At 63.6% G+C, this 55,315-nt stretch carries 56 protein-coding genes (2 of these 56 cut by a window edge); 18 read left to right on the forward strand and 38 right to left on the reverse strand.

Annotated elements, in window-relative coordinates; translation table 11 throughout:
• The 4 genes in view from EA795_RS01295 to EA795_RS01310 are tightly spaced (at most 14 nt apart) and all read right to left on the reverse strand, a layout consistent with a single transcriptional unit that may run on beyond the window.
• Window positions 1–263 carry the 5' portion of an acyl carrier protein gene (locus EA795_RS01295; protein ID WP_122075113.1) on the reverse strand. The gene continues 4 nt to the left of window position 1, outside the view, so 263 of the gene's 267 nt are visible here — the first part of the coding sequence; the start codon lies at window positions 261–263; its stop codon lies off the left edge, out of view.
• On the reverse strand, window positions 245–1,414 hold the full coding sequence (locus tag EA795_RS01300) for an ABC transporter permease (RefSeq protein WP_240644976.1): 1,170 nt from the start codon (window positions 1,412–1,414) through the stop codon (window positions 245–247). Before EA795_RS01300 ends, EA795_RS01295 begins: the two co-directional genes overlap by 19 nt.
• A gap of 14 nt (window positions 1,415–1,428) precedes the next feature.
• Window positions 1,429–2,313 (reverse strand): ABC transporter ATP-binding protein, encoded by an 885-nt coding sequence (locus EA795_RS01305; RefSeq protein ID WP_122075115.1) that lies wholly within the window; start codon window positions 2,311–2,313, stop codon window positions 1,429–1,431.
• Window positions 2,306–2,713, reverse strand: coding sequence for a beta-hydroxyacyl-ACP dehydratase (locus EA795_RS01310; protein ID WP_122075116.1), 408 nt, complete (start codon window positions 2,711–2,713; stop codon window positions 2,306–2,308). The genes EA795_RS01305 and EA795_RS01310 overlap by 8 nt, the downstream gene beginning before the upstream one ends.
• A gap of 80 nt (window positions 2,714–2,793) precedes the next feature.
• Between EA795_RS01310 and EA795_RS01315 the strand changes: the two genes are divergently transcribed.
• A complete protein-coding gene (locus tag EA795_RS01315) occupies window positions 2,794–3,345 on the forward strand; it encodes a methyltransferase family protein (protein WP_014854417.1) in 552 nt (183 codons plus the stop codon).
• A gap of 75 nt (window positions 3,346–3,420) precedes the next feature.
• Here the strand turns inward: EA795_RS01315 and EA795_RS01320 are convergent, their stop codons facing one another.
• A complete protein-coding gene (locus EA795_RS01320) occupies window positions 3,421–3,852 on the reverse strand; it encodes a hypothetical protein (RefSeq protein ID WP_058073894.1) in 432 nt (143 codons plus the stop codon).
• Between the two features lie 399 nt (window positions 3,853–4,251).
• Here EA795_RS01320 and pip point away from each other — a divergent pair, with 399 nt between their 5' ends.
• Window positions 4,252–5,223: a prolyl aminopeptidase gene (gene pip, locus EA795_RS01325; RefSeq protein WP_122075117.1), complete on the forward strand. Its 972-nt coding sequence runs from the start codon at window positions 4,252–4,254 to the stop codon at window positions 5,221–5,223.
• A complete protein-coding gene (dtd, locus tag EA795_RS01330) occupies window positions 5,223–5,660 on the forward strand; it encodes a D-aminoacyl-tRNA deacylase (protein ID WP_122075118.1) in 438 nt (145 codons plus the stop codon). Before pip ends, dtd begins: the two co-directional genes overlap by 1 nt.
• Before the next feature lie 103 nt (window positions 5,661–5,763).
• On the opposite strand, the gene EA795_RS01335 is transcribed toward dtd, so the two are convergent.
• The 17 genes from EA795_RS01335 to trmL form a co-directional block, all read right to left on the reverse strand.
• Window positions 5,764–6,183: a UPF0158 family protein gene (locus EA795_RS01335; protein ID WP_014854413.1), complete on the reverse strand. Its 420-nt coding sequence runs from the start codon at window positions 6,181–6,183 to the stop codon at window positions 5,764–5,766.
• A gap of 130 nt (window positions 6,184–6,313) precedes the next feature.
• The gene (locus EA795_RS01340; protein WP_122075119.1) at window positions 6,314–7,021 is read right to left on the reverse strand and encodes a 16S rRNA (uracil(1498)-N(3))-methyltransferase; all 708 of its coding nucleotides are present in this window, start codon (window positions 7,019–7,021) and stop codon (window positions 6,314–6,316) included.
• Complete coding sequence (gene tatC / locus EA795_RS01345) at window positions 7,018–7,818, reverse strand: twin-arginine translocase subunit TatC (RefSeq protein ID WP_014854411.1); 801 nt, start codon at window positions 7,816–7,818, stop codon at window positions 7,018–7,020. Before tatC ends, EA795_RS01340 begins: the two co-directional genes overlap by 4 nt.
• The gene (gene tatB / locus EA795_RS01350) at window positions 7,815–8,174 is read right to left on the reverse strand and encodes a Sec-independent protein translocase protein TatB (protein ID WP_122075120.1); all 360 of its coding nucleotides are present in this window, start codon (window positions 8,172–8,174) and stop codon (window positions 7,815–7,817) included. Before tatB ends, tatC begins: the two co-directional genes overlap by 4 nt.
• A gap of 3 nt (window positions 8,175–8,177) precedes the next feature.
• A complete protein-coding gene (tatA, locus tag EA795_RS01355) occupies window positions 8,178–8,408 on the reverse strand; it encodes a twin-arginine translocase TatA/TatE family subunit (RefSeq protein ID WP_014854409.1) in 231 nt (76 codons plus the stop codon).
• 21 nt (window positions 8,409–8,429) lie between these two features.
• Complete coding sequence (locus tag EA795_RS01360) at window positions 8,430–8,762, reverse strand: phosphoribosyl-ATP diphosphatase (protein WP_058073897.1); 333 nt, start codon at window positions 8,760–8,762, stop codon at window positions 8,430–8,432.
• Window positions 8,755–9,150 carry a phosphoribosyl-AMP cyclohydrolase gene (gene hisI / locus EA795_RS01365; RefSeq protein ID WP_122075121.1) on the reverse strand — a complete coding sequence of 132 codons (396 nt, stop codon included), beginning with the start codon at window positions 9,148–9,150 and terminating at the stop codon, window positions 8,755–8,757. The genes EA795_RS01360 and hisI overlap by 8 nt, the downstream gene beginning before the upstream one ends.
• Before the next feature lie 49 nt (window positions 9,151–9,199).
• Entirely contained in the window at window positions 9,200–10,810 is a 1,611-nt protein-coding gene (ubiB, locus tag EA795_RS01370; RefSeq protein WP_058073899.1) for a ubiquinone biosynthesis regulatory protein kinase UbiB, read from the reverse strand.
• Window positions 10,807–11,430, reverse strand: coding sequence for a ubiquinone biosynthesis accessory factor UbiJ (locus EA795_RS01375; protein WP_122075122.1), 624 nt, complete (start codon window positions 11,428–11,430; stop codon window positions 10,807–10,809). The genes ubiB and EA795_RS01375 overlap by 4 nt, the downstream gene beginning before the upstream one ends.
• The gene (gene ubiE / locus EA795_RS01380; protein ID WP_014854404.1) at window positions 11,430–12,200 is read right to left on the reverse strand and encodes a bifunctional demethylmenaquinone methyltransferase/2-methoxy-6-polyprenyl-1,4-benzoquinol methylase UbiE; all 771 of its coding nucleotides are present in this window, start codon (window positions 12,198–12,200) and stop codon (window positions 11,430–11,432) included. Before ubiE ends, EA795_RS01375 begins: the two co-directional genes overlap by 1 nt.
• 154 nt (window positions 12,201–12,354) lie before the next feature.
• Window positions 12,355–12,582 (reverse strand): alpha/beta fold hydrolase, encoded by a 228-nt coding sequence (locus EA795_RS21275; RefSeq protein WP_349771809.1) that lies wholly within the window; start codon window positions 12,580–12,582, stop codon window positions 12,355–12,357.
• A complete protein-coding gene (locus tag EA795_RS01385) occupies window positions 12,531–13,223 on the reverse strand; it encodes an alpha/beta fold hydrolase (RefSeq protein WP_205891461.1) in 693 nt (230 codons plus the stop codon). The genes EA795_RS21275 and EA795_RS01385 overlap by 52 nt, the downstream gene beginning before the upstream one ends.
• A gap of 149 nt (window positions 13,224–13,372) precedes the next feature.
• The gene (locus EA795_RS01390) at window positions 13,373–13,747 is read right to left on the reverse strand and encodes a gamma-butyrobetaine hydroxylase family protein (protein WP_122075124.1); all 375 of its coding nucleotides are present in this window, start codon (window positions 13,745–13,747) and stop codon (window positions 13,373–13,375) included.
• 80 nt (window positions 13,748–13,827) lie between these two features.
• The gene (gene hslU / locus EA795_RS01395) at window positions 13,828–15,171 is read right to left on the reverse strand and encodes an ATP-dependent protease ATPase subunit HslU (protein ID WP_122075127.1); all 1,344 of its coding nucleotides are present in this window, start codon (window positions 15,169–15,171) and stop codon (window positions 13,828–13,830) included.
• Window positions 15,172–15,197: 26 nt separating this feature from the next.
• Entirely contained in the window at window positions 15,198–15,734 is a 537-nt protein-coding gene (gene hslV / locus EA795_RS01400; protein ID WP_014854401.1) for an ATP-dependent protease subunit HslV, read from the reverse strand.
• A gap of 207 nt (window positions 15,735–15,941) precedes the next feature.
• Window positions 15,942–18,251 carry an FdhF/YdeP family oxidoreductase gene (locus EA795_RS01405; RefSeq protein WP_122075129.1) on the reverse strand — a complete coding sequence of 770 codons (2,310 nt, stop codon included), beginning with the start codon at window positions 18,249–18,251 and terminating at the stop codon, window positions 15,942–15,944.
• A 143-nt stretch (window positions 18,252–18,394) separates the two neighbouring features.
• Window positions 18,395–18,856, reverse strand: coding sequence for a tRNA (uridine(34)/cytosine(34)/5-carboxymethylaminomethyluridine(34)-2'-O)-methyltransferase TrmL (gene trmL / locus EA795_RS01410; protein WP_065984478.1), 462 nt, complete (start codon window positions 18,854–18,856; stop codon window positions 18,395–18,397).
• On the opposite strand from trmL, the gene EA795_RS01415 reads away from it, so the two are divergent.
• Window positions 18,855–19,331, forward strand: a complete 477-nt coding sequence (locus EA795_RS01415; protein ID WP_122075131.1) for a hypothetical protein — start codon at window positions 18,855–18,857, stop codon at window positions 19,329–19,331. The genes trmL and EA795_RS01415 overlap by 2 nt on opposite strands.
• Before the next feature lie 870 nt (window positions 19,332–20,201).
• Here EA795_RS01415 and ntrC read toward each other — a convergent pair.
• The 5 genes from ntrC to glnA all read right to left on the reverse strand — a co-directional run bounded on the left by ntrC (window position 20,202) and on the right by glnA (window position 25,562).
• The gene (gene ntrC, locus EA795_RS01420; RefSeq protein WP_122075133.1) at window positions 20,202–21,635 is read right to left on the reverse strand and encodes a nitrogen regulation protein NR(I); all 1,434 of its coding nucleotides are present in this window, start codon (window positions 21,633–21,635) and stop codon (window positions 20,202–20,204) included.
• The gene (glnL, locus tag EA795_RS01425; RefSeq protein WP_014854396.1) at window positions 21,632–22,711 is read right to left on the reverse strand and encodes a nitrogen regulation protein NR(II); all 1,080 of its coding nucleotides are present in this window, start codon (window positions 22,709–22,711) and stop codon (window positions 21,632–21,634) included. The genes ntrC and glnL overlap by 4 nt, the downstream gene beginning before the upstream one ends.
• A gap of 134 nt (window positions 22,712–22,845) precedes the next feature.
• On the reverse strand, window positions 22,846–23,481 hold the full coding sequence (locus EA795_RS01430; RefSeq protein ID WP_122075135.1) for a DUF4124 domain-containing protein: 636 nt from the start codon (window positions 23,479–23,481) through the stop codon (window positions 22,846–22,848).
• Entirely contained in the window at window positions 23,478–24,005 is a 528-nt protein-coding gene (locus EA795_RS01435; protein ID WP_014854394.1) for a DUF4124 domain-containing protein, read from the reverse strand. The genes EA795_RS01430 and EA795_RS01435 overlap by 4 nt, the downstream gene beginning before the upstream one ends.
• 150 nt (window positions 24,006–24,155) lie before the next feature.
• Window positions 24,156–25,562: a glutamate--ammonia ligase gene (gene glnA, locus EA795_RS01440; protein WP_014854393.1), complete on the reverse strand. Its 1,407-nt coding sequence runs from the start codon at window positions 25,560–25,562 to the stop codon at window positions 24,156–24,158.
• Window positions 25,563–25,901: 339 nt separating this feature from the next.
• On the opposite strand from glnA, the gene thiI reads away from it, so the two are divergent.
• Together thiI and typA are read left to right on the forward strand one after the other, a co-directional pair.
• The gene (gene thiI / locus EA795_RS01445; protein WP_122075137.1) at window positions 25,902–27,386 is read left to right on the forward strand and encodes a tRNA uracil 4-sulfurtransferase ThiI; all 1,485 of its coding nucleotides are present in this window, start codon (window positions 25,902–25,904) and stop codon (window positions 27,384–27,386) included.
• Window positions 27,387–27,510: 124 nt separating this feature from the next.
• Window positions 27,511–29,331 (forward strand): translational GTPase TypA, encoded by a 1,821-nt coding sequence (gene typA / locus EA795_RS01450; RefSeq protein ID WP_058077915.1) that lies wholly within the window; start codon window positions 27,511–27,513, stop codon window positions 29,329–29,331.
• Between the two features lie 114 nt (window positions 29,332–29,445).
• On the opposite strand, the gene EA795_RS21145 is transcribed toward typA, so the two are convergent.
• Both EA795_RS21145 and EA795_RS01455 read right to left on the reverse strand, forming a co-directional pair.
• Window positions 29,446–29,583: a hypothetical protein gene (locus EA795_RS21145; RefSeq protein WP_170162202.1), complete on the reverse strand. Its 138-nt coding sequence runs from the start codon at window positions 29,581–29,583 to the stop codon at window positions 29,446–29,448.
• Window positions 29,584–29,621: 38 nt separating this feature from the next.
• Window positions 29,622–29,852 (reverse strand): hypothetical protein, encoded by a 231-nt coding sequence (locus tag EA795_RS01455; protein ID WP_058077914.1) that lies wholly within the window; start codon window positions 29,850–29,852, stop codon window positions 29,622–29,624.
• 140 nt (window positions 29,853–29,992) lie between these two features.
• On the opposite strand from EA795_RS01455, the gene EA795_RS01460 reads away from it, so the two are divergent.
• Window positions 29,993–30,640: a HEPN domain-containing protein gene (locus EA795_RS01460; RefSeq protein WP_122075139.1), complete on the forward strand. Its 648-nt coding sequence runs from the start codon at window positions 29,993–29,995 to the stop codon at window positions 30,638–30,640.
• Between the two features lie 59 nt (window positions 30,641–30,699).
• Here the strand turns inward: EA795_RS01460 and EA795_RS01465 are convergent, their stop codons facing one another.
• The 5 genes from EA795_RS01465 to EA795_RS01485 all read right to left on the reverse strand — a co-directional run bounded on the left by EA795_RS01465 (window position 30,700) and on the right by EA795_RS01485 (window position 39,192).
• Window positions 30,700–32,403 carry a LeoA/HP0731 family dynamin-like GTPase gene (locus EA795_RS01465; RefSeq protein ID WP_122075141.1) on the reverse strand — a complete coding sequence of 568 codons (1,704 nt, stop codon included), beginning with the start codon at window positions 32,401–32,403 and terminating at the stop codon, window positions 30,700–30,702.
• On the reverse strand, window positions 32,403–35,633 hold the full coding sequence (locus EA795_RS01470; protein WP_122075144.1) for a DUF726 domain-containing protein: 3,231 nt from the start codon (window positions 35,631–35,633) through the stop codon (window positions 32,403–32,405). The genes EA795_RS01465 and EA795_RS01470 overlap by 1 nt, the downstream gene beginning before the upstream one ends.
• A 19-nt stretch (window positions 35,634–35,652) precedes the next feature.
• A complete protein-coding gene (locus EA795_RS01475) occupies window positions 35,653–35,934 on the reverse strand; it encodes a hypothetical protein (RefSeq protein ID WP_122075146.1) in 282 nt (93 codons plus the stop codon).
• Window positions 35,935–36,149: 215 nt separating this feature from the next.
• Window positions 36,150–37,157: a helix-turn-helix transcriptional regulator gene (locus EA795_RS01480; RefSeq protein ID WP_170162203.1), complete on the reverse strand. Its 1,008-nt coding sequence runs from the start codon at window positions 37,155–37,157 to the stop codon at window positions 36,150–36,152.
• A 238-nt stretch (window positions 37,158–37,395) separates the two neighbouring features.
• On the reverse strand, window positions 37,396–39,192 hold the full coding sequence (locus tag EA795_RS01485; RefSeq protein ID WP_122075148.1) for a methyl-accepting chemotaxis protein: 1,797 nt from the start codon (window positions 39,190–39,192) through the stop codon (window positions 37,396–37,398).
• 311 nt (window positions 39,193–39,503) lie between these two features.
• Between EA795_RS01485 and EA795_RS01490 the strand changes: the two genes are divergently transcribed.
• Window positions 39,504–39,962 carry a YehS family protein gene (locus EA795_RS01490; RefSeq protein WP_014854379.1) on the forward strand — a complete coding sequence of 153 codons (459 nt, stop codon included), beginning with the start codon at window positions 39,504–39,506 and terminating at the stop codon, window positions 39,960–39,962.
• A gap of 149 nt (window positions 39,963–40,111) precedes the next feature.
• Here the strand turns inward: EA795_RS01490 and EA795_RS01495 are convergent, their stop codons facing one another.
• On the reverse strand, window positions 40,112–40,774 hold the full coding sequence (locus EA795_RS01495; protein ID WP_014854378.1) for a response regulator transcription factor: 663 nt from the start codon (window positions 40,772–40,774) through the stop codon (window positions 40,112–40,114).
• Window positions 40,775–41,027: 253 nt separating this feature from the next.
• Between EA795_RS01495 and EA795_RS01500 the strand changes: the two genes are divergently transcribed.
• Entirely contained in the window at window positions 41,028–41,429 is a 402-nt protein-coding gene (locus EA795_RS01500; RefSeq protein ID WP_014854377.1) for a hypothetical protein, read from the forward strand.
• A 100-nt stretch (window positions 41,430–41,529) separates the two neighbouring features.
• A complete protein-coding gene (locus EA795_RS01505) occupies window positions 41,530–41,832 on the forward strand; it encodes a hypothetical protein (RefSeq protein ID WP_014854376.1) in 303 nt (100 codons plus the stop codon).
• A gap of 108 nt (window positions 41,833–41,940) precedes the next feature.
• Here the strand turns inward: EA795_RS01505 and serA are convergent, their stop codons facing one another.
• Window positions 41,941–43,170 carry a phosphoglycerate dehydrogenase gene (gene serA / locus EA795_RS01510; protein ID WP_014854375.1) on the reverse strand — a complete coding sequence of 410 codons (1,230 nt, stop codon included), beginning with the start codon at window positions 43,168–43,170 and terminating at the stop codon, window positions 41,941–41,943.
• A 195-nt stretch (window positions 43,171–43,365) separates the two neighbouring features.
• Here serA and EA795_RS01515 point away from each other — a divergent pair, with 195 nt between their 5' ends.
• The 7 genes from EA795_RS01515 (at window position 43,366) to EA795_RS01545 (ending at window position 52,402) form a co-directional block, all read left to right on the forward strand.
• Window positions 43,366–44,757, forward strand: coding sequence for an FAD-binding oxidoreductase (locus EA795_RS01515; protein ID WP_058073917.1), 1,392 nt, complete (start codon window positions 43,366–43,368; stop codon window positions 44,755–44,757).
• Between the two features lie 94 nt (window positions 44,758–44,851).
• Window positions 44,852–45,517: a fumarylacetoacetate hydrolase family protein gene (locus EA795_RS01520; protein WP_058077905.1), complete on the forward strand. Its 666-nt coding sequence runs from the start codon at window positions 44,852–44,854 to the stop codon at window positions 45,515–45,517.
• 94 nt (window positions 45,518–45,611) lie between these two features.
• Window positions 45,612–46,529, forward strand: a complete 918-nt coding sequence (locus EA795_RS01525) for an SdiA-regulated domain-containing protein (RefSeq protein ID WP_058077904.1) — start codon at window positions 45,612–45,614, stop codon at window positions 46,527–46,529.
• A gap of 68 nt (window positions 46,530–46,597) precedes the next feature.
• Window positions 46,598–47,509, forward strand: a complete 912-nt coding sequence (locus EA795_RS01530) for an SdiA-regulated domain-containing protein (RefSeq protein WP_122075151.1) — start codon at window positions 46,598–46,600, stop codon at window positions 47,507–47,509.
• A 325-nt stretch (window positions 47,510–47,834) separates the two neighbouring features.
• Window positions 47,835–49,031, forward strand: coding sequence for an efflux RND transporter periplasmic adaptor subunit (locus EA795_RS01535; protein WP_122075153.1), 1,197 nt, complete (start codon window positions 47,835–47,837; stop codon window positions 49,029–49,031).
• A 1-nt stretch (window position 49,032) separates the two neighbouring features.
• Window positions 49,033–50,982 carry a MacB family efflux pump subunit gene (locus EA795_RS01540; RefSeq protein WP_122075155.1) on the forward strand — a complete coding sequence of 650 codons (1,950 nt, stop codon included), beginning with the start codon at window positions 49,033–49,035 and terminating at the stop codon, window positions 50,980–50,982.
• Window positions 50,983–50,986: 4 nt separating this feature from the next.
• Window positions 50,987–52,402 carry an efflux transporter outer membrane subunit gene (locus EA795_RS01545; RefSeq protein WP_122075294.1) on the forward strand — a complete coding sequence of 472 codons (1,416 nt, stop codon included), beginning with the start codon at window positions 50,987–50,989 and terminating at the stop codon, window positions 52,400–52,402.
• A gap of 162 nt (window positions 52,403–52,564) precedes the next feature.
• On the opposite strand, the gene EA795_RS01550 is transcribed toward EA795_RS01545, so the two are convergent.
• Both EA795_RS01550 and rpiA read right to left on the reverse strand, forming a co-directional pair.
• The gene (locus EA795_RS01550; RefSeq protein ID WP_122075157.1) at window positions 52,565–52,909 is read right to left on the reverse strand and encodes a YegP family protein; all 345 of its coding nucleotides are present in this window, start codon (window positions 52,907–52,909) and stop codon (window positions 52,565–52,567) included.
• Window positions 52,910–52,995: 86 nt separating this feature from the next.
• Window positions 52,996–53,667 (reverse strand): ribose-5-phosphate isomerase RpiA, encoded by a 672-nt coding sequence (rpiA, locus tag EA795_RS01555; RefSeq protein WP_058073924.1) that lies wholly within the window; start codon window positions 53,665–53,667, stop codon window positions 52,996–52,998.
• A gap of 99 nt (window positions 53,668–53,766) precedes the next feature.
• Between rpiA and ilvA the strand changes: the two genes are divergently transcribed.
• On the forward strand, window positions 53,767–55,315 hold the 5' portion of the coding sequence (gene ilvA, locus EA795_RS01560; RefSeq protein ID WP_376749613.1) for a threonine ammonia-lyase, biosynthetic. Its footprint extends 38 nt past the window's final position; only the first 1,549 of its 1,587 coding nucleotides appear in the window; it begins with the start codon at window positions 53,767–53,769; its stop codon lies off the right edge, out of view.

The raw sequence follows: 55,315 nt of genomic DNA on the forward strand, positions 1-55,315 counted from the left end.
GAGGCCTGCCGGATGAACGCGGCGATGCTGTCGATGCTATTGAGGATACGCCGGCCATCCTTGGCGCCTTCGATGCGCACGCCGTAATGCTGTTGCAGGGCCAGCGACACCTGCAGGGCGTCGAGGCTGTCCATCTGGATGCGGCTCTGCTGGCCGAACAGCGGCTCGTCGTCGGCAATGCTCTGCCAGTCGATGTCGTCCTGCTTGTCGCACTCGCGGATCAGCAACTGCTTGAGCGCCTGTTTTAGTTGTGTGTCGTCCATTGCGTGTCGTTCAGTCGTTTGAGAAACAGGAACAGCGCCGCGGCGCCGACCACCACTGCGAACAGCAGCAGCCGGGCGCACCAGGGCGCAACATCGGAAAGCGAGCCCTGGCCGACCAGCAGCGCCAGGAAGGCGTCCAGCGCCCAGCTCATGGGTGAAATCTCCGCCAGCCGAGCCATGGCCTCGGGCATCACGCTCCTGGGCACCATGATGCCGCCGATGGCGGCGAGTATCAGGTTGATGCCGCCGCTGAGCATCAGCGCCTGCTCGCCGCTGCGTGCCAGGCTGGCGATGGCCAGTCCCAGACTGCAGGCCGCCAGCGCCAGGCACCCGGCCAGCAGCACATAGGCCGCGACGCTGCCCGGCAACTGCAAGCCGGGTAGGCCGAGCAGCGGCAGCGCCCAGACGCCGATGGCCAGCAGCAAGGCGAACTGCAGCAGGTTGATTGCCAGATACGGCAGCAGCTTGCTCAGCGCCAGGGTGCCCATGCTGACGCCCAGGCAGCGCAGACGCAGCAGGACGCCGCTCTGCTGCTCGCGCTGGAAACCGTTGGCCATCGGCAGCATGACGAAGAACATGCCGAAGATCAGCCAGGCCGGCACGCTGTGCTGGCTGGCGTTGGCGCGCTGGGCGAGGGCGCCGCTGGCCAGCTGTTGCTGTTCGTCGATGCGCACCGCGGTGCGCTGTGTGATCAGTGCCAGCCGTTCGTCCTGCGTCGAGTCGGGATCGAGCTCGCCGCTGTCGAGCAGGAAGGTCATCAGCCGTGTCTGCGCCAGTGCCACCTGCACCGCCGCGCGCAGGCGCTGGCGGGTCAGGGCGTCGGTGGCGGCCGGAAAGACCAGGCCCAGGCTGGCCTGTTCGGCATCCAGCAACTGCCCGGCGAAGTCGGCGCTCAGGCGCACCCGTGGCAGCGGCTGGTCGCTGACATCCGGCATATGGCCGTCGGGCAGTTGCTGGCGCAGCGCGGCGGTGAAGAAGGCGCTCTGTTCGCTGGCCTGGGGAATCTCCAGTTCGAGGCTCAGCGCCGGCAGACGATCCTGATTGACCTCCGCCAGGGCGAAGGCCATCAGCAGCACGAACAGCGCCGGCATCAGGAACAGCACCGCCAGCGCATGGTAGTCGCGCGTGAGCAAAAGGAATTCCTTGCGCACCAACGCTCCGAGTCTCACAGCGAACCTCCGCTGAGGTGCAGGTAAAGCTGTTCCAGCGAAGGGCGGCCAAAGCGCAGCAGATTGGGCGGCTGCGGCTGGTCGGCGATGAACTGGCACAGGCGCGCCAGCTGGGCGCTGTCGATGCGCTCGATGCGACAGCCGCGGGTGGTCGGCAGGCATTGGAGCTGCAATTCCGCGAGCAGTGCATCGAAGCCGCTTGGCGGCGCCGCGGGCCATTCCAGCAACAAGCCGTGGTCATCGCCGAGCAGCTGGCGCTTATCCAGGTCGAGGCGCACCTGGCCTTCGGCAAGGAGGACGATCCGCTGCGCCAGGCGCTCGATCTCGTCCAGGTAATGGCTGGTGTAGATCACCGCGCAGCCCTCGCGGGTGAGCACCTGCACGGCATCGAGCAGCAGCTCGCGCGAGTGCGCGTCGACACCCACCGTGGCCTCGTCGAACAGGTACAGGCCGGCGGGCTGGAGCAGGCCGATGGCGAAATTGAGCCGACGCTGCTGCCCGCCGGACAGGCGCGACGCACGCTGTCCGAGCAGCCGTTCGAGGCGGGTCGCGTGAATGCAACGCTGCAGACCTGCGTTGCGCTCCGGGCCGCGCAGCCGGTAGAGATCGGCGAACAGCTGAAGGTTTTCCTGAACGCTCAGCTCGGCATAGAAGGCCGGTTGCTGCGGCACCAGGCCGATTCCGGGTTCGCCGTGCCAGCGGATTTCGCCTTGCTGCGGCTGGCGCAGGCCGGCGATCAGCGAGAGCAGGGTGGTCTTGCCGGCGCCGTTGCTGCCCAGCAGGCCGACGCATTCGCCTGCGGCAATGCGCAGATCGATGCCGTCCAGCGCCGCTCGTTCGGCGTCGGGATAGCGGAAGCCCAGATCATGCAGCTCAAGCATGGACGAGGACCAGCAACAGGCGACCATCGAGCAGCAGCCGCTCGTCGCTGTGAATGCTGAACGCGTAGAGCGCGCCGGCCGGGCTGAGCGCTTCCCGGGTCGCGCTGACCAGCAGCGGGCCATTGCGCTCGGCGGGCTCGTGGTGCAGTTGCAGCGCGCTCAGCTTGCCCACCAGCGCCATCTCGATGGGTTTTCCGTCGCCGTATAGGGCACCATGCGCGCCGCATAATTGCGCCGCCGCCTCGAACAGCAGGCAGGGCGAGGCGTCAGGACCGAATGGCTGCAGATGGGACCAGGCGCTCAGGCCGCGAAGGCCACCGGCGTCGTGTTCGAGGACCCGGTCCAGCCAGAGCGCGGGTCCCTGATGCGGCAGCAGGCTGAGCAGTTGGGTTCGGTCCATCGTGAAGGCTGCGTGGATGTTGGCGGGTCGGAAGTGTATCAGATGGCCAGTTGGCACCGACTTCTGGCAGGGAGATTGGAATGGTTCTACAGGCTGTTGCGTTCGTGCTGGGTTCGGCGGTTCTGGCCTGGCTGTCGCGCGAGGCGTTGCGTCAGCCTCGCGCCCATGGCTTTCCGCGCTTCTTCGCCTGGGAGGCGATCCTGGCGCTGCTGGTGCTCAACGGGCCGGTCTGGTTCGATAACCGTTTCGCTCCCCATCAGCTGCTTTCCTGGGCATTGCTGTTCAGCTCGATCGGCGTGCTGGTCGGCGGGTTGTATCTGCTGCGGTGCGTCGGGCGCCCGGGCGCGGCACGGGACGATGCCGAGCTCTTCGCCTTCGAGAAAACCTCGACCCTGGTGACCGTGGGGATCTTCCGCTATATCCGCCATCCCATGTACAGCTCGCTGATGCTGCTGGCCTGGGGCGTCTTCTTCAAGCAGCCGAACCTACCCGGCCTGCTTTGCGCGATCGTCGCCACCGGCTGCCTGTGGCTGACGGCACGACGTGACGAAGAGGAATGTCTGGCCTATTTCGGCGAGGACTATCGCCGCTACATGCAAGGCAGCAAGCGCTTCATTCCGTTCGTGCTGTAGGCATGGCAGGGGCGCGCCTGGCCGAATGAATTCGGCCCTACGGCTGACCGGAGCACCTGCCGGTCTGTGGGCGAGTCACTCCCATGCCATCCGCGCCAGCAGCCAGTCTCCATCCTCCAGCCACCATTCGAGCCTGACGCGGTAATGCCCGGCGCGCTCGGGCAGCAGACCCTGGGCGCCGGTCAGCGCCACCTGAGCCTCGCTGTGGCCCTTGTCGGCGTAGCTGGGATCGAGCCAGCTGTCGCTGCCCAGCGCCAGGACCTGCACGTTGCGATGGCGCAGGAACATCAGCGTTGCGGTGCGCCGAACCCATTCGCGGTCCAGGGCTTGATTGGCGCGAAACTCCGGATGGATCTGCGCCAGCAGAGCCGCGGTGTCCTTGTTCTCGATGTTTTCCTGCAGCGCCTTCGCCGCCGCTACGAGCGCCGCCTGCGGGTCATCGCGGGCGCACCCGGACAGCAGCAGCGCGACCATCAACGCGGCAGTGGCTAATTTCCATACAGGCATGCCGAACTTCGAGGGCCTGTTGCCATTTCGTCGCGAGCCGCGTTGCTGCGCCAAATGTCGCCACGCAAGGCGCGGGACGCAGGCAATGGTTATTCCCTTGCCAAGTCCCGCAACGCCGTGTGGCGACATTTGCCGCGCAACCCTTCGGGCCGGGCCTGTTTTTGCGCGATGCGGCGTTATTCGTCGTTCCTTTGGAATGACCAAACCTCTCTCCTCATGCGATCTCCAAGGATGGAGTGAATGCCGCAAGCCCGCCGGGAGCGGGCGCGGCCTTGCTTCGCGCAAAAACAGGCTCCGGCGCGGCAGCGTACGAAATGGCAACAGACCCTCGAACCTCGTTATGATGCCGAAAACCTTGGGTGGCCCCGCGAGCCCCCAGCACAGACCCTGGAGTGTGCCATGCAGACATTACATCCGGAGATAAAACCCTATGCTCGGCATGAGCTGGCGGTCGAAGCGCCGCATGTGCTCTACGTCGATGAAAGTGGTTCGCCGGATGGCCTGCCGGTGCTGTTCGTACATGGCGGTCCGGGTGGCGGCTGCGATGCCCTGAGCAGGCGCTTCTTCGATCCCAATCTGTATCGCATCATCACCTTCGACCAGCGCGGCTGCGGTCGCTCGACACCCCATGCCAGCCTGGAAAACAACACCACGGCACATCTGATCGCCGACATGGAGCGCATCCGCGAATTGCTCGGTGTCGACAAATGGGTGCTGTTCGGCGGCTCCTGGGGCTCGACGCTGTCGCTGGCCTACGCCCAGGCGCATCCCGAGCATGTGCATGCGCTGATTCTGCGCGGCATCTTCCTCTGCCGGCCGCACGAGTTTTCCTGGTTCTACCAGGAAGGTGCCAGCCGGCTGTTCCCCGACTACTGGCAGGACTTCATCGCGCCGATCCCGCCGGAAGAGCGCGGCGACCTGATGCAGGCGTTCTACAAGCGCCTGACCGGTACCGACCAGATCGCCCAGATGCACGCGGCCAAGGCCTGGTCCTGCTGGGAAGGGCGCACCGCCACGCTGCGCCCCAACAATCACGTGGTGGACCATTTCTCCGATCCCCATCGGGCGCTGGCCATGGCGCGCATCGAATGCCACTACTTCGTCAATCAGGGTTTCCTCGAACCCGACCAGCTGCTGCGCGACATGCACAAGATCGCCCACCTGCCGGGAATCATCGTGCACGGTCGCTACGATGCCATCTGCCCACTGGAAAACGCCTGGCAGCTGCACGAAGCCTGGCTGAACAGCGAGCTGCAGATCATCCGCGAAGCCGGTCACTCAGCCACCGAACCCGGTACCTGCGACGCGCTGGTGCGTGCCGCCAGCGATATCGCGCACCGCCTGCTCGAACTGCCGCCCGAGGAGGCCTGATGAAGGCGCTGATCCAGCGAGTGCGGCAGGCGCGGGTGGAGGTGGCAGGCGAGATCGTCGGGGCCATCGACCAGGGCCTGCTGGTGCTGGTCGGGATCGAGCGCGAGGATGACCGCGCCCGTGCCGACAAGCTTCTGCACAAGCTGCTGCGCTACCGGGTGTTCGCCGACGCCGAGGGCCGGATGAACCGCTCGGTGAGCGATATCGGCGGCGGTCTGCTGCTGGTCTCGCAGTTCACCCTGGCCGCCGACACACGCAGCGGCCTGCGCCCGAGCTTCTCCAGCGCGGCGCCGCCGGGGCTCGGGGAAGAGCTGTACGACTATCTGGTGCGACAGGCCGGTGCCCAGCATGCCCAGGTGGCCTGTGGCCGGTTCGGTGCCGACATGCAGGTTCATCTGCAAAATGACGGGCCGGTGACCTTTCTGTTGGAGAGCTGAGGCTGGTGAGGCGTGCTGCGTGGGTGAGCGCTGTGCTGCACGTTGCTTCGTCCCCTCACCCTAACCCTCTCCCCACCGGGGAGGGCTGGGGTGAGGGGCGCGCCTACCGCCCGGAAGGCTCCAGCCCGTTCTCGTGCAGCCAGGTGATGGCATGTTCGCGCAGCTGGACGGTCTGGTAGTCGAGCCAGGACTGGCGTGCCTCGGGGAAATCCTCCAGCTTGAAATCGAACGTGCGCAGCGGTTTGCGACCGCGCAGTGCGGCGCTCAGCACGGCGTGTGCGTTGGGGTCGTGCTGGGTGAACAGGAAGGCTTCGCGCATGGCGATCGACTGCGGCAGGCCGAGCGGTTCGATATGCAGGAAACGGTCGAGCTGGACGTCGTATTTCTCATCGGCGCCTGGAAGCGATTCCCCCGGAAATACGGCGCGGATATCGCCGCTTTCCAGATCCAGGTAGTGCTCGCAGGCATCGCGCGCATCCAGGGCATATTCGAGACGGTGCAGATCAATGGTCAAAGGTCGCATGGCAGGGACTGCTTCTTGGGGCTCAGAGCCTCTGACCCGCCTGCGGCCATTGTGTGCATTGCGTTCATCGGTACTGGTTCGCATTCTGACGAGATGCCCCTGAAACGAACCTGCTTACCTCAGAAATCCCTCAGAACAGCCGCGCCAGCAGGGCGCTGACCGCGGTCTCGACCCGCAGGATGCGTTCGCCGAGCTGCACCGGCGTGAGGCCGGCTTCGGCCAGCTTCTCCACTTCGTAAGGGATCCAGCCACCTTCGGGGCCGATGGCCAGGGTCACCGGTTGCTGTACCGCGCGCGGGCAGGCCGGGAAGTCGCCGGGGTGGCCGACCAGGCCCAGGGTATCGGCGGCAAGCTGTGGCAGGCGGTCCTCGACGAAAGGCTTGAAGCGTTTCTCGACGATGATCTCCGGCAGCACCGTATCACGAGCCTGTTCGAGGCCGAGGATCAGCTGTTCGCGAATGGCAGCGGGTTCCAGGAAGGGCGTCTGCCAGAAGCTCTTTTCCACCCGATAGCTGTTGAGCAGCACCAGCCGTGGCACGCCCATGGCGGCGACCGTCTGCAACACGCGGCGCAGCATTTTCGGGCGGGGCAGGGCCAGCAGCAGGGTGACGGGCAGTTTGGCGGGAGGCGGCTGGTCGAAGCGTACCTGCAGCTCAGCCGACGCCGTATCCAGGCGTAGCAGCCGGCCTTCGCCCATCTCGCCGCCGAGCAGGCCGACCCGCAAGGTCTCACCGACCTCGGCGCGGTGGACCTCCTGCAAATGCCTGAGCCTGCGACCAGTCAGGATGACCCGGTCGGCGGCGACGAAGTCCGCCGCCTCCAGCAGCAACAGGTTCAAGGGCGCGAGACGGGCGGCTGGTCGCGCTCGGGCTTGTCTTCGTCGGCATCGCCGCGAAACCCAGCCTCGCGCTTGCTGACCATGCTGCCGCAGATCACACCGGCTTCGAACAGCAGCCACATCGGCACGGCGAGCAGGGTTTGCGAGAACACGTCGGGCGGAGTCAGCACCATGCCGACCACGAAGCAGCCGACGACGACGTAGGGCCTGCTCTTGCGCAGGGTTGCCACGTCGACGATGCCGACCCAGATCAGCAGAAAGGTCGCCACCGGGATCTCGAAGGCCACGCCGAAGGCGAAGAACAGCGTGAGCACGAAATCCAGGTATTGGCCGATGTCGGTCATCATCTCGACGCCTTCGGGCGTCACGCTGGCGAAGAACCCGAACATGATCGGGAAGACCACGAAATAGGCGAACGCCATGCCGGCGTAGAACAGGATGATGCTGGAAATCAGCAAGGGTACGGCGATGCGCTTCTCATGCTTGTACAGGCCGGGGGCAATGAAGCCCCAGATCTGGTGCAGGATGATCGGCATCGACAGGAACAGCGCCACCATCAGCGTCAGCTTGAACGGCGTCAGGAACGGCGAGGCGACGCCGGTGGCGATCATGGTCGCCCCTTCCGGCAGGTAGGCGCGCAGCGGCGCGGCCACCAGCGCATAGATCTGTTGCGAGAAGTAGAACAACCCGGCGAACAGCAGCACGATCGCTACCACGCAGCGCATCAGGCGTTTGCGCAGTTCGGTCAGGTGAGCGATCAGCGGCATTTCCTGATCGTTGCTAGCGTGTTTGCTCATGGTTCAGGCGATCTGTCCGGGTTGGAAGCTGGGGCTGGTTCGGGGGCGGGTTTGGTCACTTCCGTCGTTGCCGGGCGAGCGTCACTGGAGGCTGAGGGCGAGGGCGGCATGATGCTTTCCTTCATCGCCTTCATTTCCTTTTCGAGGTCGAGAATGCGCTCGTTGTGCAGTTGGCGGCGAATCTCGTCCGCGCCGATTTCCCGTTCGACCTCGGCCTTGATGTTGCTGAAGCTGCGCTTCAAGCGGCCGACCCACAATCCGGTCGTGCGCACTGCGCCGGGCAAACGCTCGGGGCCGAGCACGACCAAGGCCACCAGCCCCACCAGGAGCAGCTCCGTGAAACCGATATCGAACATGCCTCAGTTCTTCTTGGTCGGGTCTTCGACCTTGCGGGCTTCGGCATCGATGGTGTGGCTCTGCTTCTCTTCGACGCCGGGCTTCTCTTCATCGGTGCCCATCGACTTGCGGAAACCCTTGATCGCGTCGCCCAGGTCCGAGCCCAGGCCCTTGAGGCGCTTGGTGCCGAACAGCATGATCACGATCAGCAGGATGATCAGGAGTTGCCAGACGCTAATTCCACCCAAACCCATGGTGCTACCTCCGAAAATGAATCAGTTGTGCGGGCGTGCGGCTTTTTCCGCATGTCCGGAAAGACCGAAACGCCGGTCCAGTTCGTCCAGTACCGCCTGCGGGTGCTGACCGAGTGCGGCCAGCATGACCAGACTGTGAAACCACAGATCGGCGGTTTCGTAGATCAGCTCGTGGGCGTCGCCGCTCGTGGCGGCGTCCTTGGCCGCAAGGATGGTTTCCACCGACTCCTCGCCGACCTTTTCCAGAATCTTGTTCAGGCCCTTGTGGTACAGGCTGGCCACGTAGGAACTGTCCGGCTCGGCGCCCTTGCGGGCTTCCAGCACCTCGGCCAGGCGGGCGAAGGTTTCACTCATGCTTGTGCTCCGCATAGATGGCGTGCGGGTCCTTGAGGACCGGCTCGACGGTTTTCCATTCGCCATTCTCGAACACGCGGTAGAAGCAGCTCTCCCGCCCGGTATGGCAGGCGATGCCGCCCAGTTGCTCGACCAGCAGCACGATCACGTCGGCATCGCAGTCCAGGCGCAGTTCATGCAGCTTCTGGATGTGCCCCGATTCCTCGCCCTTGCGCCACAGCTTGCCGCGCGAGCGCGACCAGTAGATGGCGCGGTTTTCCTGCGCGGTCAGCGCCAGCGCTTCGCGGTTCATCCAGGCCATCATCAGGATGCGCCCGGTCTTGTGGTCCTGGGCGATCGCCGGGACCAGGCCATCGGCGTTCCAGTTGATTTTGTCCAGCCAGTTCATCGGCTTCTCCGTACAGTGCGACAAGTTTGCCAGCCTCGCAGACCGCTGGCTATCGGCGTACGACGATGAACAGGCCGGCCACGAGCATCAACCAGGCTGGCCAGGTGGCGGCGGCGGTGAAAGTCTCGGCCCCGGCGGCCAGCACTCCGCCCCCACCGAGCAGCGCTGCGCCAATCAGTCGCAGCGACCAGCCGTGGTGGCGCTCGCGCCAGGGGGGCGCGGGGTTGTTGGCATGGGGCTGCGACATGTGTTCGAGCATCTCGCGGGCCATACCGGCCAGGTGCGGTATCTGCTCGATCTGGCCCTGCACGTTCTTCAGCAGCTGCCTGGGGCTCATGCGCTCGCGCATCCAGCGCTCGAGATACGGCTGGCCGGTGCTCCACAGATCCAGGTCCGGATACAGCTCGCGGCCCAGACCCTCGATATTGAGCAGGGTCTTCTGCAGCAGCACCAGCTGCGGTTGCACTTCCATGTTGAAGCGCCGTGCCACCTGGAACAGCCGGACCAGCAGCTGACCGAAGGAGATGTCCTTCAGCGGCTTCTCGAAGATCGGCTCGCACACGGTACGGATCGCCGCCTCGAACTCGTTGACCTTGGTTTCCGCCGGCACCCAGCCCGAATCGATGTGCAGCTGCGCCACCTTGCGGTAGTCGCGCTTGAAGAAGGCCATCAGGTTGCGCGCCAGGTAATCCTGGTCTTCCGGCGTGAGGCTGCCGACGATGCCGAAGTCCACCGCGATGTACTGCGGGTTCCACGGCTGCTGGGTGCTGACGAAGATGTTGCCGGGGTGCATGTCGGCGTGGAAGAAGCTGTCGCGGAAGACCTGGGTGAAGAAAATCTCCACGCCGCGTTCGGCGAGTTGCTTCATGTCGGTGCGCTGTTCGGTCAGCCTGGCCATGTCGGTGACCGGCACGCCGTAGATGCGCTCCATCACCAGCACCTGCGGGCGGCAGTAATCCCAGTAGATCTGCGGCACGTAGAGCAGCGGCGAATTCTGGAAGTTGCGCCTGAGCTGGCTGGCGTTGGCGGCCTCGCGCAGCAGGTCGAGTTCGTCGTAGATGGTCTTGGCGTAGTCCTCGACCACCTCCACCAGGTGCAGGCGACGGGCATCGATGGACGCACGCTCGGCGGTCTTGGCCAGCAGGAACAGCCAGGCCAGGTCCTGGCTGATGATCGGCTTGAGATTGGGCCGCACCACCTTGACCACCACTTCCTCGCCGCTGCGCAGCTTCGCCGCATGCACCTGAGCCACCGACGCGGAGGCCAGCGGCTTGCTGTCGAAGCGGGCGAACACTTCGCCCACCGGCGCACCCAGCTGGCGCTCGATCAGGGTGGTGGCCATGGCCGAGTCGAAGGGCGGTACGCGATCCTGCAGCATCGCCAGCTCTTCGGCGATGTCCAGCGGCAGCAGGTCCCGGCGGGTAGAGAGAATCTGGCCGAACTTGATGAAGATCGGCCCCAGGCCTTCCAGCGCCAGGCGCAGGCGCGCGCCGCGCGACAGCGTGCTGCGTCGCCGAGGCAACCAGCGCCAGGGCAGCAGATAACTGGTCGCGCGCAGCCACCAGGGCATCGGCAGGTCGAGGATGATGTCGTCCAGGCGGTAGCGGATCACCACCAGCAGGATGCGGAACAGGCGGCGGGTGGCGGCGAACAGCTTCATTCGGCTTGATCTGGTTTCAGGGAGTGGGCGAGGCGTTCGACGCGGGCCTCGAGTCGGTCGAGAACCAGCTTGAGCCGGTCGAGTTCGGCAAAACGGGCTTCGGCTTCGTTGGTGCCGACCAGGGTCTGTGATTCCTCGTTGAGGTAGTCGGACAGGTCCTGGCGCAGGCTGTCGCTGCTTTGTCTGAGCCAGGCGGAGGAGCTGCGCAGGCCGGAACCGAGCAACTGGGTGCCGACCGGTCCGAGCCAGCGCGACACTTCGTATTCCCAGTCCAGTTCCAGATCCTGCAGCACTTCGGCAAGGTGCATCAGCAGGGCGCTGTCGCCGTCGATCTCGACTTCCGGGCCGTGCAGCACGGCGGTCTTGTTGCGGCTCGCGGCCAGGCGCGCCAGGCTGGCTGCCGGCGCGCGCAGGCGGCAATCGGCATCGCTGCCCCAGTCGGTCGCCAGCCGCAGGCCTTCGTCATCGGCCAGTACGAACAGGCGCCAGGCCGGCGCCGTGCAGTCGATCTCGATGACGCGACCGCTCAGCCGCGCCAGCCGCGGCAGGGCGGTCGGGTCGAGGCTGAGCACGCGGTTGATGCCGCGTTCGGCTGCGGCCAGCACGGCGAGCTGCAGCATCAGGGCTTGATGCCGCGATGCAGGGCGACGATGCCGCCGGTCATGTTGTGATAGGTCACGCGCTCGAAACCGGCGTCGGCCATCATGCCCTTGAGGGTTTCCTGGTCCGGGTGCATGCGGATCGACTCGGCCAGGTAGCGGTAGCTGTCGGCATCGTTGGTGATCAGCTTGCCCATCATCGGCAGCAGGCTGAACGAGTAGGCATCGTAGGCCTTGGAGAACAGCTGGTTGGTGGGCTTGGAGAATTCCAGCACCAGCAGCCGTCCGCCCGGCTTGAGCACCCGCAGCATCGAGGCGATGGCGTCTTCCTTGTGGGTGACGTTGCGCAGGCCGAAGGCGATGGTGACCACGTCGAAGTGATTGTCCGGGAAGGGCAGCTTCTCGGCGTCGGCCTGGACGAAGCTGATGTTGCCCGCCACGCCCTTGTCCAGCAGCTTGTCGCGACCGACCTTGAGCATCGAGGCGTTGATGTCGGCCAGCACCACTTCGCCGGTGGGGCCGACGATGCGCGAGAATTGCCGCGCCAGATCGCCCGTGCCGCCGGCGATGTCCAGCACGCGGTTGCCGTGGCGCACGCCGGACAGCTCGATGGTGAAGCGCTTCCAGAGCCGGTGGATACCGCCGGACATCAGGTCGTTCATCAGGTCGTACTTGGCGGCTACCGAATGGAAGACTTCGGCTACCTTGTGGGCTTTTTCGCTCTCCGGCACGTTCTTGTAGCCGAAGTGGGTGATGGGTTCTGCGTCATGCTCTTTGCGAGGATCGGTCATGTCACTGTCACCGGAAGAATGTGCGGGGCATTCTAAACCTAAAAGGCGGCGGTGAGCTTCAAGCGGCAAGCCTCGAGAAGATTTGTCCCGGGGCGTTCGGCTTCCATCGTGCGGATTGGCGCTTGCCAGACCCGTCGCCGAGTGCGCTCCTCGTTCAACGCTGATTCCGTTCCAGGAAATCCCGCGACAGGCGCGCCACTTCATCGAGGTGGGTTTCCAGCAGCCAATGGCCGCCATCCTCGAACAGGTGCAACTCGGCGTTCGGCAGGTCGCGCAGGTAGGCCCGTGCCGACCCTTCGGGCATGTAGCCGTCGCGAGGGCCCCAGACGATCAGGGTGGGAGGCTGGTGGTCGCGCAGGTCGCCTGGTAGCGGGGAAACCAGGCCAGGTTCTCCTTGAGCCCCGCGATCACCTGCACCGCGATTTCCTTGCGGCGCGGCGACATGAGCGCCCAATGCAGGTGCCAGAGATCCGGCGGGATGCGTTCGGCCAGTTCCGGCTCCACTTCGTTGAGAAACTCCTCCTCGAAGCCTTCGAGGCTGACCGCGTCGGCCAGCCCGGCGCGCGCCTGCGGGGTCGGGTTGGCGAAGAAGCGTTGCAGCGCGGCGTACTTGGGTCCCAGTTGGTCTTCGTAGATGTCGCCGTTCTGCACGATCAGCGCGGTAATGCGCTGCGGCTGGGCGATGGCCAGGCGCAGGCCGATCTGCGAACCGAAGTCGTGCAGGTAGAGCGCGAAGCGCTCGATGCCCAGGTGGCGGGTGAAGCGCTCGAGAAAATCGGCATAGCCATCGAAATCGTAGGCGAAGTCGTCCGGCGTCGCGCTGTAGCCGCAGCCTGGGAAATCCGGCGCGAGCAGCCGCCAGCGGTCGGCAAGCAACGGCATGAGGCCCCTGAATTCATAGGACGAGCAAGGGTAACCGTGAGGCAGTAGCACGACAGGCGCGTCCTGCGGCTCGGCGGCGCGGTAGAAGATGTCGATGCCGTCGAGATCGAGACGGTGGTGGGTAACATGGCAGACGGGCATGGCTGGGCTCCGGTAGTCGCAGGTGATGGGCGATTGACTACGTTCGAACCTGAGCTTTGACCGCGTGCGTGTCGGCGCGCTCGTCGTTTCCGCTGCCACTGGGCGGGAAAGGTCAGGGGTGGCTGCCATGCAACGCAGCCGAGCCACCCTCAAAGCATCAGCTTGACCGCCGAGATATCCGGGTCGCGGGATTTGCCAGCTTCGGCCAGGGCCTGGAGATAGTCGTCCCAGAGTGACTGCTGGTTGCGCGACAGATGGTCGAGGTATTCCCAGCTGTAGAGGCCGCTGTCATGGCCGTCGCTGAAGGTCAGTTTCAGCGCGTACTGCCCGGCGGGCTCCACGCCTTCCAGCGCGACGTTGATCTTGCCGGTCTGCAGCACCGGGTTGCCGTGGCCCTGGACCTCGGCGGAGGGCGAATGCACCCGCAGGAACTCGGCCGGCAGGCTGTAGCGCTCGTTGGGGCCGTATTCCAGTTCCAGGGTTTTCGAGGCCTTGCGGAGTTTTATCTGGGTGGGGATGCGCATGAGAAAAACCGAAAAGAGGCTGGGGGCTGGGAGGCTGAACGACGGACGCTTTTTCGTCCAGCCTCCAGCCTCTTCACCGGTTAAAGGATGTACCGCGAAAGATCCTCGTCTGCCGCCAGCTCGCCCAGGTGCTCGTTGACGTAGGCGGTGTCGATGCGGATCGGCTCGCCGTTCTGCTGGCCGGCCAGGTCGCCGGCGCTGAAGGAGACTTCCTCCAGCAGGCGTTCGAGCAGGGTGTGCAGGCGGCGCGCGCCGATGTTCTCGGTCTTCTCGTTGACCTGCCAGGCGATCTCGGCCAGGCGCTTGATGCCATCGGCGGCGAACTCGATATGCAGCCCTTCGGTCTTCAGCAGCTCGCGGTACTGCTCGGTGAGCGAGGCGTGCGGCTCGCTGAGAATGCGCTCGAAGTCTTCCGGCGACAACGCCTTGAGTTCCACGCGAATCGGCAGACGGCCCTGCAGTTCAGGCACCAGGTCGCTCGGCTTGGACAGGTGGAAGGCACCGCTGGCGATGAACAGGATATGGTCGGTCTTGACCATGCCCAGCTTGGAGTTGACCGTGCTGCCCTCGATCAGCGGCAAAAGGTCGCGCTGCACACCCTCGCGGGACACGTCGGCGCCGCCGGTGTTGCCGCGCTTGGCGACCTTGTCGATTTCGTCGATGAAGACGATGCCATGCTGTTCTACCGCTTCCAGCGCGCGGGCCTTGAGTTCTTCCTCGTTGACCAGGCGCGCGGCTTCCTCGTCGCGCACCAGCTTGAGCGCGTCCTTGATCTTCAGCTTGCGGGCTTTCTTCTTGCCCTTGCCCATGTTGGCGAAGAGGTTCTGCAGCTGGCTGGTCATCTCTTCCATGCCGGGCGGGGCCATGATCTCGACGCCGGCGGGGCTTTCGGCAACCTCGATGTCGATTTCCTTGTCGTCCAGCTGGCCTTCGCGCAGGCGCTTGCGGAACAGCTGGCGGGTGTTGGAATCGTTGCTCGGTGCCGGTTCCTCGCTGAAGCCCACCGGGCGCGCCTGGGGCAGCAGGGCGTCGAGGATGCGCTCTTCGGCGGCGTCCTCGGCGCGGTGCTGCATCTTCTGCACTTCCTGCTCGCGCAGCATCTTCAGCGCGGCGTCGGCCAGGTCGCGGATGATGGACTCGACATCGCGGCCAACATAGCCGACCTCGGTGAACTTGGTCGCTTCCACCTTGATGAAAGGCGCGTTGGCCAACTTGGCCAGGCGGCGGGCGATCTCGGTCTTGCCGACGCCGGTGGGGCCGATCATCAGGATGTTCTTCGGCGTGACTTCCGGGCGCAGCTCGGCCGGCAATTGCATGCGCCGCCAGCGGTTGCGCAGGGCGATGGCCACGGCGCGCTTGGCGTCGTCCTGGCCGATGATGTGGCGGTTGAGTTCGTGGACGATCTCGCGGGGCGTCATGGACATGTTCGGTACTCCGGAATCGGACGCGCTCAGACGGCGCTATCCAATTCCTCAATAGTCAGGTTCTGATTGGTGAAGACGCAGATGCTGCCGGCGATGTTCAGCGCGGTCTCGGCGATGTCCTGGGCGGACATCTCGTCTCCGCCCTTGCGCAGCAGCGCCATGGCCGCGGCCTGGGCGAAGCCGCCGCCGGAGCCCATGGCGATCAGATCGTCCTCGGGCTGCACCACGTCGCCGTTGCCGGTGATGATCAGGGATGCGTCCTTGTTGGCCACGGCGAGCATGGCTTCCAGGCGGCTCAGGGTGCGGTCGGTACGCCAGTCCTTGGCCAGTTCGACGGCGGCGCGCACCAGATGGCCCTGGTGTTTCTCCAACTGGCCCTCGAAGCGCTCGAAGAGGGTGAAGGCGTCGGCGGTGGCGCCGGCGAAACCGGCCAGCACCTGGCCGTGGTAGAGCCGGCGGACCTTCTTGGCGTTGCCCTTCATGACGGTGTTGCCCAGGGAAACCTGGCCGTCGCCGCCCATGACGACTTTGCCGTTGCGACGTACTGAAACGATGGTGGTCAAGGGGGAAATCTCCACGCGGCGGGGCATCGATGCCCGAATGCGGTTGATATGGGGCAGGCGGCAAGGCTTTTCAACCGGCCAGGTTTGCGTTGGGTGCAATCTGGCATGCACAGGATGTTGTAGGGCCGAACTTGTTCGGCCTTTGGCGGCTCTGTGGCCGAATGAATTCGGCCCTACAGTACGAGGTGGGCAGGATTTTGATTGGCTTTAGGCAGCGGCGATGACTTTGCGCAGGCGCACCGGAATGGATTTCGCCGCCGGCACCTTGCTGCGCTTGGCGTGGTGCCAGACCGGCAGCAGTACGTTGCACTCGGGGTAGTAGCCTGCGCAGCAGCCTTCGGGGATGTTGTAGGGCGTCACGCGCAGCGGTCCGACCGATCGATGCACGCCATCGTCCACCTCGGTCACCGCCTCGATCTGGTCGCCTTCGGCCAGGCCCAGGCGGACGATGTCGTTGCGGTTCATCATGATCACCGCGCGAGTGCCGTGGATGCCGCGGAAGCGGTCGTCGTAGCCGTAGACGGTGGTGTTGAACTGGTCGTTGCTGCGCAGCGTCATCATCTGCAGCACATCGTGCCGCTCGTGGCCGCCTTCCTCGGTATCCGGGTCTGCTGCCAGTTCCGGCGGGTTGATGAAGTTGGCCTTGCCGGTTTCGGTGTCCCAGCGGCGCTGGCTGGCGCCCAACGGTCGATGGAAGCCGCCCGGCTCCATCATGTGTACGTTGAAGTCGTGGAAGATCTCCGGATAGCTCTCGGCGATGGCCTCGCGGATCAGGTCGTAGTTGCCGACCCAGGCGTCCCAGTCAAGATTTGGATTGTCCACCAGCGTGGCCTTGGCCAGTCGCGCAACGATGGTCGGCTCCGACAGCAGCAGTTCACCGGCCGGCTCTGCCGCGCCACGCCAGGCGCGGATACAGGCGGTGCTGTCTTCGGTGGTGTGGCGTTGCTCGCCGGTGGCCTGGCGGTCGATTTCGGTGCGGCCCAGGCATGGCAGGATATAGGACACCTCTCCGGTCACCAGATGGCTGCGGTTGAGCTTGGTAGAGACCTGTACCGACAGCCGCAGCCTGCGCCAGGCCGGTTCGATCTGCGAAGTATCGGGCACCGCACGGACGAAATTGCCGCCCATGGCGATAAAGCCCTTGATACTGCCGTCGATGATGCCCTCGCAGGCTTCTACCGTGTTGACGCCATCCTCGCTCGGCGGCTCGAAGCCGAACTGCCGGCGCAGGTTGTCGACCGGTACCTGCGCCGCCTTTTCGGTGATACCGACGGTGCGCTGGCCCTGCACGTTGGAATGGCCGCGCACCGGCAGGATGCCGGCACCTTCCTTGCCCATGTTGCCGCGCAGCAGGAGCAGGTTGACCAGCATCTGCACCGCCTCCACGCCATGCCGATGCTGGGTAATGCCCATGCCGTAGGCGACGATCACCTGCTGGCAGCCGGCATAGGCGGTGGCGGCGGCTTCCATCGCCGCGCGGCTGAGGCCCGAGCGGCGTTCCAGCACCGACCAGGCATAGCCGCGCACGTGCCGCTCGAAGGCCTCGAAGCCATGGGTGTGCTGTTCGATAAAGTCGACGTCGAGCACCCGTGGTTTACCCGCTGCCTGCGCCTCGTCGTCCATGGCGAACAGCGCCTTGCAGACGCCTGTGATGGCGGCGATGTCTCCGCCAATGGCCAACTGGTGGTACTGGGTGCTGATCACCGTGCTGTCCGGCGTGAGCATTTCCCTGGGTGATTGCGGATCGACGAAGCGCTCCAGCCCGCGCTCGCGGATCGGGTTGAAGGTGATGATTTCGGCGCCGCGCTCGCGGGCTTCCTGCAGTTCGTGGAGCATGCGCGGGCTGCTGGTGCCGGTGTTCTGGCCGAAGAAGAACAGTCCGTCGGTCTTCTCCATGTCGTTCAGGGTGACGGTCGCCACGGGTACGCCGATGCTCTCCGGCAGCGCCACCGAGGTGCTTTCGTGGCACATGTTGGAACTGTCCGGCAGGTTGTTGGTGCCATACATCCGCGCCAGCACGCCATACATGTAGGCCGTTTCCAGCGAGGCGCGACCGGACATGTAGAAGACCACCTGATTGGGGGCTTCCATGGCTTTGAGCTCCTGGCCGATCTCGGCGAAGGCCTGCTCCCAGCTCACTGCCCGGTAGGTGTCGCTGGCGGTGTCATAACGCATGGGGTGGGTCAGGCGGCCCTGGTGCTCCAGGTCGAAATCGGTCCAGTTGAGCAGTTCGGTGACGCGGTGGGTGGCGAAGAATTCCGGGCCGCAGCGGCGGGTGGTGTTTTCCCAGGCGGTGGCCTTGGCGCCGTTCTCGCAGAACGACAGGGTGCGCGGCGGATGCGGCTTGGCCCAGGCGCAGCTGACGCAGGCGAAGCCGTCGATGGGCTTGTTCTGCTTGAGCAGCAGCGCGGCGCCGGCGAGCGGAATCTTCTCGCGGATCAGGATGTTGGCGACCGAATAGGCCGAGCCCCAGCCACCGGAGGGTGCGCGATAAGGCTTGAAGGTAGGCTGGCTCACGTCGTTCTCCTGTTGCTCGCGCGATGGAGTTCTGTGTGGCCTGTCTGGTCATGGACTGATTATTGGAAGACAGGCACTGATTACGACGTGGGCTCCGTAATCTTCGTTCAGCGTCTTTGTTTACCGTTTATGACCGTGCTCCGTCACTCCATGGCGAAGCCGAGCTGGCGCCAGGCTTCATAAACGGCGACGGCGACCGTGTTGGAGAGGTTCAGGCTGCGGCAGTCGGGGCGCATCGGCAGGCGCAGGCGGCGCTCGTTCGGCAGCGCATCGCGAATCTCGGCAGGCAGGCCGCGGCTTTCGGGGCCGAACAGGAAGGCGTCGCCGCGCTGGAAGGCGACCTCGTGGAAGGGTTGCGAGCCCTTGGTGGTGAAGCCGAACAGACGGGGATGGCCGAGGCTGGCCAGGCAGGTTTCCAGATCGGGATGGCGCTTGAGCGGTGCGTATTCGTGATAGTCCAGGCCGGCACGGCGCAGGCGCTTGTCGTCCAGTTCGAAGCCCAGCGGTTCGATCAGGTGCAGGCTGCAGCCGGCATTGGCGCAGAGCCTGATAATGTTGCCGGTATTGGGTGGAATTTCCGGCTGGAAAAGGATCACGTGGAACATGGGTGTCACCAGGTCTGAAAGCGGCAAGCATTCTACTGCGACAGGCGATCCTGCGGCAGGCGGCCCCGCGCCGTACGATCCAAGGCCGCGTCTGCGCCTACGTTTTTTCGCCTCGCTGGTATTGATCGGGCTGTTGCTCGGGCTGTTGATCGGCCGCCTGGTGGACCCCGGTCCGGTGCGGCTCGAAGCCGTACAGGCGTTGCCGGAGGGGCTGCAGCTGCGTTTCGATCGCGAACCGGCGCTGCATCAGGAATATCTGGATGGTGCCTTCGGCATGCTGGTGCAGGCCGAAGGGTGGGACCAGCAGGGGGAATTGCGCATAGACGACATGCCGGTACGCTGGCGCATCCAGCCCAGCGAGCGCGGGCTGCTGGTGAACCTCGTCGCCGTGCGTGCGCTGCGCGTGCAGTGGCAGGGTGAGGAGCGTGACGGCGGTTGGTGGATGGTGCTCGAGGTGAGTCCGGCGACGCCCTAGGTGTTTTGGGCTCATCGCGCTTTTTAGACACCGGACTGGCAAGTTTGGGTGTGAATGAAAGTTGCGCTTTCATGAGCGTTTGTCGAGTTGCTCGATGGCGCGGGTTTCGCCCTGCTGGGCGAGCTACTTTTTTCAGTCGCGAAAAAAGTAACCAAAAACGCTTGCCCCTACATACGGCCCTGCGCTTTGCGCAGGGTTCGTTTGCTCCACCGCTGCTCCAGGGGCCGGCTTACAAGGGCCGTCCCTGGCCCTTTAAGCCTCTCGCCGCATCCATGCGGCTCGCTCCCTTACGCAACGGTTCCACTCACCCTCCTGAAAGGGGCGGTTGGTGTCGCCTGAAGGTTTGTGCAAAGAAAGCAAAGCCAACCAAGTGAACATCAACGATCTTTCAGGCGACTCGGACCCCGTTCCCCGTCAGGAGGCCGAGTGGAGGTGTTGCGCAGGGGGACGCGAGGCAGGACGCCGAGCGAGGAGCGAAGGGACAGGGACGTCCCTTCGTGACGGCCCCCGGAGCGGCATCGGAACGAGGGGAGTCTGGCCGCAGGCCAGCCCCGGATGTCGGGGTGGCCTTCTCTTTGGTCACTTTCTCTTGGCCAGACAAGAGAAAGTGACTCGGCCGGGGGGCCGAAACCAGGAGCATCAGCACACTCGGTAAGCGCCCTGACCTCCAAGCTAAAAGCCTAAGCCAGCTGACAGCACCACCCAAACTTGCCAGTCCGGTAGCCCATGTCCCCCTAAATGCGAAGATCCATTTTTTGCGTGATGCGGCGTTACTTGTCGTTTATTTGGAGCGACCAAACTTAACTCCTCGCGCAAAAATAGCCTCAGTCGCGGCCACGAGCGAAACGTCACCAGCCCCTTGCGCTGCTGTCACGTTTCCTCTTCTTCCTCTTCCGGGCCGTCGCCTTCCATGCCCAGTTCCTTGATCTTGCGCGTCAGGGTGTTGCGGCCCCAGCCAAGCAGCAGGGCGGCATCGCGGCGACGGCCGGCGGTGTGCTTGAGGGCGATTTCGATCATGGTCCGCTCGAAGGCCGGCATGGCTTCGTCGAGCAGGCTGGACTGGCCGCGCTCCAGCGCCAGGTCGGCCCACTGGCGCAGGGCCTGCTCCCAGTTGACCGCCGGCAGTGCTTCGGCGGGCTGGCTGAGCAGCTCCGGCGGCAGATCGTCGATGTGCACTTCGCGGCCCGAGGCCATCACGGTGATCCAGCGGCAGGTGTTTTCCAGCTGGCGCACGTTGCCCGGCCAGGGCAGGTTGCGCAGGAACTCCGCGGTTTCGCTTTTCAGCAGCTTGGTTTCCACGGCCAGCTCCTGGGCGGCACTGGCCAGGAAGTGGGCGGCGAGGGCGGGGATGTCCTGGCGGCGATCGGCCAGGCGCGGGATATGGATGCGGATGACGTTCAGGCGATGGAACAGGTCCTCGCGGAACTTGCCGGCCCGTACCAGTGACTCCAGGTCCTGATGGGTGGCGGCGATGATGCGCACGTCCACCTTCACCGGCGTGTGTCCGCCGACGCGGTAGAACTCGCCGTCGGCCAACACGCGCAGTAGGCGCGTCTGGGTGTCGGCCGGCATGTCGCCGATCTCGTCGAGGAACAGTGTGCCGCCGTCGGCCTGCTCGAAGCGGCCACGGCGCTGGTTGGCCGCGCCGGTGAAGGCGCCTTTCTCGTGGCCGAACAGCTCCGACTCCATCAGGTCCTTGGGAATCGCCGCCATGTTCAGGGCGATGAAGGAGGCATTGGCGCGCGGACTGTGACGGTGCAGCGCATGGGCGACCAGCTCCTTGCCGGTGCCGGATTCGCCGTTGATCAGCACCGTGATGTTGGAATGGCTGAGGCGACCGATGGCGCGGAAGACCTCCTGCATGGCTGGCGCTTCGCCGATGATCTCCGGCGTCGGCAGGGTCTCCGCGGGCGTCTGCAGGTGCAGCTGCTCGCGGGCATGCTGGCAGGCGCGGCGGACCAGCGAAATGGCATCGTCGACGTCGAAGGGCTTGGGCAGGTACTCGAAGGCACCGCCCTGGTAGGAGGCCACCGCGCTGTCGAGGTCCGAATGCGCCGTCATGATGATGACCGGCAGGCGCGGATGCTGCGCGCGAATCTGCGCCAGCATGTCGAGGCCGCTGGTGCCAGGCATGCGGATGTCCGAGAGGATGACGTCCGGCTGTTGGGACTTCAGCGGGCCGAGCACACCATCGGCGCTGTCGAAACTGCGCGTGATCATGCCGGCCTGCTGCAAGGCTTTCTCCAGCACCCAGCGGATGGAACGGTCGTCATCGACGATCCAGACGGTTTCGTTTTGGGTCATGCGCCTGTTCCTTGTTCGAGCGGCAGGAAGATCGAGAAGGCGGTGTGGCCGGGATGGCTTTCGCATTCGATCAGCCCCTGATGCTGGCTGATGATGTTCTGGGCGATGGCCAGGCCCAGACCGGTGCCGTCCGGGCGGCCGCTGACCATCGGGTAGAAGAGGGTGTTCTGCAGCTCCCCGGGAATGCCGGGGCCGTTGTCGATGATCTCGATGCGCGCCACCAGGCGATGGCGGACATGGCCGATGGTGAACTGGCGCAGCGTGCGGGTGCGCAAGCTCAGGCGCGCCAGACCCATTTCGGTCTGTGTGGTCAGCGCCTGCATGGCGTTGCGCATGATGTTGAGCACCGCCTGGATCAGCTGTTCGCGGTCGGCGAGCACTTCGGGAATGCTCGGGTCATAGTCGCGCGCCATGATGATGCGACCCTGGCTTTCGGCCTCGATCAGGCTGGCGACGTGCTCCAGCACTTCATGGATGTTGGTCATGCCCAGCGATGGCAGCTTGTTCGAGCCGAGCATCCGGTCCACCAGGTTACGCAGCCGGTCTGCTTCCTCGATGATCACTTCGGTGTAGTCGCGCAGCTGTTCTTCGGGCAGCTCGCGGGCCAGCAGTTGCGCCGCACCGCGAATGCCGCCCAGCGGATTCTTGATCTCGTGGGCCAGGCCGCGCACCAGCATGCGGGTGGTTTCCTGGTTGGACAGCTGGGCTTCTTCCTTGCTGATACGCAGCAGGCGGTCGCGCGGCAGCACTTCCAGCAGCAGCAGGGTTTCGCGGCGCGTGAGGATCGGCGTTACCGCGTAGTCGACGGTCAGCGTCTGGCCGCTTACCGACGTCAGGGTGGCCTCGCGCTTGGTGAAGGGGTGTGCCTGGTCGACTGCCTGGCGCAGCGCCGCCAGAGCCTCGGCGGATTCGGTGAACAGTTCGCTGATGAACTGGCCGTGGCTGCGCTGGCCGCTGACGGCCAGCAGCATTTCCGCCGCCGGGTTCATATATTGCAGACGCAGGCGGGCGTCGAGCAGCAGCGTTGCGGTGGTGAGGTTTTCGATCAGCAGGCGTTGCAGGGCTTCGTTGATCATGGCTGTCTGCATCCGGTAGGTAGGCTGGAAATGCAAGAAGCAAACCAGACTGCGGGATGCACGCCATGCGGTCGCGGTGCTGGCCGGATCGGGAGGCGGACGCTGAGCGTGCACCAAGCTGGTGCATAGAATGCTCAGATAAAGGGCACGAAGGGAATGTTTTTCTTTTCCGGCGGCTTGTCCTTCAGCGGGCATTCCGGGCGCACGCCGTAATCGTCCTTCTTGCAGGGTTTGACCATGCGCCGCTGGGCCAGCGAGGTGCGCATCATGTGAAAGGTGTGGGACGGGCTGTGCTGGATCGTCTTGCCTTGCGCATCGACGATCTCGACCTGCAAGCGATGGCTGCCGCGGTCGATGTTGTGCAGCTGCTGGAGCGGGCTGGTACTGGCTTCACCCACCGGGGAGCCGTCCAGGGTGATGCGGTACAGGTGGCCGGTGTGCAGCGGCGGCTGACTGTCGACGGCCACTTCCAGATTGCCGGCGTTGTTGCGGATGGTGGCGTCATCGGCGGGCGCAAGGATCTGCACTTGTGCGTAGCCAGCCGCTGGCTCGGCATCCGCTTGCACCATTTCGGGTGAACGTGGCGCCACCGGCATGGCCGGCATGCTGTTGGTCGTGCGGCTCTCCACGGCCTGCGCCGCCTGGCTGCGTGGGCGATCGGTGAAGACCCGGTTGCCGTCCTCGTCAACATAGGTGAAGACCTGGGCGCCGACGGGCAGCGCGCAGGCCAGTAGCAGGCCGAGCCAGGCACCGCGCAACGCAGCTCTCATGGCCGTCCGGGACTCGAAGTGTGCACGCGCTGCACCGTGAACTGCTGTTCGGCGCGCTGGATCACCTGGTCGTTGTCCGCCAGTACCTCGACCGACAGCACATGGGTGCCGCGGTCGACGTTGTTCAGTTGCAGCGCCGTGGCGGTGCCCGGCGCGGCCTGGGGAATGCCGTCGAGCAGGAAACGTATGCGGTGACCTCGTTGCAGCATCGGGTCGAGCTGCGCGGTGACGACGAAGGTGCCGTTGTTGGCGCGAAGCGCCTCCTCGTCCGGTATGCCGCCGAGCGACAGGCTGCGGTAGGGCTGCTGCCGTTGGTCTTCCTGGTCGCTGGCCAGCGGCGGCGGTGGCTCGGGTGTGCGGATGTTGACGGTGTTGGCCGGCGGCAGATCGACGGTATCCACCGCGACCCCGTCCGGCGGCTGGTTGGTGTAGACGGTGTTGCCCTTGTCGTCGGTGTATTTGTAGATCTGCGCCAACGCCGGGACGCTGAGGATCAGAAGCAGGCCGAACAATGCAGTGCGCATGGGAAGCTCCGCGAGGTTTGAAGGCTGAAGCCTTGCACCGCCCTGGCTTGCAGGCAAGTCGGTTCGATGAGATTTGCGAACGCCTGCGGGTTGCTGGCGCCGGAAACGAACAAGGCCTCCCGAAGGAGGCCTTGTCGTGAGGCAGGTGAATCAGACGCTGTAGTACAGATCGTACTCCAGCGGATGCACGAAGGTGCGCACCTTGATCTCTTCCTCGCTCTTGAGCTCGAGGTAGGCATCGATGAAGTCATCGCTGAACACGCCGCCCTTGGTCAGGAACGCGCGGCCCTTGTCGAGCTCTTCCAGGGCTTCCTTCAGGCTGCCGCACACCTGCGGGATCAGCTTGCCTTCTTCCGGCGGCAGATCGTAGAGGTTCTTGTCGGCGGCATCGCCGGGGTGGATCTTGTTCTGGATGCCGTCCAGGCCCGCCATCAGCAGTGCGGCGAAGCACAGGTAGGGGTTGGCGGCCGGGTCCGGGAAGCGCGCTTCGATACGGCGAGCCTTGGGGCTGGACACGTAGGGAATGCGGATCGAGGCGGAGCGGTTGCGCGCCGAGTAGGCCAGCATCACCGGTGCTTCGAAACCCGGGACCAGACGCTTGTAGGAGTTGGTCGAGGGGTTGGTGAAGCCGTTCAGCGCCTTGCCGTGCTTGATGATGCCGCCGATGAAGTACAGGGCGGTATCGGACAGGCCGGCATAGCCTTCGCCGGAGAAGGTGTTCTTGCCATCCTTGGAGATGGACATGTGCACGTGCATGCCGGAACCGTTGTCGCCGTACAGCGGCTTGGGCATGAAGGTCGCGGTCTTGCCGTAGGCATCGGCGACGTTGTGCACGCAGTACTTGAGGGTCTGGACCTCGTCGGCCTTCTTCACCAGGGTGTTGAACTTGACGCCGATTTCGTTCTGGCCGGCAGTCGCCACTTCGTGGTGATGCACTTCGACGACCAGGCCCATCTCTTCCATGGCGTTGCACATGGCGGTACGGATTTCATGGTCGTGGTCGCACGGCGGAACCGGGAAATAGCCACCCTTGACGGCCGGGCGATGGCCCTTGTTGCCGCCTTCGACGTCCTGGTCTGTCATCCAGGAGCCCTGTTCGGAGTAGATCTTGAACATCGAGCCGGAGATGTCGGACTTGAACTTCACTTGGTCGAAGATGAAGAACTCCGGCTCCGGGCCGACGAACACGGTGTCGCCGAGTCCGGTGGACTTGAGGTATTCCTCGGCGCGCTTGGCGATGGAGCGCGGGTCGCGGTCGTAGCCCTGCATGGTGCTCGGCTCGACGATGTCGCAGACCAGGATCAGGGTCGGCTCTTCGGTGAAGGGGTCGAGCACGGCGGTCTCGTCGACCGGCATCAGGATCATGTCGGAGGCTTCGATGCCTTTCCAGCCATGAATGGACGAGCCATCGAACATCTTGCCGTGTTCGAAGAAGTCTTCGTCCTCGGCATCACGGGCAGGAATGGTCACGTGATGCTGCTTGCCTTTGGTATCGGTGAAGCGCAGATCAATCCACTTCACATCGTAATCTTTGATCAGTTGAAGCGACTTCGACATGGTGCTCTCCAGTGGTGGAAGCGTTGACAGGTGGCTTCCGAAAGTCGGGGGTGAAGCCAAGCGGCGGATGGTCCGGCAAGGCGGCCTTGCTCACAAGAGAGCAAATTGCATGCCAGCGCCCCTTTTTGGGGCTGGCCGCATGCCTTCGCGACTTCGACCGGGACGTCGCGAGAGCAGCGCGTATTCTGAACGATTTATCGCACCGAAGTTGTGCGAAACGCTCCCGCGCCGAGCATTTTTGGTGCGCGGCCTGCCGGTGGAGAAAATCGTCTAATTGTTGATCAGTTTCCGCTATACTCCGCCCCCCTCTTTTTTCGCCTCACTGGCGCGCGCGTTTTCATGAAGCTGATCGTCAAGGTTTTCCCGGAAATCACCATCAAGAGCCCGCCGGTGCGCAAGGGGTTCATTCGTCAGTTGGCGAAGAACATCCGCACCGTGCTGCGCGACCTCGATCCCGAATTGCGGGTGGAAGGGGTGTGGGACAACATCGAGGTGGAGACGGCGCTCGGCGACACGAAGACTCTGCGCGAGATGATCGAACGCCTGCGCTGCACGCCGGGCATCGCCCATTGCCTCGAAGTGCACGAGTATCCGCTGGGCGATCTGGATGACATCTTCGAGAAGTGCAAGGCGCACTTCGCCGGTCGCCTGCCGGGCAAGATATTCGCAGTGCGCTGCAAGCGCGCCGGCAAGCACTCCTTCAGTTCGATGGACGTGGAGCGCCATGTCGGCAGCCGCCTGCGCGAGGAGTGCGGCGCGGCAGGCATCTCTCTGAAGGCACCGGAAATCGAAGTGCGGATGGAAGTCCGCGATCAGCGCCTGTTCGTCGTTCATGCTCAGCACGACGGCATCGGCGGCTACCCGCTGGGTGCGCTGGAGCAGACCCTGGTGCTGATGTCCGGCGGTTTCGATTCCACCGTGGCGGCCTATCAGATGATGCGCCGCGGCCTGATGACCCACTTCTGCTTCTTCAACCTCGGTGGCCGCGCCCACGAGCTGGGGGTGATGGAAGTCGCCCACTATCTGTGGAAGAAGTACGGCAGCTCTCATCGCGTGCTGTTCATCAGCGTGCCCTTCGAGGAAGTGGTCGGCGAGATTCTCGACAAGGTCGACAACAGCCAGATGGGTGTGGTCCTCAAGCGCATGATGCTGCGCGCCTCGACGCAGATCGCCGAACGCCTGCACATCGATGCGCTGGTCACCGGCGAGGCGATCTCGCAGGTCTCCAGCCAGACCCTGCCCAATCTCTCGGTGATCGACTCGGCCACCGACATGCTGGTGCTGCGCCCGCTGATCGCCGCGCACAAGCAGGACATCATCGACACCGCGTTCGCGATCGGCACCGCCGAATTCGCCAAGAACATGCCCGAGTATTGCGGCGTGATCTCGAAGAACCCGACCACCCGCGCCAAGCGCTATCGCGTCGAGCACGAAGAGAAGCAGTTCGACATGCAGGTGCTCGAGCGCGCCCTGGAAAACGCCCGCCAGGTCGCCATCGACCGAGTGATCGACGAGCTGGGCGAAGACATCAAGGTCGAGGAAGTCGCCACGGCGACTGCCGGCCAGGTGGTGCTCGACATCCGCCACCCCGATGCCGCCGAGGACGAACCTCTGCAACTGACCGGTATCGAAGTGCAGACGATGCCCTTCTACGCCGTCAACAATCGCTTCAAGGAACTGGATGAAAACCGCCAGTACCTGCTGTATTGCGATAAAGGTGTCATGAGCCGCCTGCATGCTCACCATCTGTTGAGCGAGGGGCACCAGAACGTGCGGGTCTATCGACCTGTGAGCCTGAAGCCAGAAGCTGGAAGCTCGAAGTGAAGAGCATCTGTCCAACCAGCCATTTCGTCATCAGGCGCAAGCACCCCCCTGACTGTTCGGGCGTGCTGCTTTTACTTTCCAGCTTTCAGCTTCAAGCTTCCAGCTTCTTTTTAGGTACCCAACAGTGATCGAGAATCTCCGCAATATCGCCATCATCGCCCACGTCGACCACGGCAAGACCACCCTCGTCGACAAACTCCTGCGCCTGTCCGGCACCCTGGACCGCAAGGAGCTCGAGAACGAGCGCGTGATGGACAGCAACGACCAGGAAAAGGAACGTGGCATCACCATCCTGGCCAAGAACACCGCGCTGAAGTGGAAGGACTACAGCATCAACATCGTCGATACCCCCGGCCACGCCGACTTCGGCGGTGAAGTCGAGCGTGTCATGTCGATGGTCGACTCCGTGCTGCTGGTGGTCGACGCCCAGGACGGCCCCATGCCGCAGACCCGCTTCGTGACCCAGAAGGCGTTCAAGGCCGGCCTGCGTCCGATCGTGGTGGTGAACAAGATCGACCGTCCCGGCGCACGTCCGGACTGGGTCATCGACCAGATCTTCGACCTGTTCGACAACCTCGGCGCCACCGATGAGCAACTGGACTTCCCGATCGTCTACGCCTCGGCCCTGAACGGCATCGCCGGCCTCGACCACGAGAAGCTGGACGACAACATGGACGCTCTGTTCCAGGCCATCGTCGACCACGTGCCGGCGCCGGTCGTCGACGTTGACGGTCCGTTCCAGATGCAGATTTCCCAGCTGGACTACAACAGCTTCCTCGGCGTGATCGGCGTGGGCCGCATCAAGCGCGGCAAGGTCAAGACCAATACCCCGGTGACCGCCATCGGTACCGACGGCAAGAAGCGCCAGGGCCGTATCCTGAAGATCATGGGCCACTCCGGCCTGCAGCGCGTGGAAGTGCCGGAAGCCGAAGCTGGCGACATCGTCTGCGTCAGCGGCATGGACGAGCTGTACATCTCCGACACCCTGTGCGACCAGAACGCCGTCGAGGCGCTGCCGCCGCTGACCGTCGACCAGCCGACCGTGAGCATGACCTTCCAGGTCAACGACTCGCCGTTCGCCGGCAAGGAAGGCAAGTTCGTCACCAGCCGCAACATCAAGGATCGCCTGGACAAGGAGCTGCTGCACAACGTGGCGCTGCGCGTCGAGCAGGGCGAGAGCCCCGAGAAGTTCAAGGTATCCGGTCGTGGCGAGCTGCACCTGTCGGTGTTGATCGAAACCATGCGCCGTGAAGGCTTCGAGCTGGCCGTGGGCCGCCCGGAAGTGGTGATCATCGAGAACGAGGCCGGCGAGAAGCAGGAGCCGTACGAGAACGTGACCATCGACATCGAGGAGCAGCACCAGGGCCCGGTGATGGAGCAGATGGGCCTGCGCAAGGGCGACCTGACCAACATGATCCCCGACGGCAAGGGCCGCGTGCGCCTGGAATACACCATCCCGGCGCGCGGCCTGATCGGCTTCCGTAACAACTTCCTGACTCTGACCTCGGGTACCGGCATCCTGACTTCGACCTTCAGCCACTACGGCCCGATCAAGGCCGGCGAAGTGACCAATCGCCAGAACGGCGTGCTGGTGTCCATGGCTACCGGTACCGCGCTGACCTACTCGCTGGAAACCCTGCAGGCGCGTGGCAAGCTGTTTCTGGCGCCGGGCGACGAGATTTACGAAGGCCAGCTGTGCGGCATCCACAGCCGCGACAACGATCTGGTACTCAACCCCACCAAGGGCAAGAAGCTCGACAACATGCGCGCCTCCGGCAAGGATGAAGTCATCGCCCTGGTACCGCCGATCAAGTTCACCCTCGAGCAGGCGCTGGAATTCATCGACGACGACGAGCTGGTGGAAGTGACGCCCAAGTCCATCCGCCTGCGCAAGAAGTTCCTCAACGAGAACGACCGCAAGCGCTTCGAGCGCAGCAAGGTCTAAGGCGACAAGCTGCAAGTAAAAGCCCCGCCCGGAGTGATCCGGGCGGGGCTTTTTCGTGGGGCGCTTGCAGAAGCGGCTTCAGCCGCGAAGCGTCTGTAGCTTCGAGATGGGCGCCTATGCGGGCTCGGATGGGCGACAGGCTTTTTCCCGCTCCGCCTTTTCGCGCCTCAGCTCCCGGTATTCGCAGTAATGCTCATAGACTGCCTTGGCGACTACGGCTAGACCGACGGTGGCGAGGATGTTCTTAAGCATGGCGGGTACTCCTTGGTAGCGGCATCGGTGGTACGGCTTCAGTGGTGCAGCGGGTTCAGAAAATTGGCCAGTCGCTCTTTCATGATCTCGGCCTGGGTTGCTAGCCGGGTTTCAAGTTCGTCGTGCCGACACTTGGGGCAGTCGCTGAACCAGTCCCGACCTTCCATAAGGCAATCGCTCAGCGGAATGGGGGTGCGCTTCCAGTTACAGGCAGGGCAGATGAAGGTGCGGGGGTGAGGACGGGAGTGCGGGCGGGGTGGCATTGGCATGTTTGGACTCCAGCATTCGGATTGCTGGAGACTGTGCCGCAAGTGCACGACAGATTGTGTCGTCATCGTTTCCGGGGGATTTCAGGTGAGTTGCTTCGCTGTGCTCTGCTATGGTTCTGCCATCATTCAAGGAGAGCAATATGCAGTTTCAGGTTCTGAAGCAGCGCCATCGGCAGGAGCGCGAAAGCCAACATCCCAATCTGCGCTTGCGCGTCCACCGTGCCCTGAGTTGGCTTGACCGGGCCGAACAGGCCGATGACCTCGATGGCCGTTTCATCTTCTTCTGGATCGCTTTCAACGCCGCCTACGCCACCGAGATCGACGAGCAGCGACGGTTGTCGGAACAGGAAACCTTCAAGGCCTTCTTGGAGAAGCTTTGTGCGCTGGATAAGAAAAAGCGCATCGACGCGTTGGTCTGGCAGGAGTTCTCCGGCAGCATCCGCGTGCTGCTGGACAACCCCTACGTGTTCCAGAGCTTCTGGGATCACCAGAGCGGCAAGATCGACGAGACCAATTGGAAAAACCGTTTCGCCGGTGGCAAGCGGGCTGCCCAGCAGGCCCTGGCCAGCGGAAACACTCCGATACTCCTGGGCGTGCTGTTCAACCGCCTCTACACCCTGCGCAACCAGCTCATCCACGGCGGCGCTACTTGGAACGGCGCGATCAACCGTGGACAGCTGCGTGACTGCACTAGCCTGCTGGGCAAGCTGGTGCCGGTGATCATCGCGCTGATGATGGATAGCCCGGACACCTTGTGGGGGGATGCTTGTTATCCGGTGGTGCGGTAACCCTACGAGCTTATGATCGATAGCGCCCGCAGCATTGCGCTGCGAGCGTACAAGCAGGGTCAGTCTAGTGCTCTGAATTCCGCGTCGATGGTCTCCGCCTCGGCGCGCCATGCTTGGAAGCGTTGCTGGCGCTCACGGCTTTCATGCAGGCTGCCTTGCAACTCCTGCTGTTGCTCCTTGAGCAGCAAATAGCTGGGGAAGAAATCTTCCTTGAAGCTTTCGGAGTTGATGAGAGCAACAAAATCCTGCCGCTGTTTCTCGAAATTCTCGACTATCTCCGTGACGGCTTTTTTAAAGGCTGCTTCGCGTTTGTACTGCTCCCAGCTATCCCAGGCTTCGAGGGCAACGCCGAGAAATGCCAGTGCACCGTTGGCACCCTTGGCGAACTTCACCGCGCCCCAGGGTTTGAACTTAAGGTACTTGCCGATATCCATGCCCACCGTCTTGGCTACGGTGACGAGTCCGTCGCGGGCGGCCAGCACCGTGGTGTTGTTGATTAGATTGCCCTTGAGCGCATGGTTGATGCCCTGCTTGCCAAGTGCTTTGACGGTGGTGTTGAAGTGGCTGACCTCGCTATCGAAGCCGACCTGCATTTTCTCTACTTCAAAGGTGATGGATTGGGTCTGGCGGCTGAATTCGTTTTGCAGGCGGTTAGCTACGATGACGCCTTCGGCACCGACTTCACGCTCGAAGAAGTCACCGAAGGTTTCCAGGGCGCAGCCCTTGGCCTGTAGGATCAGGTCGGAAAAATAGCGCGTGGCGAACTCGCGCAGGCTGATGCGCGCGTCTTCGATTTGTCGTCCGGTAGCGCCTAGCTGGCTTGTCAGGCGGGTATTGAGGTCACCAAGTTTGGCGACTTCCAGGGAAACCTTCTGATCGTTTTCGATGGCAATGGGCAATTGCTTGCTGAGCACGTCACTGATTACGCTGATACGCATCTCGTTGACCAGCGCGGTGCTGCCGCCGTTTTGCCGGATCTTATCGGTGGTGGCCGTTTGTAGGGTGGCGATATGCGACAGTTCCTTGAACTGCTCGATGTTCGCCAGCCAGTGCTCCATGCCCTCGTCGAATGGGTTGGCGGCCACGGCGACAATGGACAGCTCGGCGACTTCCTGATCGCTCAGTTTTACCAGCTCACGCAGGCGGCAGATCACGTTGTCGCGCTTGATCCGCAGGTGGTGCTGGTAGTCCTGTTCGTCTTCCACGTCGGCTATTTCGTCGAAGCGGCTGAGGACGAAAACGGTTCGCGGCAACAGCTCCAATGTGTGAAATAGCCAGGTCAGGTCGTCCTGATGACTTTCCTTGATGGGGTTGGTGGAGTTCATCACATAGAGCACGAGGTGCGCTTCGCTGACGTACTTCTTGGTGATGTCCTTGTATTTCTCGATGGCGTGGGTTTCGGCGTTTTCCTGCTCCTTAAAGCCGAACAGGCCAGGGGTGTCGATCAGCACGAAATCGTCGCCGACTTCGTAGACCTTCACCTCGTTGGAGGACTCCTGGTGGCTGATCTTCATGCTCGATTTGTCCAGCTTTTCCATCCAGGCTGCCGCGATCGAGGTCTTGCCTTCGGAGAAGCCGCCGATTAGGGCAACCTTGAGTTTCTCGCCGGATACGCTGGCGATAGCGTTTTGCAGCTTACTATTCAGGGCAGGATCGATGGATACGCCAGCCTCCGCACCTTGGCTGAGGAAGTGCTGCAGTTTGCCGAGCAGTTGCAGTGTGCGCTCTTGTTGGGCCTTGAAAGTATCGAGGGTGTTTTCCATTACCGTTTTCCTGCGTTGTCGATTTGACGGGAGAGGGCGTTCAACTGATGGACCGAGCGGATCAGGGCCTGCACTTGCGTGTCGGCCTGTTTGGCGGGGGACTCGAGGGCTTGTTCGATCTGGTCGATTTTCTGCTGTATCTCTGATAGCGCATTCTTCAGGCCATCGAGGAGCGAGTCACGTAATTGCTGGGTAATGTTGCGCAGGTTGTCGTCGGTGGATTTGCGCTGTTGAGACTTCTTGTAATCCGAACTGAAAGCGCTCCACAGGGCCTTTCCGACCGAGACCAGCATGGTAAGGCCAGAGAGGCCCATTAGCCACAGGCTGGCTCCACCTGTGAAAGGTGCCAGCGCGATGCCAATAAGACCACCTAACAACCCAGCAACTTTGATCCCGTTGTCGATTTTTATTTTGAAGTTGAATTTTTCGTTGAGCCGTGTATGGCCCAACTTACTGTAAATGGCCGTCAGTTCTTGGGCCTGGCTCTCGAAACGGTTGATGATGTATTCGGCATCTTTCTGAAAACCCTCAACCTCTTTGCCTAGGGCCTCGGGTAGTCTTTCATTCAGTTTCTGCTGTTCAGTATCGATCTTGTCCCTGAGTGAGCCCTTGAAGTAGTCGTTACTGATGTCGTCGTCGATAAGTGCATAAACCTTGTTGCGTACGCTACTGGCAAAATTGTCGATCAGCGTTTCACCTCCGGCCTCCAGGCGTGTCTTCAGGGCCTGAAAACTGCTGTTCAACTGAGTCTTGGCGCTGTCTGCGTCGTGCTTGAGCTGTGTCGATAGTTCGGCAAGTTTGCGTTGCTCGCCATCGAGAACTTCGCGAGCCTGGTCGAGTGCATCCTTGGCCTTGTTGAAGTTGGCGCGGGTGATCTTGGCTTTGCTGTCACGAATCAACTGGCCGCTGAGAAATTGCAGAAAGGCATGCAGACGGGATTTTTCCAGCAGATCGTCGGCGGCGAAGTCTTCGAGAATTTTGCTGCGCCGCCTGGCGTTTTGCGATTGCGGTGCGAAGTGATCGGTTGAGGCGAGAAAAGCGGGGAGTGCGGTGAGCGGGAATACCTCGCGATAATGCTCGCCCAACTGTTCGCGCATTTTTTCGTTCAGCCCGTTCAGGCTGATATTTTCGTCGTCAGAGGTTAGTGGGCGGCCAGTCAGGGAGTGTTTGGGGTTGGTTATCTTCTTGTTGAAGATCGTCCACACCTCGGTTTGCGCACCCAGGTGTTCCTTGATTTTCTCCAGCGTGCCTTTGCGCTGCTCGTCGCCGGTTTGTGGCGGCGCAGCCTGGTTGGTGACATAGAACACCGCATGTGCAGTTTGCACAGCCTGTTCAATTTGACCGAGTACCAGTCCCTCCTTACCTTCGATGCCGGGTACGTCTAGCAGGGCAAAGGGCTGACCATCTAGTTCGAAGTCATAGCGCTGTGTTTGCCGGGTGAAGTCGGCACGGCCATCGCCGATGATTTCGCCGTCGGCGTGTTGTTCCAGCTCGGCCAGCAGTTCCTCCATCTGGCTGGCGATGCTTTGGTGTTGCTGGACAAGGGCGAGTTTGTTCTGCTCTGCCTCGGCTTGCTGTACGAGTAGCGCCGCGCTGGTGTTATCGCGATCCCTGGCAATCTCGCTTAGTTGCCGCTCCAGGGAGAGCCTGTTCTGATTGGCCTGATCCTGTTCGGAGGACAGGGCTGTGCGGGTTTCATCGCGCGCGGCAATGGCTGCGCAAAGCTTGCTCTGGATCTGGCTTAGTTCGATTTCTTCCGGCGTTTTGCTGAACAGATTCAGCAGCTTCTGCCATAGAGAGGCGGTGTGTTTGCGTTTGGCGATCAGCGCCTGAAGTTGTGTGGCTGCTGCGATGGTATCGGCGTGCTGCCGTTCGTGTTGTTGGAGTTCGGCAGTCAGGCGTTGTGCACGTTCGCTCTGTTGGCGGTCGGCTTGCTCAATGGCTTGCTGGGCGATCAGATACGGCTGTTCATAGAGTTGCAGCGCAGCATTCAGTTGCTGCGCCAGTTCGTCTAGGCGTGCGTCGGCCTGTTCGATGGCTTGTCGAAGTTGTTGCAGTTTTTCTTCGCTCAGACCGTAGCGCTCGCGCAGCTCGCGGAATTCTTGCTGGTTGGCGAGTTTGCTGCGCTCTTGCAGGAGGATGCGCAGGGTTTCGATGATGGTCGATTTACCCGCGCCGGTTTCACCATAGAAGGCAATGGTGAAGGTTTTCCACTCGGCATTTTTTTCCAGTTCGGCCAACTGCGTGTGCAGTTCGGTCTGATACTGGGTGAGCAGCTCGCGGGCATCGTTCTGTGCCTTGTTCAGGGTGGCGTCGCTGGATTGGCTGTTCAATGCAGTGACGATCTGCAGCAGTTCGCTGTTGATTCGCTGGTAAATCTCGCTGGGCGTTTTGAGTTCTAGGGGCATAGCGTTCTCATTGCTGGGAAATTCGATAGGTAGGGTTTGAGTCGTTATGGTGGTGGCATGAGTCGGGGCGGCGGAGTTTGTTTTGAATGCCGTGCGGCTGAACACCTCGGGCAGCTTTCTCCAGTAATCGCCGTGGCCGAATTCGTCGATCTGCATGTTCTCGAAGTGCTCGACCTCGCGCCGCCCCAAGCACTTCTCATCCAGCGGCATCAGTAGTGTCCAGTCGTCCGTGGAGTAGGCGTTGATCAGGCGGCCCTTGATCAGGCTACGCATGCTATGTGCTTCGCCGGGTTGCACCTCAACAGCGGCGGCCATCAGCAGGACGTCGTTGACCGTCAGGCGTGGATGTAGGTTGGTTCTGAGGGTTCGTAGGCTACTGACGACCAATCGGCCACCAAGCGAATGGCCGATCAGATTGAGAGTGTTGATTTCTGGATGGTGTTGCTTGAGGTATTCGTAGAGCTGGATAAATAGCAGCGCGCCCATGTGCTCGGCCCGTGTGCGCGCCTCGGTAAAGTTGTTAACCCTGTCTTTGGCGAGGCTGCCTGCAAGACCGAAGCCGCGCATGGCTCCTGAGGCAGGCAGTGCAACCAGACTCAGACCTGTGCTGATGTTCAAAAGCGACGCAAGATCAAAATGTGCGTAGTGGCTTGATGGCCAGAACGCGAAGATGTTGGTGTGCTGGTGAAAGGACTCGGGAATGCTCCCGAGCAGTGTTTGGCGGTCGCTGTCGTTATGTCCGGCGCTGTAACCGTGGATGAAGATGTTCGCTTCGGTCGAGTTGCCGCAGTGTTGTGTGGTGAAGTCGAATCGTTTGCTCATGCGTGCTCTTGCCTGTGTTTCATAGCCATTTTTTACCGATGATGACGATCAGATGCAGGCACAGGGCGACGCAGGTGAGCGCGGCAATGACTCTGGCGATAAAGAACAGGACGCTCTGCCCACCGCCGAACAATGCGCCGACGATCACGCCGAGGGCGGCTACCAGCGCGGCTATCAGGAAAAGGCCGATGTAGGGGCGCAGCAGGCGTGAGGCGGCACCACGCTCGATGATGTTGTAAAACGCGCCCAGCACGATGAGAAAAACCATGAGAAAAACGATGACGCCAACGACTGCACCCATGCTGTACCTGTGTTATTTGGTTTTTGACGGTATGTGAAAAAACTGACAGGACAGGCCCTGTCAGTGATGTGAAAAAGTCGAAAATGAATTTGCGCTGCTAGCTGGCACAGCCAGGCTGAGCTGTGAGCAATTTCATTGCCGGGCTTCCGTCGTGCGAATGATCTTGGCAGCGGCAAAGGTGCCGGCTGGCTTGTCCAGCCGTTACTCTGCCGTCCTTATTGGGCATACAGCGCCCCCAGCCTGACGGCTTTTTCCCTGATAGCCTGCATCCAGCTCTGTGGCTCCCCTACGCGCACATTCTCCCCCAACCCAAACACCCACCACAGCGTCTCCTGATCATCCGGCACCTTCGCGCGTAGCCTTTGCCAGTCACTGCCTTCCAGCGGTTCCAGGCTTTGTTCGTGGCTTAGCGGTGTCTCACTCAGCAGCCAGGCAATTTGCGGTGAAACGTCGGCAACCAGATCTACTTCTTTCACTGGTGCCGGTGAGTTGAAGCCGCCGAGGCGGATGTAGTGGTCGAGGTCGAGGGGTTCGGTCTGTTGTGCTGCGGCATCTAGGCACTCGGCACTCTGAATGCGATGCAGGGCGAACTGGCGCAGGTCGGAATAGCCATCGACGCTGGCGATCAGGTAGCTGATGGAGTGGCGCGAGATCAGTCCGGCGGGGTGGAGCAGCATTTCCTTGCGTTTGGTGGTACTGCGGCTGAGGTAATCGACCTTGAGCTGTTGGCGCTCCAGCAGGGCGACGGATACCTCGCGCCAGACGCCCGCATCCACCTGGGCGGGTAACAGGGCCTTGCCGTTGGGGTGGGCACGTACGCGCCGTGCCCAGTGGGCGAGGTTGTTCTGGTCGAGTTCGTCGAGGTAGTTGCGGGCTTTGTTGAACTGCGGGCCCAGCAGATCAAGCACGCTTTGCGGCAGCAAGTTCTTCAGGTGGCTCTCGGCCAGATAAAGGGCCAGTGCAGTGTCGGGTTCCATGGCTCCGAGGTCGAGTGGCGTGTCCTCTGAGTGGCTCCATTTATTGCGCCCGCCGTGCTCCTGGCTGGTCAATGCAAAGGTTGTCGATAGTCGGTTCAGATCCCGTTGTACGGTGCGCAGGTCCACCTTGAAGCCGCGCTCGTACAGCTTTTCGTGCAAGGTCTGTGACGAGGTGTAATGGGGGAGTTTGGGGATCAGACGCAGCAAGGTGAGCTGTCTGAGTAACGTGTCCTTCGCTTCTGCCATGCAATTGCCTTGTAAACGTTCGCTTGCGTCAGGGCTCAGGCGCCAGACATTCGTAGGTGAATGTACGACGGGAAATGGCATTTGGCCATCTCTGCGGCGGCGCCTATATGGAATCAGGTAGATACTGCCGTGGTGCTGGCTGGATAATGGCAAAACTAGGCGACAATTCTTGTCGCGACTTAGCGGCCCACTGCGTCGCGCTCTATATGAAGAGAGGAAACGTTGTCCATATGGGTAATCAATCCTCCAACAACGCATCCACCCCACAACCTGCCCGTACGTTGCCCCAGTGGCGGCCTCCGATGTAGATGGGCATGGCCAGGTCGCAGAGCAGCTCGCCCGTGTCGCGGATGTAGGTGCGTACCAGCAGCGGCAGGGTGTTCTGGGCGGCGCGCAGTTCGCCGGGGTTCTCGAACTTGCGGTAGCAGCGGTTGCCGGAGAGGTCGATGGCATCGTCGCCGGTGAGCGGTTTGGAGAATTTCAGGTTGTGCGCCGACAGATAGCCGTCGATGTTCACGCCCACCGCATAGTTGCAGCCCGGGATGGCGGCCAGGCCGGTTTCCAGATGCTGCTGGCAGCGTCGGATGAACTCGTCGCTCCAGGCCAGCTTGAATTTCGGCGGTATGCTGGTACCGAACGGCTGGTAGTTGCGGTCGAAGATGTCGATGCCTTCGCGGCTCATCGCGGTCAGTTCCGTCTGCAGGGCATCGCGCAGTTTGCGGGTTTCGGCGACCGCCACGTCGAATGTGCCGATGCCGATCTTGAAGCGCGAGACCAGTTCCTGGACCGCCTCGGTGTCACCGGAGAGATCGCCGGTGCGCTTCTCCGAGTCGGCCATGTGCTCGGCGACCTCGGCGGAGAGCCGGTGGATGTGGGTAACGTTTTCATGCACCTGGACGTTGGTGGCCGAGAGCTGCTCCATGGCGCTGGCGATATGCAGCAATTGCACGCCGGTCTGTTCGAAGTCGCTCACCATCTGCCCGAACTGTTCCGCCGAGCGGTTCACCACACTGCAGGTCTGCTGCACGTCGGTATTGATTTCGCCATTGGCTTCGCGGGCATGGCTGACCAGGGTGAGCATGGTCGCGACGTTGTCGGTGATTTCGCTGGAGGCCTTGTTGACCCGTTCGGCCAGGGTGCGCACTTCATCGGCTACCACGGCGAAGCCGCGTCCGGCTTCACCCGCGCGCGCCGCTTCGATGGCCGCATTGAGCGCCAGCAGGTTGGTCTGGTCGGCCACGCCGCGGATCAGTTCGGCCGTGTGGCTGATCACGGTGGAGCGGTGCGACAGGTCCTCGACCGTCTGATTGAAGCTCAGCACCTTTTCGCCGACCTGGTTGATCTTGGTCGAGATATCCTGCATTTCCCGCAGGGAAACCCGCGCATCCTCGAGATTGGCGGAGGTCGAGTCGGAGATGATCTGGGTGCTGCGCGACACTTCGCTGATCGCCGTGGTGGCTTCGGTGCTGGCGCTGAACACGGTATCGGTCATGTCGACCTGCTGCCGGGCGCTCTGGCCGGTGTCGGCGATGCGCGTCTTCACCAGCAGCGCCTCGCGGGCGATGGGAATGGTCATCCGGCGGATGTCGCTGATGATCTCGCGCATGTTTCCGGCGAAGCGGTTGTAGCTTTCGGCCAGTTCGCGGAACTCGTCGTGGGAAGAGGGCTGCAGGTTCTGCGAGAAATCGCCGCCTTCCTCGCCGATCTCGTCCAGCGCGGTGATCATCGAGCGTACCGGCTTGATGATCAGGTGGCGCAGATAGAGTATCTGGCCGACCAGCCAGGCCAGCCCGAACAGGCTGAGCACGAGCATCGCCGTCAATCCGCCATCGAGGGAGGCGTTGATGCGCGTCGCGAGCTCCGCCGAGGCCTGACCTTCGGCGAGCGCCTGGGCGATGGTCGCTTTCTGGTCGAAGTAGAGATACAGGTAGCCCAGGTTGACGGCGTAGAGCGCAAGCAGGCTCGCCAGCTTCCGCCCCAGCGTGTGCCAGAAGGTTCTCTCGCACCAGTCGTAGAGTTTGGCAAAGGTCCCCATCGACTTCTCTCCTCGTTTCTTGTTCTTGTACGCCTTGCTCACGGAAGTGGCCGGGCATGCACGTGCCGGGCGGCAATTGCTGTGAATGCGGTGGGCGTATCTTCAGCTCGCGGACGGATGATGGCAACTGGCCTTCCGTTTGCAGATGTCACTGATCAATATCGGCCCCTTGCCTGGGAAGATGAGCGGAGCGTGCTTTGCCTGGTGTCGCATGAGAACGGCAGGTCTATCCTCTATACTCCTGCGCCCATCGAAACCCGACGGCCGGCCGCTGCCGTCGTGCTCGTTCACCTATCAAGCAAGGATCATCCATGCTCAATAACGACGTGTTGCGCAGTCTGCGTTACATCCTCAACGTAAGCGACGCGAAGTTGGCCGAGATCGCCTGGCTTGCAGGTTGCGAGATTCCCGCCGCCGAAATGGTGGCCTATCTGAAGAAAGACGATGAGCCCGGTTACAAGCCTTGCGGCGACCGGATCATGGCGCATTTTCTCGATGGGCTGGTGATCTACAAGCGCGGCCGGGATGAAAGCCGGCCGATACCGCCGATCGAGCTGCCGATCACCAACAACCTGGTGTTGAAGAAACTGCGTGTGGCCTTCGAGCTGAAGGAGGACGACATCCATGGAATCCTTGCGGCGGCAGGCTTCCCCGTCTCCAAGCCCGAGCTCAGCGCGCTGTTCCGCAAGGCTGGACACAGCAACTATCGACCTTGCGGCGATCAGTTGCTACGTAATTTCCTCAAAGGTTTGGCGTTGCGTGGCAAGTAGGCGGAGCCTCCAGACTCCGGCGCGCCCGAAACGGTAACGGACCCTGGCGGCTTGCCTTCAACGGGAGCTGCTTGCCCATCGCTACATCCTGGTGGCGGAAGAACGACGTTACAGACTGTCCTCGACCCGGCATGCACCCGCCCCGACCCTCAGGCGGTGCACGACGGCTCCCTCCAGTCCAGCCGGCTGCGCAGCAGTGATGCCGCTTCGGTTCGGTTGGATGCGCCGATCTTGCGCAGCAGGTTATGGATGTGGCTCTTGATCGTGTGCGGACTCAGGCACAGCCGCTCGGCAATTTCCGCGTTGGACAGGCCCTTGCTGGCCAGGCTGAGAATTTCGCGTTCGCGCAGGGTTAGCGCCGGCTTGCTGCCGGCCTGCTGGCGCATCCGTCGCCACTGGCTGAGCAGCCGTTCCATCAGCACACGCGGCATCCAGTCGCCACCCTCGAGCAGCACCCGGATGCCGTTGAGCAGGTGCTCACGCGTGGCGTGGCTGTAGAACACGCCGCGAATCACCGGATGGGAATCCACCAGTTGCTCGGCCTGTTCGGGAACGATGTTGACCAGCGCGACCGGTGTTTGCCCATCGAGCTGGTCGAGAAGGCTGGAAAGCTGCTCGGTCCGGCTGTTTCCGGCATCCACCAGAAACAGGTCGGCGGGCTCCTGGGTGCTGCTTTCGAGCCGCGCCAGGGAAACTTCCAGCTGCGCATGCTCGCCGAGGAAATGGCTGAAGAAGGTTCCCAATAGCTCGTTGCCGGTCAGCAGGGTGACAGTTGTGGGTATGCGCTCCTGGTGAGGAAGATCCGCGTCCATGTTCGGTCCTTTGTTGGGCGTACCGCTTGTGCGCTGTGGAAAAGTTACTAAACGACCGAGGTTTCCCGGCGAAGTTCAGGGTGTGGACGGCGGATGGTGAGCCCTTCGGCCTTGCGGCGTATGTCAGGCGACGGGCGGTTATGAAAGCCACCGATTCGCACGACGGTGAAAACTTCTGGAGATACCCGGCATGAAACCCTCGCGCACTTTCGCTGCCCGAACTAAGGGGGCTAACTGGAACGGGAGAACGACCATGCAACTCAAGCAGATTGCTGGATTGACCCTGGCGGGACTGATGTCGGCAAGCGTGCTGGCAGCCGGAAATACCGACACCGACCGCGGAACCACCCTCGAGGATCCGATGGAGCGCGGCATGCAGAACGACAGCATGCGCGGCGACAGGGACATGAATGATCCGGCTACCGGGGTGCCACCCACCGGAGCGCCGGCCGCCGGAATGCCGGCCACCGGAGATGTGCCTGGCGCAGGAGGCATGGATGGAACCGGCATCGATACCGGAACGGGCGGCGGCACGGGTACTGGCAACATGGGTTCCGGTACTGACGGTACGGGTGCAGGGGGTGGCGCCGCAGGCGGTGGCAGCGGTGCCGCAGGCGCGGCGGGCTCTTCCGGGGCGGGGGGCGCGGGCAACTGATACCGGGCCTGAAGCCAAGGCGCCTGGCTGGCCGGGCGCTTTTCCTCTGGTGCCGGCCAGGCTTGGCGCAGCTGGCGGGCAAAGCTGCAACGGAGGTCGCATGAACGTTTGTCACTTCTTGCTGGTCGCGATACTCGGCGTAGCCACCGGTGCCATGGCAGACAATACCGGGCCCACGCATCCCGAGAAGTCCCGCGAGCATCCGCTGGATAATCGGGAGCCGCGACAGAACATCATCGAGCGTCCCCAGGAGCGCGATGCCGTCCCCGTACCGCCCCCTGGCAGTGACGATTCGTTGCCGCCGACGCCCGAGCCACCGTCGCCGCCCACTGATCCGAACGAGGTGCCCGTACCCAGGTTCGATGCCGCGGGAGGAGGACTGCCGTGGCCACCCGACAGTTGATCGAGTCGAGCTGACCCGTCGAACGGGCAAAAAAATCCCCGGTGGAAGCGTGCTTCTCCGGGGATTTTTTTGTAGCTCAGCGCGGCGGGGCGCGACGGCTTTCCGGTATCAGAACAGCACGCGGCTGCGGATGGTACCGCTGACGTGCTGGAGCTTTTCCAGCGCCAGGTCGGAGTATTCCTTGTCCACGTCGATCACCACGTAGCCGACCTTGTCGTTGGTCTGCAGGAACTGGCCGGCAATGTTGATGCCGTTGTCGGCGAAGACCTTGTTGATCTCGCTCATCACGCCGGGGATGTTGCGGTGAATGTGCAGCAGACGATGCTTGCCCGGGTGCGAAGGCAGTGCCACTTCCGGGAAGTTGACCGAGGACACCGAGGTGCCGTTGTCGCTGTACTTGACCAGCTTCTCGGCCACTTCCAGGCCGATGTTGGCCTGCGCCTCGGCGGTGGAACCACCGATGTGCGGAGTCAGGATCACGCGATCCAGGCCACGCAGCGGGCTTACGAACTCTTCGTCGTTGGAACGCGGCTCGACCGGGAACACGTCGATGGCAGCGCCGATCAGGTGCTCGTCCTCGATGGCAGCAGCCAGGTGGTCCAGCTCGACCACGGTGCCGCGCGCGGCGTTGATCAGGATGCCGCCCTTCTTCATGGCGCGGATTTCCTTCTCGCCGATCATCCACTGGGTGGATGGCAGCTCGGGAACGTGCAAGGACACGATATCGCACATGCCCAGCAGCTCGTACAGCGAGCCGATCTGGGTGGCATTGCCCAGCGGCAGCTTGGTCACCACGTCGTAGAAGAACACTTGCATGCCCAGCGCCTCGGCCAGCACCGAAAGCTGAGTACCGATGGAGCCGTAGCCGATGATGCCCAGCTTCTTGCCGCGGATCTCGAAAGAGTTGGCCGCCGACTTGATCCAGCCGCCGCGATGACAGGCGGCATTCTTCTCGGGAATGCCGCGCAGCAGCAGAATGGCCTGGGCCAGTACCAGTTCGGCGACCGACCGGGTGTTGGAGTATGGGGCGTTGAACACCGCGATGCCGCGTTCGCGAGCGGCATTGAGGTCGACCTGGTTGGTGCCGATGCAGAAGCAGCCGACGGCGATCAGCTTCTTCGCCGCGTCGAAGACTTCCTCGGTAAGTTGGGTGCGCGAACGAATGCCGATGAAATGAGCATCCGCGATCTTCGCCTTCAGCTCGTCGCCGGACAGCGCCGTCTTGAGGTATTCGATGTTCGAATAACCGGCGGCCTTGAGGGTGTCGAGGGCGTTCTGATGCACGCCTTCGAGGAGAAGGAATTTGATCTTGCTCTTGTCGAGAGAGGTCTGGCTCATTCTGCTTAAAACCTTTTGCCGGAGAAAAGGACTGAGTGTCCAGCGAAGGCTGGCCGGCCCGGATTTACCGGTGTCGGGAGCTGCCGAGGCACGTTCCAAAGGGGTGCGTATGCTAGCATACGCACCCCGCGACGCACCCCAATCCCGAGTTGAAACGTGCTCAGGGTGACCATGAATCGTATGAGAGTTTCCACCATGACCGACACCGCCCTGATCGACGCGCTGAAAACCCTGGTCGAGCCCGGCAAAGTGCTGACCGATGCCGAATCGCTGACCGCCTACGGCAAGGACTGGACCAAGCATTTCGCACCGGCGCCATCGGCCATCGTCTTTCCCAAGACCATCGAACAGGTCCAGGCCATCGTGCGCTGGGCCAATGAGCACAAGGTCGCATTGGTGCCTTCCGGTGGCCGTACCGGCTTGTCCGCGGCCGCGGTGGCGGCCAATGGCGAAGTGGTGGTGTCGTTCGACTACATGAACCGGATCCTCGATTTCAACGCCACTGACCGCACCGTGGTCTGCCAGCCGGGTGTGATCACGGCGCAGCTGCAGCAGTTCGCCGAGGACAAGGGGCTCTACTATCCGGTGGATTTCGCCTCCGCCGGCTCCAGCCAGATCGGCGGCAACATCGGCACCAACGCCGGCGGCATCAAGGTGATCCGCTACGGCATGACCCGCAACTGGGTCGCCGGGCTCAAGGTCGTCACCGGCAAGGGCGACCTGCTGGAGCTGAACAAGGACCTGATCAAGAACGCCACCGGCTATGACCTGCGTCAGCTGTTCATCGGTGCCGAGGGCACGCTTGGGTTCGTGGTGGAAGCGACCATGCGCCTGGAACGTCAGCCGACCAACCTCACCGCCATGGTCCTCGGCACGCCGGACTTCGATTCGATCATGCCGGTGCTGCATGCCTTCCAGGACAAGCTGGACCTGACCGCCTTCGAATTCTTCTCCGACAAGTGTCTGGACAAGATTCTCGGCCGCGGCGACATCCCGGCGCCCTTCGAGACCCGCGCGCCCTTCTATGCGCTGCTGGAATTCGAGGCGACCACCGAGGAGCGTGCCGAGCAGGCGCTGGCGACCTTCGAACACTGCGTCAACGAAGGCTGGGTAATCGATGGCGTGATGAGCCAGAGCGAGCAGCAGCTGCAGAACCTGTGGAAGCTGCGCGAATACATCTCCGAAACCATCAGCCACTGGACGCCGTACAAGAACGACATCTCCGTGACCGTCAGCAAGGTGCCGGCCTTCCTGGCCGACATCGATGCCATCGTCACCAGCAACTATCCGGATTTCGAGGTGCTCTGGTACGGTCACATCGGCGATGGCAACCTGCACCTGAACATCCTCAAGCCCGAGGCGCTGTCCAAGGAAGAATTCTTCGAGAAATGCGCCGCGGTGAACAAGTGGGTGTTCGAGACGGTGGAAAAATACAACGGCTCGATCTCCGCCGAGCACGGCGTCGGCATGACCAAGCGCGACTACCTGGCCTACAGTCGTTCGGAGCCGGAAATCGCCTACATGAAGGCGATCAAGGCGGCGTTCGATCCGAACGGCATCATGAACCCCGGAAAGATCTTTCTTTAAGCGCCAAGCCATGGGCGACAGGCTGCAAGAGGAACCAGAGCTCCGGCCTCTGGCTTGCAGCTTGAAGCGTGCAGCTCTTCTTAAGGATTCCGCAATGACCTACAAGCATCAGTACATCGACGGCACGCCGATTCATTACCCGCTGGGCAAGGTGGTCTGCATCGGCCGCAACTACGCCGAGCATGCCAAGGAGCTGAACAACCCGGTGCCCAGCGAACCGCTGCTGTTCATCAAACCTGGCAGTTGCGCAGTGGCGCTGGACGGCGGTTTCGGCATTCCCGCCGACCGTGGCGCCGTGCACTACGAAGCGGAAATCGCCGTGCTGATCGGCAAGCCGCTGTCGCGCAAACCCAACGAGGAAGAGATTCGCGATGCCATCTCCGGCTTCGCTCCGGCGCTGGACCTGACTCTGCGCGATGTGCAGGCGAAGCTCAAGGAAAAGGGCCATCCCTGGGAGATCGCCAAGAGTTTCGACGGTGCCTGCGTGCTGGCGCCCTTCGTGCCTGCCAGCGCGGTGGAAGACCTGGGCGAAATCGGCATCCGCCTGAGCATCAACGGCGAAGTGCGCCAGGACGGCAACAGCAACCAGATGCTCAACGCCATCCTGCCGCTGCTGCAACACATCGCCGGACATTTCAGCCTGCAACCGGGGGACGTGGTGCTGACCGGCACGCCGGCCGGCGTCGGCCCGCTCGAACAGGGCGACCAGCTGGTGCTGGAGCTGGTCGGGCTGTCGCGATTCGAGAGCCGCGTGCTGTGATCCGATGCGGCGGGGCGATCCCCGCCGCATTTTGCGTTTCCCAGGTTTCCTGAGGGTGTGGTGTAATCCGGCGTCCTTCGCTGGAACGATTCTCATGTCCACTGCTCGTACCTCCCGCTGGCGCCTGGCCGCTGGCATTCTGTTGCTGTTCCTTCTCGTCGCGGTCCTGGTCGCCGGTCGCCTGTTGCATTGGGACGACCAGCTGCGCCTGTACTGGGACGAGCGCTCGGTCAGCCCCGAGCAGCGCGCCGCGGGCATTTGGCTGCCGGACTACGAACTGGCGCTGGAAACCATCCTGGCCGGCCTGGAGGAGGACGAAACCTCCGGGTTGAGCTGGAGTCCGCTGACCGGCACGTTGTTCACCGTAACCGGCCAGAACCCGCAACTGATCGAGCTCACACCCGCCGGCGTCGTCCTGCGGCGTATCCGCCTGAGCGGCTTCGCCGATCCGGAGGCGGTGGAGGTGCTGGATGACGGGCGCCTGGCCATCGTCGATGAGCGCCGCAGGCTGGTTGTGGTGTTCCGCCTCGAACCGGGCGTGGAAAGCCTTGAGCTGGACGACCTCGCTCATTACGACTTGGGGTTCCCCAATGCCGGCAACAAGGGCTTCGAAGGCCTGGCCTGGGACCCGCATGGCCAGCGCCTGCTGCTGGCCAAAGAGCGTGATCCGCTGGGGTTGTTCGCGCTGCCGTTTCCCCGTGAGGACGGCGCCGTTGGTGCGCTGGAAGCGCTGCCGAATCGGCCGCTGCTGGTGCGTGACCTCTCTTCGCTGGCCATCGATCCGCGCAGCGGCCATATGCTGATGCTGTCCGACGAGTCGCGCCTACTGGTAGAGCTCGACCTGCAGGGCGAGCCGCGCAGCTTCATCAGCCTGTTCGGTGGTCTCAACGGCCTGGTGCAGGGTATCGACCAGGCCGAGGGCGTGGCGATGGATGGCGAAGGCAACATCTATGTGGTGGGTGAGCCCAACCGTTTCTTCGTGTTCAGCCGCCGGTCCGAGGTGGCTCGCTGACCGCGCCGTTCAGCTTCGCGTAAGCCGTTCTGCGTTAGAACGCATCTGGACTTCTCAGGAGCGTTTCGATGAAGCATGGATTCTTGCGCTACTCGCTGGTCGCGCTGGCGGCCGGTCTGCTGTTGCTGGCCGTGCTGGCTGGTCAGCAGTTCCGCCTGTTCGAGCGGGCCTGGTTCAATACGATCGCCTGGTTCCAGCAGGACCAGCGCCGCGAGCGTTCTCTCTGGCTGCCGGGCTACCGCGCCGAGATCCAGGCCAAGGCGGTGGAAGGGCTGGCCGACGATCTTTCCGCGCTGACCTTCGACCAGGAGCGGCGGATGCTGGTGAGCGTCACCAACCAGCCGCCGCAGTTGGTGGAGCTGTCGCTGGACGGCGAATTGCTGCGTACCGTCGAACTGCGCGGCTTCACTGATCCGGAAGCCATCGAATACATCGCACCCGGGCTGTTCGTGATCGCCGACGAGCGCGACCAGCGCTTGGTCGAGGTGCGCCTCGACGCCGACGCCCGGGTGTTCGACGCCGCCGGCGCGCCGCAGCTTTCGCTGGGCATCGGCCTGAACGGCAACAAAGGCCTGGAAGGTCTGGCCTACGATCCGTTGAGCGAGACGCTGCTGGTGGCCAAGGAACGAAACCCGGTGCGTATCTTCGGCATCCGCGGCTTCCTGCATCGTCAGCCGGAAGCGGCGCTGGACGTGGAGGTGTTGGAAGACGTCGAACGCGATGCTCGGCTGTTCCTGCGCGACCTTTCCAGTCTCGACTTCGATGCCGCCAGCGGCCATCTGCTGGTGCTCTCCGACGAGTCCCGGCTGTTGCTGGAAGTGGACCGCGACGGCCGGCCGATCAGCTCGCTGTCGCTGCTGGCCGGCCAGCACGGCCTGGAGAGCAGCGTGCCGCAGGCCGAGGGCGTGGCGCTGGACGACCGCGGCGTGCTCTACCTGATCAGCGAGCCGAACCTGTTCTACCGCTTCGTGCCGCGCTGAGCCCGGTCGGAGCCTGAAGCTCAAAAGCATCGCCGCGAGGGCGCGCCTCCCACAGGGTTCGGTGTGCACTGGCTGCTTTTTGTGGGAGACCCGACCTCGGGGCGATGCAGGCCGAAGGCCTGCCGGAAGCTCAAAAGGGCATCAGTGCATGCGGTGCGCGGAGTGCACCCTACAAGAAGCCGTGCGGCGCAGCGGCTCCAGCATGGCGCGCCGCGATCTTTACCCAAAGCTGACGAATCGTTACCCAGCCCTGACGCTCGCCGACACGCCGAATCCTTATAGTGGCGCCTCCCGTAGTGGCCGCCTGGCGCGGCTGGAGTCACCCATGCCACTCACACGCAAACATCTCCTGTCGCTGGTCGTCCTCGCCGCCGTCGTCGCGGCCGGCTGGCTGGGCTACCGCCAGCTGTACGCCACCACCCCGGGAGCCGGGCTGCTGACCGCCGAGGTGCGTCCGGCCAGCATCGAGCAGACGGTGGTGGCCACCGGTACCCTGGAAGCCTTCAATCAGGTCAGCGTCGGCGCCCAGGTGTCCGGGCAGATCGAGGTGCTGCACGTCGATTTCGGCGACCAGGTGAAGGCCGGCGACCCGATCGCCGAGATCGATTCGCTGCCGCAGCAGAACGCGCTGGCCAACGCCAAGGCCTCGCTGGCCAACGTCAAGGCCCAGCGCGCCGCCCAGCAGGCGCTGCTCAAGCAGGCGCAGCTGGCCTTCGAGCGGCAGCGCAAGATGCTCGCGCAGAACGCCAGCGCTCGTGGCGACTACGAGGCCGCCGAGGCCGAGCTGGCCTCGACCCGCGCGCAGATCGCCGCGCTGGACGCGCAGATCGAGCAGGCGCAGATCCAGGTCTCCACTGCCGAGCTGGACCTGGGCTACACCCGCATCACCGCGCCCATCGACGGCACCGTGGTCGGCGTGGTGGTCAAGCAGGGGCAGACGGTCAACTCCAGCCAGTCGGCGCCGACCCTGGTGAAGATCGCCCAGCTCGACCGGATGACGGTCAAGGCCGAGATTTCCGAGGCCGACGTGGTCAAGGTCGAGCCCGGCATGCAGGCGCGCTTCACCATCCTCGGCGAACCGGACAGACCCTACCGTGCGACCCTGCGCATGGTCGAACCGGCGCCGGCCTCGATCAACACCAGCGACAGCACTTCCAGCAGCTCCACGACCAGCACCGACAGCGCCATCTACTACCTGGGCGCGCTCGACGTACCCAACGAGGACGGCAAGCTGCGCATCTCCATGACCGCCCAGGTGAGCATCGTGCTGGACAGCGCGCGGGATGTGCCGAGCATTCCGTCCTCGGCGCTGGGGCGCGCCAGCCGCGACGGCCTCTACACGGTGCATGTACTGAAGGCGGACGGCGGCGTCGAGCCACGGCGCATCCGCATCGGCCTGGAAGACTCGATCAACGTGCAGGTGCTCGAAGGCCTGGAGCTGGGCGAGCAGGTCGTTCTCGGCGATGCCGCCGCCGGCTCCAGCACCGTGATGCGTGGCCGCGGCCCGGGCATGAGGCTCTGAAATGGGCGCGCCACTTCTGGAATTGCGCGGCCTGCGCCGGGAATTCCCCGCCGGCGAAGAGACCATCGCCGTGCTCGAGGACATCGACCTGGTCATCGAACGCGGCGAGATGGTCGCCATCATCGGCGCCTCCGGTTCGGGCAAGTCGACCCTGATGAACATCCTCGGCTGCCTCGACCGGCCCAGCGCCGGCACCTACCGGGTGGCCGGGCGCGAGACCGCGCGGCTGACGCCGGACGAGCTCGCCGAGCTGCGCCGCGAGCACTTCGGCTTCATCTTCCAGCGCTACCACCTGCTGGGCGACCTGGATGCGGTGGGCAACGTCGAGATCCCCGCCATCTATGCCGGCGAGGACACCGCCAGCCGCCGCGCGCGCAGCATCGAGCTGCTCACCCGCATGGGCCTGGGCGAACGCCTGACGCACAAGCCGGCGCAGCTTTCCGGCGGCCAGCAGCAGCGCGTCTCCATCGCCCGCGCGCTGATGAACGGCGGCGAGGTGATCCTCGCTGACGAACCCACCGGTGCGCTGGACAGCCACAGCGGCCAGGAAATGCTCAAGCTGCTGCGCGAGCTGCACGCCGCCGGGCACACGGTGATCATCGTCACCCACGACCTGTCGGTGGCCGAGACCTGCGACCGCCTGATCGAGATCAGCGACGGCCGCATTATCGCCGACCGCCGCCGCCCCGCGGCTGGCGCCACGCCCATCGTCGAGCCCGAGGCGGCCACCCCGGCACGGGCCTGGCGCGCCGACCTAGGGCGTTTCGGCGAGGCGCTGCGCATGGCCGTGCTGGCGATGCTGGCGCACAAGCTGCGCACCTTCCTGACCATGCTCGGGATCATCATCGGCATCGCCTCGGTGGTCTCGGTGGTGGCGCTGGGGCAGGGCTCGCAGCAGCAGGTGCTGGCCAACATCAGCGCCATCGGCACCAATACGGTGGACGTGTATCCGGGTTCCGGCTTTGGCGACCGCCGCTCCGGGCGCGTGCAGACCCTGGTGCCGGCGGACGCCGAGGCGCTGGCCGGGCAATCCTTCGTCGACAGCGTGACGCCCTCGGTGTCCAGCTCCGGGACCCTGCGCTACCGCGACCGGGAGGCGCTGACGGCCTCGATCAGCGGCGTCGGCGAGCATTTCTTCCGCGCCAAGGGCTACACCTTCGCCCGGGGCAAGGCGTTCGATGCCCGCGACGTGCGCGATTCGGCGCAGAGTGTGGTGATCGACGACAACACGCGCAAGAAGCTTTTCCCCAGTGGCGACGCGCTGGGCGAGATCGTCCTGCTCGGCAACGTGCCGGCGCGCATCGTCGGTGTGCTCGAGCCGATCCAGAGTAACTTCGGCGGCAGCGACCAGTTGCGCGTCTACCTGCCCTATACCGCGGTGATGAACCGCATGCTCGGCCAGTCGCACCTGGAGAGCATCACCGTGCGCATCGACGACGCGGTCTCCAGCGACGCCGCCGAGCAGGGCATCATCCGCCTGCTCACCCGTCGCCACGGCGTGCAGGATTTCTTCGTTGTGAACACCGACACCATCCGCCAGACCATCGAGAAGACCAGCCGCACCATGACCCTGTTGATCTCGATGATCGCGCTGATTTCGCTGGTGGTCGGCGGCATTGGGGTGATGAACATCATGCTGGTCTCGGTCACCGAGCGTACCCGCGAGATCGGCGTGCGCATGGCGGTCGGTGCGCGGCAGAGCGACATCCTCCGGCAGTTCCTGATCGAGGCGGTGCTGGTCTGCCTGATCGGCGGCACGCTGGGTGTGCTCGGCGCGCTGGTCTTCGGCGCGGTGTTCGGCCGCATCACCAGCGAATTCAGCCTGGTGTTCTCCAGCGGCTCGATCGTCGCCGCCTTCCTCTGTTCCACCGTGATTGGCCTGGTGTTCGGCTTCCTGCCGGCGCGCAACGCCGCGCGCCTGGACCCCGTCGATGCCCTCTCGCGAGAATGACGCCGTGAACCGACCCCTGCTGCCCCTCGTTTTCGCCCTGGCCCTGGCCGTTTCCGGCTGCGCCAGTCTGAACAGCGACTACCAGCGCCCGCCGACCCAGATGCCAGACAACTGGCAGCAGCTCGCCGAAAGCCAGGCCGGTGCCAACCCCGACTGGTGGAAGGCGTTCGGCGACCCGGCCCTCGACCGCCTGGTGGACGAGGCCCTGGCGCGCAACAACAGCCTGGGCAACGCCCTGCTCGCCGTCCGCCGCGCCCGCCTGCAGGCCGGCCTGGCCCGCGACGCGCAATGGCCGCAGGCCAGCGCCGGGCTGTCCGCAGACCGTACCCGCGCCCTGCGCGGCGAGGGCAGTACGTCCCACAGCTATTCGCTGACCGGCTCGCTGGGCTGGGAAGTGGACCTGTGGAATCGCCTGGGCAGCGCCACCGACGCCGCTGAGCTGGAAACCCTGGCCACCGCCGAGGACCATGCCGCCACCCGCCTGGCGCTGATCGGCACCGTCGCCGAGTTCTACTGGCAGCTGGCCTACCTCAACGAGCGCCTGGCCGCCAGCGCCGCCAGCATCGCCTACGCCCGGCAGACCCTGGCGCTGGTGCAGACGCAGTACGACGCCGGCCAGTCGTCCGCGCTGGAGCTGGCCGAAGCGCGACAGAGCCTGGAAACCCAGCTGGCCGCCGACGTCGCCCTGCGCCAGGAGCAGGTGGAGCAGCGCAACGCCCTGGCCGTGCTCTACGACGGCCAGCCGCCAGTGTTCGACGAACCGGGCCGGTTGCGGGATGCCGCGCTGCCGCCGGTGGCCGCCGACCTGCCGGCGTCCTTGCTGGGCCGTCGCCCCGACCTGCGTGCCAGCGAACTGCGCCTGCGCGCCAGCCTGAAGAACGTCGATGCGACCCGCGCCAGCTACTACCCGGACCTGTCGCTGACCGGCACCCTGGGCTATTCCAGCGCCGCGCTGGGCAACCTGCTGCAGAACCCGGTCGGCGCCCTCGGCGCCGGGCTGACCCTGCCGTTCCTCCAGTGGAACCAGATGCAGCTGCAGGTGGATACGGCGCGCACCGACTACGCGATCGCCGCCAACGATTTCCGCCAAGGCCTCTACGAAGCCCTCGCCGAAGTGGAGAACAGCCTCGCCGGGCGTCGCCACTTCGCTGAGCAGGAGGCGAACCGCCAGCGCGCGCTGGACGCCGCGCGCGAGGCCGAGCGCATCTACCAGGTGCGCTACGAATCCGGCGCCGAGAGCCTGCAATCCTGGATCACCGCCCAGCAGACCCGGCGCAACGCCGAGATCACCCTGGCCGAGAACCGCCTGAACCAGCTGCTCAACCACATTTCCCTGGCCCAGGCCCTCGGCGGCGGCGCCGAGCAGCCGGCCGATGCCGAGACGCTATTGAGCGATAGTCGCGTGGCGTCCGAACGCTAAGGCCGGCGACAAGGTCAGCCGCGTGCGAACTCTCGTAGGGTGGATAACGCGAAGCTTATCCACCGTTGTGCCCTGTCCGGCTACATCGCTCCGGCTGCTATTGGCATACGCGTGGAAAATGCTGCGCAGTTTTCCACCCTACGGGGACGCATTGGCCGTGGCTCAGGCCGTGGTGGTGCTTTCGTCCTGCAGCGTTGCGTCGGGCGCATGGCGGCGCACCGAGTCACAGCCCTGTTGGGCGCTGGATGCGCTGGTGTACATCTGGCTCTGGCCGACGACCTGGCCGTTGGTGGCCTTGAGCACGAAGTAGTGCTTGCCGTTGCTGGCCTGCCTGATCTCGAACGCACCGTCGCGCACCGCGTTCTTGCGTACCGATTCGATGCCGTTCAGCGCCGAGGCATGGGCCTGGTACTGCTCGCTGGACAGCACGACCTGGCCGTTGCCGGCCAGCAGGTTGAAATGGAACTGACCGTTGCTGGCTTTCTTCAGCTGGAACTTGCCGGACATGGCGACACCCTCATGTTGGTGATCTGCGCTTGCTGTGATGCAGCAAGGCAAGCGTAGCCGCAAGTGGTGGATGTCGCCGCTTCGTTTCAGCGCTTCAGCGTCTTCACACCGTCCTGGGTGCCCAGCAGCAGCACGTCCGCCGGGCGTGCGGCGAACAGGCCGTTGGTGACCACGCCGACGATGTTGTTGATCTGTGCTTCGACATCCGGCGCGAAGCCGATCATCAGGTTGTGCACGTCGAGGATGACGTTGCCGTTGTCGGTCACTACGCCGTCGCGGTAGACCGGATCGCCGCCCAGCTTGACCAGCTCGCGCGCCACATGGCTGCGGGCCATGGGGATGACTTCCACCGGCAGCGGGAATTCGCCGAGGCGCTCGACCCGCTTGCTGCCGTCGGCGATGCAGATGAAGGTGCGCGCCACCGCCGCGACGATCTTCTCGCGGGTCAATGCCGCGCCGCCGCCCTTGATCAGCTCCAGGTGGTCGTTGGCTTCGTCGGCGCCGTCGACGTAGAACTCCAGCTCGGCGACCGAGTTCAGGTCGTAGACCGGAATGCCGTGCCCCTTCAGGCGTTCGGCAGTCGCCTCCGAGCTGGCCACCGCGCCGTCGAAGAAGCCCTTGTGTTTCGCCAGCAGGTCGATGAAGAAGTTGGCGGTCGAGCCGGTGCCGACGCCGATGATGCTGCGATCGTTGAGCTGCGGGACGATGAGGTCGACGGCGGCCTGTGCGACGGCCTGCTTGAGTTGATCCTGGTTCATGGCGTTCTGGGGTCCGGGCGGAAGAATCGAGGGGCGAAATTATAGCCGGGCCTTACCGGTGGGTCTTGTTCGCGAAGCTGTACGGTGTGTTGCACGCCGATTGCCGGTGGTCGACGGGTTTTCTGCGGAGTAGACTCGTGGGCCCCGCAAAAGCCCGCCAAGATAGCCAGAATGCTCGAACAGTACGTCAAGAAGATCCTCACCTCGCGCGTCTACGACGTGGCCGTCGAAACCCCGCTGCAGCCCGCCCGCCAGCTTTCCGAGCGGCTCGGCAACCAGATTCTGCTCAAGCGCGAGGATCTGCAGCCGGTGTTCTCCTTCAAGATTCGCGGCGCCTACAACAAGCTGGCGCAGCTGACGACAGAAGAGCTCGCCCGCGGCGTGGTCACCGCCTCGGCGGGCAACCATGCCCAGGGCCTGGCGCTGGCGGCGCGCGAACTGGGCATCAAGGCCACCATCGTCATGCCGCGCACCACGCCGGAGCTGAAGGTGCAGGGCGTGCGCGCCCGTGGCGGCAAGGTGGTGCTGCATGGCGACGCCTTCCCCGATGCACTGGCGCATTCGCTGAAGCTGGTCGAGGAAAAGGGCTTCGTCTACATCCATCCCTACGACGATCCGGACGTGATCGCCGGGCAGGGCACCGTGGCGATGGAGATTCTCAGCCAGCACCAGGGGCCGCTGGATGCGATCTTCGTCCCGGTGGGCGGCGGCGGGCTGATCGCCGGCGTTGCGGCCTACATCAAGTACCTGCGCCCGGAAACCCGTGTGATCGGCGTCGAGCCGGACGACTCCAACTGCCTGCAGCAGGCCATGGCCGCTGGCGAGCGGGTGGTGCTGCCGCAGGTCGGGCTGTTCGCCGACGGCGTGGCGGTGGCGCAGATCGGCGCCCACTGCTTCGATATCTGCCGGCAGCATGTCGATGAAGTGATCACGGTCAGCACCGACGAGCTCTGCGCGGCGATCAAGGATATCTACGACGACACCCGTTCGATCACCGAACCGGCGGGCGCGCTGGCCGTCGCCGGGATCAAGAAATACGTCGAGCGTGACGGCGTCGCCAATCAGGTACTGGTGGGCGTCGACTCGGGCGCCAACGTCAACTTCGACCGACTGCGCCACGTCGCCGAGCGTGCCGAGCTGGGCGAGAAGCGCGAGGCGATCATCGCCGTGACCATCCCCGAGCAGCCGGGCAGCTTCAAGGCCTTCTGCGAGGCGATCGGCAAGCGCCAGATCACCGAGTTCAACTACCGTTATCACCAGAACGGTGAGGCACACATCTTCGTCGGCGTGCAGACGCACCCGGAAAACGACCCGCGCGAGGCGCTGGTCGCGGGCCTGCAGGAAAAGGGCTTTCCGGTACTCGACCTCACCGATAATGAACTGGCCAAGCTGCACATCCGTCATATGGTCGGTGGCCATGCATCGGGTGTGAGCGACGAGGTAGTGTTCCGCTTCGAGTTTCCCGAGCGTCCGGGGGCGTTGTTCAATTTCCTCAACAACCTGGGCGGGCGCTGGAATATCTCGATGTTCCACTACCGCAACCATGGGGCCGCCGATGGGCGTGTGGTGGCCGGGCTGCAGGTACCGGCCGAGGACCGCCACAGGTTGCCGGCGGCGCTGGACAAGATCGGCTACCGCTACTGGGACG

The sequence above is a fragment of the Stutzerimonas nitrititolerans genome (genome assembly GCF_003696285.1).
In the GTDB taxonomy this organism is placed as follows: Bacteria; Pseudomonadota; Gammaproteobacteria; order Pseudomonadales; family Pseudomonadaceae; genus Stutzerimonas; species Stutzerimonas nitrititolerans.

Bases quoted from the DNA above. Each gene is read 5' to 3' on its own strand.
- rpiA (WP_058073924.1), bottom strand. From the start codon at position 53,667: ATGAACCAGGATCAACTCAAGCAGGCCGTCGCACAGGCCGCCGTCGAC.
- EA795_RS01460 (WP_122075139.1), top strand. From the start codon at position 29,993: ATGCAGTTTCAGGTTCTGAAGCAGCGCCATCGGCAGGAGCGCGAAAGC.
- EA795_RS01320 (WP_058073894.1), bottom strand. From the start codon at position 3,852: ATGCCTGTATGGAAATTAGCCACTGCCGCGTTGATGGTCGCGCTGCTG.
- EA795_RS01520 (WP_058077905.1), top strand. From the start codon at position 44,852: ATGACCTACAAGCATCAGTACATCGACGGCACGCCGATTCATTACCCG.
- EA795_RS01360 (WP_058073897.1), bottom strand. From the start codon at position 8,762: ATGAGTGAAACCTTCGCCCGCCTGGCCGAGGTGCTGGAAGCCCGCAAG.
- EA795_RS01515 (WP_058073917.1), top strand. From the start codon at position 43,366: ATGACCGACACCGCCCTGATCGACGCGCTGAAAACCCTGGTCGAGCCC.
- EA795_RS01465 (WP_122075141.1), bottom strand. From the start codon at position 32,403: ATGGAAAACACCCTCGATACTTTCAAGGCCCAACAAGAGCGCACACTG.
- EA795_RS21145 (WP_170162202.1), bottom strand. From the start codon at position 29,583: ATGCTTAAGAACATCCTCGCCACCGTCGGTCTAGCCGTAGTCGCCAAG.
- EA795_RS01550 (WP_122075157.1), bottom strand. From the start codon at position 52,909: ATGTCCGGCAAGTTCCAGCTGAAGAAAGCCAGCAACGGTCAGTTCCAT.
- tatC (WP_014854411.1), bottom strand. From the start codon at position 7,818: ATGAGCAAACACGCTAGCAACGATCAGGAAATGCCGCTGATCGCTCAC.
- ntrC (WP_122075133.1), bottom strand. From the start codon at position 21,635: ATGACCCAAAACGAAACCGTCTGGATCGTCGATGACGACCGTTCCATC.
- ubiE (WP_014854404.1), bottom strand. From the start codon at position 12,200: ATGACCGATCCTCGCAAAGAGCATGACGCAGAACCCATCACCCACTTC.
- EA795_RS01310 (WP_122075116.1), bottom strand. From the start codon at position 2,713: ATGGACCGAACCCAACTGCTCAGCCTGCTGCCGCATCAGGGACCCGCG.
- EA795_RS01335 (WP_014854413.1), bottom strand. From the start codon at position 6,183: ATGCGACCTTTGACCATTGATCTGCACCGTCTCGAATATGCCCTGGAT.
- EA795_RS01530 (WP_122075151.1), top strand. From the start codon at position 46,598: ATGAAGCATGGATTCTTGCGCTACTCGCTGGTCGCGCTGGCGGCCGGT.
- EA795_RS01415 (WP_122075131.1), top strand. From the start codon at position 18,855: ATGGGTGTCACCAGGTCTGAAAGCGGCAAGCATTCTACTGCGACAGGC.
- EA795_RS01305 (WP_122075115.1), bottom strand. From the start codon at position 2,313: ATGCTTGAGCTGCATGATCTGGGCTTCCGCTATCCCGACGCCGAACGA.
- EA795_RS01470 (WP_122075144.1), bottom strand. From the start codon at position 35,633: ATGAGCAAACGATTCGACTTCACCACACAACACTGCGGCAACTCGACC.
- EA795_RS01475 (WP_122075146.1), bottom strand. From the start codon at position 35,934: ATGGGTGCAGTCGTTGGCGTCATCGTTTTTCTCATGGTTTTTCTCATC.
- EA795_RS01390 (WP_122075124.1), bottom strand. From the start codon at position 13,747: ATGCGCATCCCCACCCAGATAAAACTCCGCAAGGCCTCGAAAACCCTG.
- EA795_RS01430 (WP_122075135.1), bottom strand. From the start codon at position 23,481: ATGAGAGCTGCGTTGCGCGGTGCCTGGCTCGGCCTGCTACTGGCCTGC.
- EA795_RS01495 (WP_014854378.1), bottom strand. From the start codon at position 40,774: ATGGACGCGGATCTTCCTCACCAGGAGCGCATACCCACAACTGTCACC.
- EA795_RS01525 (WP_058077904.1), top strand. From the start codon at position 45,612: ATGTCCACTGCTCGTACCTCCCGCTGGCGCCTGGCCGCTGGCATTCTG.
- pip (WP_122075117.1), top strand. From the start codon at position 4,252: ATGCAGACATTACATCCGGAGATAAAACCCTATGCTCGGCATGAGCTG.
- EA795_RS01480 (WP_170162203.1), bottom strand. From the start codon at position 37,157: ATGGCAGAAGCGAAGGACACGTTACTCAGACAGCTCACCTTGCTGCGT.
- EA795_RS01455 (WP_058077914.1), bottom strand. From the start codon at position 29,852: ATGCCAATGCCACCCCGCCCGCACTCCCGTCCTCACCCCCGCACCTTC.
- tatA (WP_014854409.1), bottom strand. From the start codon at position 8,408: ATGGGTTTGGGTGGAATTAGCGTCTGGCAACTCCTGATCATCCTGCTG.
- trmL (WP_065984478.1), bottom strand. From the start codon at position 18,856: ATGTTCCACGTGATCCTTTTCCAGCCGGAAATTCCACCCAATACCGGC.
- glnA (WP_014854393.1), bottom strand. From the start codon at position 25,562: ATGTCGAAGTCGCTTCAACTGATCAAAGATTACGATGTGAAGTGGATT.
- EA795_RS01435 (WP_014854394.1), bottom strand. From the start codon at position 24,005: ATGCGCACTGCATTGTTCGGCCTGCTTCTGATCCTCAGCGTCCCGGCG.
- tatB (WP_122075120.1), bottom strand. From the start codon at position 8,174: ATGTTCGATATCGGTTTCACGGAGCTGCTCCTGGTGGGGCTGGTGGCC.
- EA795_RS01490 (WP_014854379.1), top strand. From the start codon at position 39,504: ATGCTCAATAACGACGTGTTGCGCAGTCTGCGTTACATCCTCAACGTA.
- EA795_RS01540 (WP_122075155.1), top strand. From the start codon at position 49,033: ATGGGCGCGCCACTTCTGGAATTGCGCGGCCTGCGCCGGGAATTCCCC.
- EA795_RS01315 (WP_014854417.1), top strand. From the start codon at position 2,794: ATGGTTCTACAGGCTGTTGCGTTCGTGCTGGGTTCGGCGGTTCTGGCC.
- ubiB (WP_058073899.1), bottom strand. From the start codon at position 10,810: ATGAAGCTGTTCGCCGCCACCCGCCGCCTGTTCCGCATCCTGCTGGTG.
- hisI (WP_122075121.1), bottom strand. From the start codon at position 9,150: ATGAACTGGCTGGACAAAATCAACTGGAACGCCGATGGCCTGGTCCCG.
- dtd (WP_122075118.1), top strand. From the start codon at position 5,223: ATGAAGGCGCTGATCCAGCGAGTGCGGCAGGCGCGGGTGGAGGTGGCA.
- thiI (WP_122075137.1), top strand. From the start codon at position 25,902: ATGAAGCTGATCGTCAAGGTTTTCCCGGAAATCACCATCAAGAGCCCG.
- serA (WP_014854375.1), bottom strand. From the start codon at position 43,170: ATGAGCCAGACCTCTCTCGACAAGAGCAAGATCAAATTCCTTCTCCTC.
- EA795_RS01535 (WP_122075153.1), top strand. From the start codon at position 47,835: ATGCCACTCACACGCAAACATCTCCTGTCGCTGGTCGTCCTCGCCGCC.
- hslU (WP_122075127.1), bottom strand. From the start codon at position 15,171: ATGTCCATGACGCCCCGCGAGATCGTCCACGAACTCAACCGCCACATC.
- EA795_RS01485 (WP_122075148.1), bottom strand. From the start codon at position 39,192: ATGGGGACCTTTGCCAAACTCTACGACTGGTGCGAGAGAACCTTCTGG.
- EA795_RS01375 (WP_122075122.1), bottom strand. From the start codon at position 11,430: ATGCTGCAGCTCGCCGTGCTGGCCGCAGCCGAACGCGGCATCAACCGC.
- glnL (WP_014854396.1), bottom strand. From the start codon at position 22,711: ATGATCAACGAAGCCCTGCAACGCCTGCTGATCGAAAACCTCACCACC.
- EA795_RS01385 (WP_205891461.1), bottom strand. From the start codon at position 13,223: ATGCCCGTCTGCCATGTTACCCACCACCGTCTCGATCTCGACGGCATC.
- EA795_RS01500 (WP_014854377.1), top strand. From the start codon at position 41,028: ATGCAACTCAAGCAGATTGCTGGATTGACCCTGGCGGGACTGATGTCG.
- EA795_RS01505 (WP_014854376.1), top strand. From the start codon at position 41,530: ATGAACGTTTGTCACTTCTTGCTGGTCGCGATACTCGGCGTAGCCACC.